Here is a 54,821-nt window from a genome sequence, read left to right as displayed (position 1 = left end):
CAAGGTGTTCGCGCAGGCCTCGCGGCTGATGGCGGCCGACCTGTGCGATGCCGCGCTGGTCGGCGGCATCGACACGCTGTGCGGCAGCGTGCTGTTCGGCTTCAACTCGTTGCAACTGGTGTCCACGGATCCCTGCCGGCCGTTCGATGCGGCGCGCACCGGCCTGTCGCTGGGTGAAGCCGGCGGCTACGCCCTGCTGGAACGCACGCACGACGGCGACACCGCGCTGCAGCTGCACGGCTACGGCGAGTCCAGCGACGCGCACCACATGTCCACGCCGCATCCGCAGGGCCTGGGCGCACAACTGGCCATGCGCGATGCGCTGGCGCGCGCGGGCGTCGAGCCGGCGGACATCGGCTACCTCAACCTGCACGGTACGGCGACGCCTGCCAACGACAGCGTGGAGGCACTGGCGGTCGCGGCGCTGTTCCCCGACTCGCTGCACGCCAGTTCCACCAAGGGCTGGACCGGCCACACGCTGGGCGCGGCGGGCATCGTCGAATCGGTGATCGCCCTGCTCGCACTCGAGCACGGCGAACTGCCCGGCATCCTCAACAGCGACACGCCCGACCCCGCCTGCGGCCCGCAGATCCGTTTCGCCAACGCACGCCGCGACATCGCGCACGCGATGAACAACTCCTTCGGCTTCGGCGGCAACAACTGCTCGCTGGTCTTCGGCCGGCCGCGCGCATGAAACCACTGCGCGCGACGATCGAAGGCATCGGTTTCTGGGCCGGCGGCCTGCCGTCATGGACGGCGGCGCGCGCGTATGCGAATGGCGGCGTCCTTGGCGCCGATGCCCCCGTGCGGCCCGCGCCGCAACTGCTCGCCGCCAACGAACGCCGCCGCGCCCCGGAAACCGTCGCCGTCGCCTTGGATGTCGCCCTCGCCGCCTGCACCGCGGCGGGACGCGAACCGGCCGCGCTGCCGTCGGTGTTCGCGTCGGCGCACGGCGACCTCGCCATCACCGACTACATGTGCACGACGCTGGCCAGCGATCCGCGCAGCGTGTCGCCCACGCGATTCCACAACTCCGTGCACAACGCGGCCGCGGGCTACTGGACCATCGGCGCCGGCGCTATGCAGCCGGCCACCGCGATCAGCGCCGGCGATGCCAGCTTCGCCCAGGGCCTGATCGAGGCGCTGGCGCAGCTCGAGAGCGGCAGCGACGCGGTGCTGCTGGTCGCCTACGACAGCGCTTCCGTGGGTCCGCTCATGCAGGTCACGCCCAGCCAGGGCCTGCTTGGCGCGGCGCTGGTGCTGGCGCGGCACGAGCGCGCGGGCGCCCCGGTGCTTTCGGTCGAACTGGGCGCCGGCGGCACAACGCGCGGCACCGGGCCCTTGGCGCGCCATGCCGAAGGCAATGCGATGGCGCCGATGCTGCCGCTGTTCGATGCACTCGCCCGCGACGGCATCCGTGATATTCCAGATACCGCGATACTCCCGGCCGGCCCCGGCCGTGCCCTCACCGTCAGGATCCACTGGTGATCGATCGAAGCAACATCCATGTCGTGATTCCCGCCCTCAACGAGGCGTTGCGCATCCGTGGCGTGGTCGAAGCCGCGTTGCGCGAATGCCCTAACGTCATCGTGGTCGACGACGGCTCCGACGACGGCACCGGCGAGCGGGTCGCCGACCTGCCGGTGACCGTGCTGCGCCATGCACAGCGCATGGGCAAGGGTGCCGGCTTGCGCGACGGGTTCGCCGAGGCATTGCGGCGCGGCGCGCGCGGCGTCATCACCATGGACGGCGACGGCCAGCACGATGCGGCCGACATTCCGCGCCTGATCGCGGCGGCGAATGCCTACCCCGACCACATCGTCATCGGCGCACGCCTGCGCAAGCGCGCCTCGCAGCCGGCCTATCGCCGCCTCGCCAACGAGTTCGGCGACTGGGGCATCTCCTGGGGCTGCGGCTTCCTCGTTGCCGACACCCAGAGCGGCCAGCGCTTCTATCCCGCCAGCGTGGCGGCGCTGCGCGACGTGCCGGGCGAGGATTTCGTGTACGAAGCGCAGATCCTGATCACCGCGTCGCGCCGCCTGGGCGTGCGCTGSGTATCGGTGCCGATCGAATCGCGCTACCAGGGCGCCGAGCCCGAAGGCCCGCAGTTCCGCAAAAGCCACTTCCGGCCGCTGCGCGACCTGTGGCGCATCACGTCGCACGTGGTGAAGCAGGTGTGGGGCTACGGCAACGTCGTGCGCGAGTACCGCATCACGCGCGCGCATCCACCGGTGATCCACGATCCTAGCGGCGAGTTCGCCAAGCTGCCGCTGGAGCGCGCGTCGCGCACCGCTTGAGTCAGGCCGAGCCGCCAAGTGGCTTCGGCTGGAATGAATTGTCAGGCCTGCGCACGTGCACGCTTGGCCCGAACGAATCTACCGACGACGTAGATGACGGCACCTGCAAGCAGGCCTAGTCCGCCGACGTTGCGAACCGTAGCCTGAAGTTCCCGGTCTACGGAAAAGAACGACGTAAATGCGATGGCAGCCAGGCACGCCATGACGAGCATCGCGCTCATCTTCAGATATGGGTTTGAAAGGCCAACGTTTTGGCTTTCCATGGTCCTGTCCCGAATCTCTAGCTGGACCTGACTCAGCATCGTAGTCCGGTTAAGGCCGCAGGCCGCACCCGGGTGGAATTGCACCGTTACGAAAAGCACCCGGGTGCGCTTCGCTTACCCGGGCTACGCTGGCTGAATTAAGCAATCCGCGAAGCGGCTTCGGCTTGAATGAATTGTTAGGCCCCTGCACGGCGCCGTTTCTCGTCGCGCGACTGGAGAGCTGTGCCGCAGAAAGGGCAAAACAGAGCAGCTTGGTCAAACCAGCCGACACCTTCGTCTGTATTGGCATATCCGACCGTCAAGTACAGGACGCCGCTGTCTTCGACCCGCAGCAGCTTTCCGGGTGGCGAAGTCAACGCATCCTTCATATCGCCACAACAGTCCCCAAAGTTCGGCATAGAAATCTGTTTGCCAGACCCCAAAGTGGGGCGTAGCGCGGATTCTGAGCAAGACCAGAAGCGTCCGCCTAGAGCAATTCGAGAACACCGCGTTCGTAATTTGCGAACCATAGTGAGCGCCCCTGAATCACCGCTCCAAGGCTGCAGCCACTTCGAGCCCAGGCTTGTTTCAGGCGCTACTCGCAAAAGCCACTTCCGCCCGCTGCGCGACCTGTACCGCATCACATCGCACGTGGTGAAGCAGGTGTGGGGTTACGGCAACGTCATGCGCGAGTACCGCATCACGCGCGCGCATCCGCCGGTGATCCACGATCCCAGCGGCGAGTTCGGCACGGTATTCGACGCGCCGCGGATGCCGCGCGCCGGCTGAGCTGCGTCAGGGCGTACGCGGCGGCGGCGTTGTCGGCGGCGCGGGCGTGGCTGGCAAGGTCGGCACATCCGCCGGATCGACCCAGATCGCCATCGCACTCGCGTGCTTGGGCGACGGACTGATGTTGAAGCCGACGCCGACGCCCGTGCTGCTGCTGTGTCCGTAGTTCGAGCTGCCGACACCCACACCAACACTGCTGCCGCTGTACACGTTGCCGTGGCCCTCCAGCAGCACGCCGTTGGCGCCGAGCTCGGCCGCGGACTTGCGCAGGTTGGCGAGCACCTCGTCCATCTTTTTCTGCTCGCCGTAGGTGAACCCGCCGCTCTGTGTCTCCAGCATCGCGATCTCCTGATAGTGCGGCGGCGGCTGGGAATAGATGCGGACCTGGTCGGGAGTGATCGGCGCGCGGGTCTGGCCGACCATGACCTTGGACGTACTGGCACAACCGGTGAGTGCGGCCAGCAGGAGGAGCAGGGACAGGATGCGCATGGCGGGATTCTCGTGGCTCCGGATCCCCGAAGCGTGCACCCATCGGCGTGAATGGTCCAGCAAGGGGCCGCTGGCGCGGTCGCGGCTAGCCCATGCCGCCGTTGATGCCGATCACCTGGCCGTTGATGTAACCGGCCGCATCGGAACAGAGGAAGGCCACCAGGTGCGCCACTTCCTCCGGACGGCCAGCGCGGCCGGCGGGCACCATCTGGCGGATCGCTTCGTCCGGGAACAGCTCCGACGTCATCCGCCCGGCGATCACGCCGGGCGCAACGACATTCGCGGTGATGCCGCGCGACGCCATCTCGCGTGCCAGCGACCGCGTCGCCCCGTGCAATGCCGACTTGGCGGCGGCGTAGTTGGCCTGGCCGCGGTTGCCGAGCACGGCGGCCACGCTCGATACGCTCACGATGCGGCCCCAGCGGGTGCGCGCCATCGGCAACAGCAGTGGCTGGGTGACATGGAAGAAGCCGTGCAGCGACACGTCGATGACGCGCTTCCATTGCTGTGCGGTCATGCCCGCCAGGGGCGCGTCGTCGTGGATGCCGGCATTGTTGACGACGATCTGGACCGGCCCGGTTTCGAGCAGCGCATCGATCGCCGCACGGCTGGCCTCGGCGTCGGTGACGTCGAAGGCCACGGGGTCGGCAGTGCCACCTTCGGCGCGGATCGTGGCGGCCACCTCCTCCGCGCGGGCGCGATTGCCGTGCGCATGCACGATCACGTGCATGCCCGCGGCCGCGAGTTGCATGCAGATCGCCGACCCCAGGTCGCCACTGCCCCCGGTGACCAGCGCGCGCTTGCGGATCTCGTTCATGCCGTGTCTCCCTGCAGCATCACCGCGGCCCGCCCCTCTGCGATCAGGGCGCCGGCATGGGTGATGCGGAATGCGTACTGCTGGCTGTGCTCGCCCTCCGCGAGCGGCTGCGCCTCGCACTCGATGGGCCCGGCGAGGTCATCGATGCGCGCCACGTGCAGCTGGATGCCGCGCAATGCGACCAGCATGCCCGCCCTGGCGATGCCGGCGCGCGCGCGCGCACGCAATCCGCCGTGCACCGCCATCGCCTGCGCGCCGTATTCGCACAGGTGCACGGCATGCAGCCGGCCGCCGCTGCGCAACGGGTGCGCCGGGTCGCGATGGCCGTGCGCACGCACGTGGACGCGTGCGTCGTCCCAGGCGATGACTTCGTCCCACAGGCACATCGCGCCCTGGTGCGGAATCAGCGCCTGGATGTCCGCGCGGCCGATCATGTGTTGACCGCCTTCCGCGTCGCCGGCTGCCGCACCAGCAGCAGGGCCAGGACGAAGTTGCAGACCACGCCCAGCGCCACCGTGCTGCCGATCGCGCGCAGCACGGGAATCGAGGAAAGCGCCAACAGCGCGAACACCAGCAGCGTGGTGAGGCTGCAGACGATGATCGCGTGCAGGGTGCGCAGCTGCTCCGCGTGGTCGTCACCGGCATGGTCGAAGAACAGCGCGTAATCGAGGCCGAGGCCGGCCGCGAGGATCAACGCGACCAGATGGAACAGGTTGAGCTCGACACCAAAACCACGCAGCACGGCGAGGATGAGCAGCGTGGTCAGCACCATCGGCGAGAGTACCCGCAGTACGCGCTGCGGCTGGCCCAATGCGATCCAGACCGTGATGATCAGCAGCACCCACGCCAGCGCCAGCGCCAGCAGCACGCGTTCGCGGTAAGCGGCGACCAGCGATTCGGAGGCCTGCTTGAGGTCGAGCAACGCCGCGCCGTGCTTTTTGGCCACCCGCGCCACGGCGGCCGGATCACGCAATCCATTCAGTGATACGAGTGCCGTGGCGTGGTCGTTGCGTTCCAGCAGCAGCCCGCCGATGGCGGCCGCCAGCGGTGTGCCGTCGAGATCATGGGGCGCCAGCGGCGGCGCCGTGCGCGCGGTCTCGACATCGTCGACGAAGCCGTCGAACGCATCGGCCGTGAACGCGCTGCCGGAGACCGCGCCGTTGAACGCGCGCTGCAGCTGGCTGCGTTCGGGCAGCCTGGCCTGGCGCGCGCGCTGCACCGCCTGGCTGGGCAGGTAGCGCGCGGCGGAATCGAAACCGGCGATCGCGCCGTCCGCGCGCAACTTGGCCAGCGCGGGCTGCAGGCGTTCCAGTACCTGCAGTGCCACTTCGGCATTGCGCGCTTCCACCGCGACGAGGTAACGCACGTCGGGCGCGCCGAGTTCGCCGCGCAACTGCGCATCGCGCGCGAGCGCGGGCGCCGGCACCGGCGTGAGGCGCGACAGGTCGTTCTGCCAGAACGGGCCCGGCGCCCACCAGGCGATCGCGATCGCGGCGGCGGCGAGGAGGTAATACGCGGGGCCACTCAGGCGCGGCCAGCGCGCGAACCGCTCCCACAATTCGGCCAGGCGCAGGGAGTCGGCAGCGTCGCGCGGCGTGGGGTCGATCAGGCCCGGCAACAGGAAGCGCGTGGTCAGCGCGGCCACGCCGAGGCCGGCGATGGTGAATACCGCCAGCTGCTTCAAGCCGTCGACACCCGACACCAGGAAGGTGAAGTAGGCGATGCAGGTCGATGCCACGCCGGTGCCCAGCGTCGGCCACAGCGCGCGCGCGCTCGCCCAGGGCGACAGGCCGGCGCGCTGGTGCGAGAACAGGTGGATCGGATAGTCCTGGGCGACGCCGATCAGGGTGAAGCCGAAGGCGATGGTGATGCCGTGCACGCCATCGAAGAAGAACGTGACCGCGGCCAGTCCCGCCAGGCCACCGCTCGCCAGAGGCAGGCCGCCGAGCAGCGGCGCCTTCCAGCTGCGGTACGCCAGCCACAGCAGCAAGACGAAAATCACGCTGTCGATGGTGCCGATCCAACCGGCTTCCTTCGCGGTGCGGCCGCCGATCTCCACCGAGAACGCACCCGGCCCGCTGAGGGTGAGGCGACTGCCGCTCTTGCCGGCCACCTCCGCGAAGGCGGCGCGGATCGCATCGACCGCGGTCTGCTGGCCCTTGGGATCGAAACCGGCGGCGCGCGTTTCGATCGCCAGCAACGCTTCGCGCCCGGCGCGGTCGAACCAGACCCCGTGCAGGCGCTGCGGTGCATTCGCCGGCTGCCAGGCTTCCGCGAGCTTGAGTGTTTCCAGGGTGGGATCGCGCGGCAGCAGCGGCTCGACCAGTGCGGCCGCGGGCGACCCCAGGTCCTGCACGCGCTGGCCGAGTTCGGCGCTGAGGAATGCGCGGTCGAAGCGATGCGTGTCGGCGGTATCGGAGAGCAGGTAGCGGTACGGACGCAGGCCCTCGGGAATTGCTTCGAGGCCGGAATCACCGCCGTTGGCGACCAGCTTGAACTGCGGTTGCGGAAGGAGCCGTTCGCGCAGCGCCGAGGACTGCATCGCGAGCGTCTGCGCATCGCTGCCGGACAACGCCACCAGCAGCAGGCGCGAACCCGGGCCCTCGCCCAGCTCGTCGATCAACAGCTTCTGCGCGCGGGTTTCCGCGGCCGGCATGAACTTGCGCAGGTCGCCACTGAGCTCGACGCGGCTGCCGAGCCACCAGCCGGCGAGCGCCAGTACCGCCAGCCACAGCAATGCCAGCGTCAGGCGCGAACGCGGCGTCATCGGCGGCAGCTTCATTGCGCTTTGGCGCCGCCGTAGCACAACGTCGCCAGCGCACCGGGCGCATAGACGGTTCCGGCCGCGCGCGCGGCGCCGGCGAGGAGGGTGCGCTGGGATTCGCCATTGACCGGCTGGGTTTCGATGCAGCGCAATTCGGAGCCGCTGCCATACAGCGTGACCGCCTCGAGCTTCTGCAACACCACGGGATCCTTGGGCGTAAGCGTCAACGTCCAGCGCTGGCGCGTACCCTGGGTGTCGAGGCGGTAGTGCTGTTCGAGCAGGCGACGATCGCCGGAGAGCAGCGCGCCGAAGCTGGCCTGCAGCGCTGCCATCTCCGGCACGCGCGCCAGCGAGAAGCGGCGCGGCGTCTTGCCTTCGCGGGCGATCTCTACCTCCCCGGCGCGGATGGTGGTGGTTTCGACATAGGGCGCGGCGACCTGGCGCACCAGCGTGTCGGCGTCCGGACGCAGGTATTCGCCCTGCAGGCGCAGCGGCTTCTTCAGCAGTTTCGACCCGCGCAGTTCGACGAAGGACGTGCGCGCCGGCGGCGGCTGCACGAGCCGGGCAAGGATCCAGTCGCTGTCGGCGCGCGCCGGCTCAGGAGAAGCGGCGTGCAGCGGCGCCATCAGCGCTTGCAGGAGCACGACCATGCCCAGTGTTTTCATCGTGGACGGTAGTCGCGTCATGGGTTTGCCAGAAGTCGTAGAAGTTGAACCAGTTGTACGGCGCGCGCTGCGCATGATGCTGCAGCCGCGCCGCGTAAGTCTGCACGAGGCCGGAGAGGGCTTGGGGGCGTTCATGGCGCGGCAGGGAAAGCCCGTCGCTGAGCGGTTCGAAGACCAGCTCGTAGCGGTTGCCGCCCCGGTACAGGCCGAAGGCCAGCGTGACGGGCACGTGCAGGACGCCGGCGATCAGCCACGGCGCGGCGGGAAAGCGCACCGCATCGCCGAGGAATTCCGCGCTGACCGTGGCCTCGTTCGCTACCGCGCGATCGGCCAGCATCGCCACCAGCGCGCCCTGGTCGAGCGCTTCCTTCATCGCCAGCACGATCGCCGGACCGGGTTGGCCCGCGTCGATGATGTCGCGCGCCAGCTCGGGATTCAGCGTATCGAGCAGCTGTTGCACCGCCGGGTTATGGCCCTTGTCGAGCAACACGCGCACGCGCACGTCCGGCCGCCGCGTGGCGAGCGCGCGCAGCGCGTCGAAGCTGCCCAGGTGCGAACCCAGCACCAGCACGCCCTGGCCGCGATCGAGTTGCGCCTCCAGCCCGGCCAGACCCGTCACCGTGAAATCGAAGCGCTGCAACTGGCCGCTGAGCAGGAACACGCGGTCGAGGATGGTCGAAGCGAAGGTATGGATATGCCGCGCGACATGCAGCAGGTTCGGCCGCACCGGCAGGACGCGGCGCAGGTAGGCGCGCGAAGCGCGGCGCTCGGGTCCGCGCAGCATCAGGAAGTACGCCGTGATCGGCCACAGCAGGCTGCGCGCGAGCAGGCGGCCGCCCCGGCGCGCGATGGTGCGGATCAGCCAGATGGCGGCAAAGCCGCCGCCTTCGGGGCGCTGCTTCCAGTCCGCCGCGTTCATGCGTCCACCACCACGTCCCCGCTGGCCAGCAGCAGGTCGCCGCGCAGGATGCGGAAACGCCAGCGCGGCGCCGTCCCTTCGAGTTCGATGCGCGCTTCCTCCCCAGGCAGCAGCGGTTGCAGGAACTTCACCTGCGGCAGGCGCAAGGGGCCGAGTAGTCCGTGCTCGGCTTCGATCGCGCTCACCACGCGATCGAGCAGCAGCACGCCCGGCACCAGCGGACGGCCGGGGAAATGGCCGGGCAGGCTCGGATGGTCGTGGGGAATGGTGAAGCGCATGCGCGAATTATGGCGGTTGCCGGCGGACCACACCGGGTCACGCGCCCCTCCGGCGCGCTAACGCAGGAATCCCTGCCAGAACGCCGGTCCCAGCCGCGCCATCCTGTGCATGAAATCGGCGAAGTTGCGGTAGGGCCGCTCCTTGACGAAACGACCGCGCAGCAGGTATTCGCCGACGAAGAAGGTCCCGACCACGCCGTAGTTGACGAGGTTGGCGAGCAGCGAACCCTGCTCGCGCACGATGCCCCATGCCGGCGCATGGCCCAGCCGTGCCAGCACGCCGCCGGGCACCTCGGCAAAGGCGAGCACGCCATTGACCACCGCCAGCATGCCCAGCAACAGCGACCACGCCGCGGTGAGCCGGCGCGTATAGCGCAGCAGGTCGGCCGGAAGGTCCTGTGCGGGCCGCTGGTGAATCGCAGCCACTATCCGGGTGATCAGCGCCTCGCGTGGCACGCGCAGGCTGCGGCCAAACAGCCACGCCAGCGTCGCCAGGATCAGGACCGGCGGCGCCAGCAGCAACAACTGCGCGATTTCCGTGCGGGCCAGGGCGTACAGGCCTGCCGCAAGCAACGCGGCCAGTCCCCATGCCCACGCGCGCGGGCGCAGCAACGGCCCGACCAGGAAGACCAGGATCAGGTCGCCCAGGGCCAGCGCCGCCGCTTCACCGCTGCCGGCGCGCGTCGCCCAGAAAGCCAGCGGCGGGTAGGCGAGCGCGAACACCGTCCGCGCCGCGACTGAACGGTTCATGCGTTGGGCCGGGTTGTGATGGGCAGGCCCGGTCAGGCCGCCTTGTTGTGCTCGATATGCGCCGACAACGCGCGCAGCGACCCGAAGATGCGGCGATTCTCGTCGTTGTCCGAACGCAGCTGGAAGCCGTATTTCTTCGAGACCGCCAGCGCCAGTTCCAGGGCGTCGATCGAATCCAGCCCCAGGCCCTCACCGAACAAACGCGCCTCCGGATCGATCCCGGCGGGATCGGTGCCTTCGAGATTCAGGCTCTCGACCAGCAACTGGGCCAGTTCGGCTTCGGCGGCCGTCTGGGCGGGGGCGTGTATTTCAGACATCGGTAAATCCGGGCAGTACAGGTACGGGGGCGCAACGATCCAGCATCGCGCCCCGTGGTGCAAGCCTCGTCTTGACGGGCACCGACTATCATGACCGGATGACACATTCGCCCGACGCCCGCTCCGCAGCCCCCCGCCAACAGGCCACGGACGCCGCCAGCGATGCCCACGTGCTGGATCACGTGATGAAAACAGACGTCCTGGTGATCGGCGGCGGACCCGCCGGCACCACCGCCGCGACATTCCTCGCCCGCCAGGGCTGGAAGGTGCTGCTGCTGGAGAAGGACCACCATCCCCGCTTCCACATCGGCGAATCCCTGCTGCCGATGAACCTGCCCATCCTCGAGCGCCTGGGCGTGCTGGAACAGGTCCACGCGATCGGCACCTTCAAGGCCGGCGCGGATTTCCCGCTGGCGTGCCGCAATCCCGATGGGACGGACTACAACACCTTCCGCTTCGACCGCGCGCTCAATCCGGTCTTCCCGCACGCCTACCAGGTGCACCGCGAGGAATTCGACCAGTTGCTGTTCGCCCATGCCGGGCGCTGCGGCGTCGACGCCCGCGAGGGGGTGAAGGTCGAGCGCATCGAATTCGGCGCGGACGATCGCCCCGAGCGCGTGTATGCGCGCAGCGAGGACGGCGTCGCCCTGGACGTGCGGCCGCGCTATGTGATCGACGCCAGCGGCCGCGACACCTTCCTCGGCAACCGCTTCAAGCTCAAGCGCAAGAACGAGAAGCACCAGTCGGCGGCGATCTTCAGCCACTTCGACGGCGTGCAGCGTCGCCCCGGCACCGATGACGGCAACATCACCGTGCAGCGCTTCGCCCACGGCTGGATGTGGCTGATCCCGCTGCCGCGCGGCGTGATGAGCATCGGCGCGGTGTGCTTCCCGTCCTACCTCAAGCAGCGCCGCGGCGAGAGCGAACGCTTCCTCATGGACACCCTGCTGGGCGAACCGCAGGTCGCGGCGCGCATGCAGGGCGCGACGCGCGTCGCCCCGGTGCACGTGACCGGCAACTACGCCTACAGCTGCACGCGCATGGCCGGGCCCGGCTGGCTGATGGCCGGCGATGCCTATGCGTTCGTCGATCCGATCTTCTCCTCGGGCGTGTACCTGGCGATGGACAGCGCCGAGCAGGCGGCGAAGGTCGTCGACGGCGCGCTGCGCGAACCGGTGCGCGAAGCCGCGCTGCAGGCGGCGATGGCCCGGCGCATGGTGCGCGGCCTGCGCTGGTTCCAGTGGTTCATCTATCGCTTCAACACGCCAGTGATGAAGCACCTGTTCAACAACCCCCGCAACGCGTGGCAGGTGGAACAGGCGGTGATCTCGATGCTGGCGGGCGATGTCTTCGACAACCCCGCGGTGGTGCGGCGTTTGCGCCTGTTCCGGGTGATCTATGCCCTGACCGCGTTGCAGCAGATGCCCGGCGCATTGCGCGGCTGGCTGCAGCGCCGGCGCGCGGCGCGCGAAGGTTTCAGCGGCGACACCCTGCAGCAGGGCAATCCATGAGCGCAGTGGAACCGCTGGTGCTGCCTTCGCACCTCCACATCGGCTACAGCGATGCGACCACTGAAGCATTGCTGGCCGCGCCGGACACGCTCGCCGTGATCGGCTTTGGCGACGGCGCCCCCACCCATGATGACCCGCGTTACCTGCGCGTCGCGCTGCAGCCGCACGGCGCGGCGCCGCTGGAGCACTGGCGCGCGCACGGCCCGGTCGCGCGCGGTCGCGACGCCGGCGTGGCGTGGGCGGAAGACGGCGCGCTGCAGTTCGGGGCCATCGAACTGGACGAGGACGAAGGCGACATCGAGGCCGCCGCGAGCGCCGCCTACGCCAGGCTGGGCGCGTTCACGCAGGCACGCGGTTACCCGCACCTGCTGCGCGTGTGGAACTACCTCGACGGCATCACCCATGGCAACGGCGACGCCGAGCGCTACCGCATCTTCTGCGTGGGCCGCGCGCGCGGGCTGGGCGAATTCGATCCCCAGGCGCTGCCGGCGGCCACCGCGATCGGCCACTCGACCGCGGCCGGCGCGCAACGCCTGCAGGTCTACTGGCTGGCATCGCGCACGCCGGGCACGCCCCTGGAGAACCCGCGCCAGATCAGCGCCTACCGCTACCCGCGCCAGTACGGCCCGCAGCCGCCGAGCTTTGCCCGCGCGATGCTGCCGCCCGGCACGGTGATGCCGCTGCTGATCTCCGGTACCGCGGCGATCGTCGGCCATGAATCGCGCCACGCCGACGATATCGGCGCGCAGCTGGACGAAACGCTGGCCAACCTCGATAGCCTCATCGCCGCCGCGCATGCGCGCCGTCCCGAGCTGCCGGCGCGCATGGGCGCGGGCACGCAGCTGAAGGCCTACGTGCGCGACCGCGCGGACCTCGACACCGTGTCGGCATTGCTGCGCGAGCGGGTCGATCCAGGCGTGCACTTCGTGGTGCTGCACGCGGCGATCTGTCGCCGCGAGTTGCGGGTGGAGATCGACGGCGTCCACGACATCGCTGGCTGAGCACGCGCTACGCGCGCTGCGCACACCTAGCAGCCGGATGGGCCATCGGTTTACTTGAAGCGGCGCCGCGCCGGCGCCATCTTGTGCGCATCGGCCGCGCCGCGGCCCGGGAGCAGGCAACGATGGGGCTGATCAGTGTGTTGTGGGGCATCCTCGCCCTGTGCTGGATGGTGCTGGCCCTGATACCGGTCATCGGCCTCACCAATTGGCTGCTGATTCCGTTTGCCGCGGTGGGCGCCATGATCGCGGCGATCGGCATCCTGTTCACCCGCAGCGAGAACCGCGGGCGCGCGAAGACGGGCCTGATCCTCAATGGCATCGTGATCGTGGTCGCCGCGATCCGCCTGAGCCTGGGCGGCGGGCTGATCTGACCACGGCCTGAGTGTGCGCCCCCGCCTAGGTCGCGGGACGCGCCGCCAGCAGTGCGCGCGTGTGCGCGTGTTGCGGTTGCCGCAACACCTCGATGGTCGCGCCGGTTTCCACGATGCAACCGGCATCGAGCACGGCGATGCGCTCGGCCACCGCGGCCGCGGCCGCCAGGTCGTGGGTCACGAACAGCAGGGCCAGCCCGCGCTCGCGCTTGAGCCGTGCCAGCAAGGCGAGGATGGCGGCGCGGTGGTGCGCATCCAGGGCGGAGACCGCTTCGTCGCAGACCAGCAGTTCGGGCGCGGTCGCCAGTGCGCGCGCGATCGCGATGCGCTGGCGCTGGCCGCCGCTGAACTGGTGCGGGTGGCGGTCGAGCATGTCCGCCTCCAGGCCCACCGCGACCAGCAGTTCCGCCGCCTTGGCGCGGCGCGACGCGGCATCGCCCCGACCGTGGATGCGCAACGGCTCGGCGACGATGTCGGCCACGCGCAGGCGCGGATCGAGCGAGGCGTAGGGATCCTGGAACACCACGCCCATGCGTGCCCGCAGCCTGCGCAGTTGCGCGCGGCCGAGCGTGGTCAGTTCGACGCCATCGAACCGCACGCTGCCGTGCGCGCCGCGCAGCAGGCGCAGCAATACGCGGCCAAGCGTGCTCTTTCCGCTGCCGCTTTCGCCCACCAGGGCGAGGCCTTCACCGCGGCGCAACTCGATGGAGACGTCATGCAGGGCGTCGCGCGGCGCGCGCGGATAGCGCAGGCGCAGGCGTTCGCCGCGCAACAGCACCGGCGCGGGTGTGTTCCTTACGGGCAGCGGATCGAGGCGGTCGGCTGCCAGCAGTTCGCGTGTGTACGCGTGCTGCGGATCGGCGAACACCGCACGCGTGTCGCCCTGCTCGACCACCGTGCCGCGCTGCAGTACCAGCAGGCGCTGCGCGTACGCGCCTACCAGCGGCAGGTCGTGGCTGATCAGCAGCAGCGACAACCCCTCCTCGCGCCGCAGCGTGTCGAGCAGGTCGAGGATGTCGCGGGCGATGCGTGCGTCCAGCGCCGACGTCGGCTCATCCGCGACCAGTACGCGCGGTTGCGCCGCCAGCGCGAGGGCGATGGCGATGCGCTGGCGTTGGCCGCCGGAGAATTCGTGCGGGTACCGGCGCAGGGCCGCCGTGGGTTCGGGCAGCTGCACGCGGGCGAACAAAGCTTCGGCCTCGCGCCGCGCCGCGGCCCGCGACAGCCCGCGCAACACGCGCAACGTCTCGACCAGCTGGGCGCCGACGCTGCGCAAGGGATGCAGGCTGGCGAGCGGATCCTGCGGGACCCAGCCGAGCACGCGCCCGCGCAGCGCCGCGTGCGCGGGCGAGCCCAGGGCGATGGCGCGGTCTTCGTGGCGCAACTGCCCCCGTGCGTGCAGTCCGGCGGGCAGCAACCCGAGCAGCGCCAGCGCGGTGAGGCTCTTGCCGCTGCCGCTTTCACCGACCAGGCCGAGGCATTCGCCGGCGTGCAACTGCAGCGCCAGCGCGTCGAGCAGCGACCGCCCGCCGGCAGCGATGGACAACCCCTCGATTGCGAGCACCGGCCTGCTCATGCCACCCCTGCTCATGCCAGAGTGCTCATGCCGCCGCACTCTCGCGTTCGACGCGCGTGCCGCTGCCAGTGTCGCCGCGGATGTCCAGCCAGTCACGCAGGCCGTCGCCGAGGAACTGGAAGGCCGCCAGCGTCGCCACCAGGAACACCGCCGGGAACAACAGTGTCCACGGCGCGCTGTCGAGTTCCTGCACGCCCTCGCTCAGCAGCGTGCCCCAGCTCGCCGATGGCTCATCGACCGAGAGCCCGAGGAAGCCGAGGAAGCTCTCCACCAGGATCGCCTGCGGCAGGATCAGGCCGAGGTACACGAACGCCAGCGGCAACAGGTTCGGCAGCACGTGCCAGCGCAGGCGCTGGCCGAAATCCGCGCCGGCCGCCTGCGCGGCGAGTACGAATGGCGCCTCGCGCAGGCGCGCGGCTTCGGCGCGCATCACTCGCGCGAGGTCGATCCACACGTAACCACCGATCGCCGCCAGCAGCAGTCCCAGCGAACGCTCGAACAGCGTCAACAGCAGGATCACCACCAGCAGGAAAGGGATTGCGCTGAAGACGTCGAGCACGCGCAGCAATGCGCGCTCGACGCGGCCGCCGGCCAGTCCGGCGATCGCGCCGTAACCCAGGCCGATCACCAGCGCGACGATGCTCGACAGCAGGCCGACGGTCAGCGACAAGCGTCCGCCGGCCAGCGTGCGGGCGAAGACATCGCGGCCGATCGCATCGGTACCGAACCAGTGCCCGCCCACGCCGGGCCGCACCGACATCGCGCCCCAGTCCGGCGTGTGCGGATCGAAGCGGGTCGCCAACGGTCCCAGCCAGCACAGCAGCGCCAGCACGGCCAGCGCGATCAGGCAGGTGCGCGCCAGCGGCGGCAGGGGACGGTAGCGGACGGACATCGACGCCATCTTACGGTCTGCGCGCGGCCTGCCTGCCCGCGGTGGCGTGTCCCGCTTGATCGCGGTCATTGCCGGCGGGCCGCTACATCGGCACCCTGCCTCGTCCAGATGCGCAACCGGCATATGCAGATGAGGCATGACCGTTTCCGCCCCGCCGCGCGCATCGCCACTGTGTTCCTCCAACCCTGGTGATCTCCATGCCCGCACGTCCAACCACTTCCCCGCGCCGCACCCCGATGTTCGCCGCGCTCGCGTTCGTGCTGCTGCCCCTGCACGCCCACGCGGCCGAAGTCACGGTCGAAGAACTGGCCAAGCGCCTGCAGGTCCTGGAGCAGCGCCTCGGCGTGACGGCGACCACCGCCGACAGCGCCGCCCTGGCCGACCTCGACCAGCGCCTGCGCGTGATCGAACGCAAACTGGAACTGCAGGCAGAGGAATCCGCCGCGAAGGCCGCCAAGGAACCGGTCGTGAGCCTCAGCCCCAAGGGCCTGTCGATCAAGTCGCCGGCGAGCGATGGCATCGAGGTGAAGTTCAAGGCGCTGGTGCAGGCCGACGGCCGCCTCTACCTCGATGACGAGCAGCTACCGCAGAACGACACCTTGCTGCTGCGCCGCGTCGAACCCACCATCGAAGGGACCTGGGGCCCGCTGCTTGGCTTCCGCCTGCAGGCGCAGCTGGCGGGCGACAGCGCCACGCTCAACGATGCCTACCTCGACCTGAAATTCGATCCGCGCGCGACGCTGCGCGTGGGCAAGTACAAGCAGCCGTTCGGCCTGGAGCAGTTGCAGTCCGCCGGCAGCCTCGCCGCCATCGAGCGTGGCCTGCCCACCGAGCTCACGCCGGGCCGCGATCTTGGCGTGCAGCTGCAGGGTGAATTCGCCGGCAGCACGCTGAATTACGCCGTCGGTGTGTTCAACGGCGTCGTCGATGGCCGCGACGCAGTCGCGTCCAACCCGGACAACGAATTCGAAGCCACCGCGCGCGTGTTCTGGGAGCCATACAAGAACGCCGCCAATGCCTGGTCGGGCCTGGGCGTCGGCATCGCGACCAGCGTCAGCGACAACTTCGGCGCCGGCCCCAATTTCCTGCCGCGCTACCGCACGCCGGGGCAGGTGCAGTTCTTCGGTTACCGCGCCGAAGCCGCCGCCGACGGCCTGCACCGGCGCTGGTCGCCGCAGGCGTACTACTACAACGGCCCGCTCGGCCTGCTCGGCGAATACGTCACCTCCGAACAGGAAGTGCGCCTGGTCGCCGGCGCCAGCGCCGGCCGCGTGGAGCACCTGGAGAACAACGCGTGGCAACTCAGCGGCAGCTGGGTGCTGACCGGCGAGGACGCCTCCTACCGCGGCCTCGCCCGGCCTAACCACCCGTTTACGACCGGTGCGGCAGGCTGGGGTGCGCTGGAACTGGTCGCGCGCTACGGAGAACTCGATGTCGACGACGACGCCTTCCCGCTGTTCGCCAATCCCGCCACGTCCGCGAGCCGCGCGCAGGCGTGGACCGTCGGCCTCAACTGGTACCTCACCCAGAACCTGAAGCTGGTCGCCAACTACAGCCAGACCACGTTCGAGGGCGGCGCCGCGGCCGGCGCCGATCGCGAGGACGAGAAAGCCTTCTTCACCCGCGCGCAGCTTTCGTTCTAGACACCCAAGGCCCCCCATGACCTCCCCCACGCTCCGCATGACCCTTCGTTCCGCGCTGCTTGCCGCCGTCCTCATCGGCGGCAACGCGATGGCGAAGGATGTCGAACTGCTCAACGTCTCCTACGACCCGACACGCGAGCTTTATTCGGAAGTCGACCGCGCCTTCGCGGCGCAGTGGAAGCAGGAAACGGGTGAAACCATCAATGTGCGCGCCTCGCACGGCGGTTCCGGCAAGCAGGCGCGCGCGGTGATCGACGGCCTCGAAGCCGACGTGGTCACGCTGGCGCTGGCCGCCGACATCGATGCCATCGCGGACAAGGGCAAGCTGCTGCCGGCGAACTGGCAATCGCGCCTGCCGCACAACAGCGCGCCCTACACCTCGACGATCGTTTTCCTCGTCCGCAAGGGCAATCCGAAGGGCATCAAGGATTGGAACGACCTGGCCAGGCCGGGCGTCGCCGTGATCACGCCGAATCCGAAGACCTCCGGCGGCGCGCGCTGGAACTATCTCGCCGCGTGGGCCTGGGCGTCGCGCGAGTACCGCGACGGCGGCAAGGTCGTCGACTACCTCACCCGCGTGTTCAAGAACGTGCCGGTGCTCGATACCGGGGCGCGCGGCGCGACCACGACCTTCGTCGAACGCGGCATCGGTGACGTGCTGGTCGCGTGGGAGAGCGAAGCGCTGCTGACGGTTTCGCAACCGGACACGCGCGGCAAGTTCGAAGTGGTCGTGCCGTCGATCAGCATCCGCGCCGAACCGCCGGTGGCCTGGGTCGACAAGAACGTGGCCAAGCACGGCACGCGCAAACAGGCCGAGGCGTACCTGCGCTTCCTGTATTCGCCGGAAGGCCAGCGTCTGGCCGCCAGGCATTTCTACCGCCCGGCCGAACCCGACAAGGTCGGAGCGGCGGAACTGGCGCGCTTTCCGAAGGTGCCGCAGATGACGATCGACGAGGCCTTCGGCGGCTGGAAGAAGGCGCAGGCCGAGCATTTCGCGGACGGCGGCTTCTTCGACCGGATCTACCAGCCGAAGTGAGCCTTGGGCTCGCCCGCTGACACCGTCATGACCGCCGCCGTCCTGTCCCCGCTGATCCCGTTTCGCAGCCGCCGCCCGCTGCCCGGGTTCGGGCTGAGCCTCGGACTGGGCATGGCCTGGCTCGGCGTGGTGGTGTTGCTGCCGCTGCTCGCGCTCGCCGTGCGTGCGGCCGGGCTCGGCGGCGACGGCTGGCTGCGCGCGATCCACGACCCACGCGTGCAGGCGGCGCTGAAACTCAGCTTCGGCGCCGCACTGGTAGCGGCCCTGCTCGCCCTCGTGGCCGGCGCGATCGTGGCCTGGGTGCTGGTGCGCTATCGCTTTCCCGGTCGCCGCGTGCTCGATGCGCTGGTCGACCTGCCATTCGCCTTGCCCACCGCCGTCGCCGGCATCGCCCTGACCGCGATCTATTCCGGCAACGGCTGGGTTGGACGGTTCACGGAGGCGGCGGGACTGAAGATCGCCTACACGCCGCTCGGCATCGTCATCGCGCTGGTGTTCATCGGCCTGCCCTTCGCCGTGCGCACGGTGCAGCCGGTACTGGAAGCGCTCGGCCACGAACAGGAAGAAGCCGCGGCATCGCTGGGGGCCTCGCGCTTCACCACGTTGCGCCGGGTGATCCTGCCGGAACTGCTGCCGGCCCTGCTCACCGGTTTCTCGCTCGCCTTCGCGCGCGCGCTGGGCGAGTACGGCTCGGTGATCTTCATTGCCGGCAACAAGCCGTATTCGACCGAGATCGCGCCGCTTCTCATCACCATCCGCCTGGAGGAGTACGACTACAACGGCGCGATTGCCATCGCCGCGCTGCTGCTGGCGGCATCGTTCGTCTGCCTGCTGGCGATCAACGCGATCCCGTCTCTGTTCGCCCACGAGCGCCGGGAGAAACCACATGGCTGACGCGAACGTCGACGGCGCCCTGCACTCACCGACGTGGCTGCGCACGGCGCTAATAGTGCTCGCCGTGCTGATCATGCTCGGCCTGGTCGTGCTGCCGCTGCTGATGGTGCTCGGCGCCGCGTTCGGTGAAGGCTTCAAGGCGTGGTGGACGGCCCTGCGCGAACCCGATGCGCGCTCGGCGCTGCGACTGACCTTGTTCACCGCGGCGATCGTGATTCCGGTCAACGCGGTCTTCGGCACGCTGATGGCGTGGGCGGTGACGCGCTTCGAATTCCGCTTCAAGAAACTGCTGCTGTCGCTGATCGACCTGCCATTCGCGGTATCGCCGGTCGTCGCCGGCCTGTGCCTGGTGCTGTTGTTCAGCACCACCCATGGCTGGTTCGCTGGCCTGCTCGAAACCTGGAACGTCCGCATCCTGTTCGCGCGGCCCGGCATCGTGCTGGCCACCTTGTTCATCACCTTCCCGTTCGTGGTGCGCGAGCTGATCCCGCTGATGCAGCAGCAGGGCAGCGACGAGGAACTCGCTGCGCGCTCGCTCGGCGCGGGGGCGTGGACCATGTTCCGCCGCGTCACCCTGCCCAACATCAAGTGGGGCCTGCTCTACGGCGTGCTCCTGTGCGGCGCGCGCTCGATGGGCGAATTCGGCGCGGTGTCGGTGGTGTCCGGGCACATCCGCGGCCTGACCAACACGCTGCCGCTGCACATCGAGATCCTCTACAACGAGTTCGACAGCACGGCGGCGTTCGCGGCGGCGTCGTTGTTGAGCGGCCTGGCGCTGGTGACTTTGATCATAAAGTTCTGGCTGGAGGCCAGGCATGGTGATGCGCTGGCTAAGACGCATCGGAGGCATTGAATGAACGTTGTTCGAGTTGATTTCGAAAAGGCCAAGGCGCCGCGGACTGGGGGTGCTTCACCCGGTTCGCCGGTGATGGTTCATCATGGTTCCGTTCCCCGGAGGCGAGGCATGGACCTGCACATTCGCCAGCTCAGCAAGCGCTACACCGATGTCGCCGCGCTGGACGCGGTCGACCTCGACATCGCTTCGGGTGAACTGGTCGCGCTGCTCGGCCCCTCGGGCTCGGGCAAGACCACGCTGCTGCGCGTGATCGCCGGCCTGCTGCACGCCGACAGCGGCCAGGTGCTGTTCGGCGACACCGATGCCACGCGCCTGAGCCTGCGCGAACGCAACGTCGGTTTCGTGTTCCAGCATTACGCGCTGTTCAAGCACATGACCGTGGCCGAGAACGTCGCCTTCGGCCTGCGCAGCCGGCCGCGCTCCAAGCGTCCGGACAAGGCGACGATCGCGCGTCGCGTCGAGGAACTGCTGACACTGATCCAGCTGGCGGAACTTGGCGAGCGCTATCCGGAGCAGTTGTCCGGTGGCCAGCGCCAGCGTGTCGCCCTGGCGCGCGCACTCGCGATCGATCCGACCGTGCTGCTGCTCGACGAACCCTTCGGCGCGCTCGATGCCAAGGTGCGTGTCGACCTGCGCCGCTGGCTGCGGCGCCTGCACGAGCAGACCGGACAGACCACGTTGTTCGTCACCCACGACCAGGAAGAAGCGCTCGAGCTCGCCGACCGCGTGGTGGTGCTGCGCGAGGGCCGCATCGAGCAGGTCGGCACGCCGCACGAGATCTACAGCGCGCCGGCATCGGAATACGTGTTCGATTTCATCGGTCGCGCCAATGCCGTCGAGGGCCGGTTCGACGGCGGCAACTTCGTCGCCATCGGACATGAGTTGCGGCTGCCGATCGAAGGTGGCGCACCCCTCGCCGGGTCGACGCAACCCGCGCGCCTGTACGTGCGCCCGCACGACCTCGCCATCGTCCCAACGGACGAAGGCTGGTCCGCGAGGGTCGCGGCCGCGCACCGCCTCGCCGATCGCATCACCCTGGAGCTCGACGTCGAGCACCAGCCGCGCCCGCTGGAACTCGACTTCGCGGCCACCCCGGACGTCGAAATCCCCGCCGTGGGCCAGACCGTCGCCGTCGCACCGTTGCGCTACCGGGTCTATCCGTCCGCGCCGACAAACGCCGCGCCGCCAGGCACCCAAGGCGCGAAGCCGCCGGGCGTGCCGCCGCGCGGGCGGTAGCGGCATGCGGTCGGTTACGCCGCAACAACCCCGGGTGTGGCCCTCTGCCCAGCCGGGTGTCGGAACCGCTGTGTCCTGTTCGCGCAAGGCCCGCAGCGCGGGCGCAGCGTAGAATTGCCGCATGAGCTATCCCTACACCCGCCCGCGGCGGATGCGCCGCGACGATTTCTCGCGCCGGCTGATGCGCGAGACCGTGCTCACCGCGAACGACCTGATCTACCCGGTCTTCGTCCACGAACTCAAGGGCCGCGAAGCCATCGCTTCGATGCCCGGCATCGAGCGCGTCTCCATCGACGAGCTGCTGAAGGTCGCCGAGCAGGCCAGCGAGCTGCGCGTGCCCGCGCTCGCCCTGTTCCCGGTCACCGCGCCGGAAGCCAAGTCTCTGACCGCCGAAGCCGCGTGGGCCGACGACGGCCTGGTGCAGCGCGCGGTGCAGGCGCTCAAGCAGCGCTTCCCGGAACTGGGCGTGATCACCGACGTCGCCCTGGATCCTTACACCACGCACGGCCAGGACGGCCTGATCGACGAGAGCGGCTACGTGCTCAACGATGAGACCGTCGAGGCGCTGGTGCAGCAGGCGCTGTCGCACGCGCGCGCCGGCGCCGACATCGTCGCGCCCAGCGACATGATGGACGGCCGCATCGGCGCCATCCGCGGCGAACTGGAAGGCGAAGGCCATGTCCACACGCGCATCCTCGCCTACAGCGCGAAGTACGCGAGTGCGTTCTACGGGCCGTTCCGCGATGCGGTGGGTTCGGCCGCCGCGCTCGGCAAGGGCAACAAGTACACCTACCAGATGGACCCGGCCAATTCCGACGAGGCCCTGCAGGAAGTCGCGCAGGACCTGCAGGAAGGCGCGGACATGGTGATGGTGAAGCCGGGCCTGCCCTACCTCGACATCGTGCGCCGGGTGAAGGACGAATTCGGCGTGCCGACCTTCGTCTACCAGGTCAGCGGCGAGTACGCGATGCTCAAGGCGGCCGCGCTCAACGGCTGGATCAACGAACGCGCGTGCGCGCTCGAGGCGCTGACCTCGATCAAACGCGCCGGTGCCGATGGCGTGCTCAGCTATTTCGCGCTGGATGCGGCGCGCTGGTTGCGCGAAGACTGACCCGGGTCTGCCTTCGCGCCCGGGCCGCCGCTGCTACACGCCCGTTACTGCGCGCAGCCGGGCTTGCCACTGACCGTCGGCGCCTTCATCCGGTAGATGTCGAGCTTGCCGGCACTGGGCGCGCGGGCCTTGCCGGTGACCAGCAGCTCGCCCGGCTTGTTCCAGTCGATGCCCGGACCCAGCGTCCACGCCTCGGCGCTGTTGAACGACAACGGCAGCGCTGCCGCGTCGGCATAACGCTGGCCGTCGCACTGCGCGAGGAACAACTGCATCGGCTTGTCGTCGGCATTGGCCGAACGGGTGAAGACGATTGCCTTGCCACCGTCCAGCCACGCCGCATCGAACTCGTCGCCGCGCGTGTTCACGCCCGGCACCGGCTTGCGGTCGCCGAACGCGGTGCCGTCCCAGCGCGCGACAAACAGGTCGTGGCGTCCCGCACCGCCGAAACCGTTGCTGGCGAACAGCAGCGACTTGCCGTCGCGACTGGGCGCCGGCGCCCATTCGTCGCCCTTGCTGTTGACCCCGGGACCGAGGTTCTCCGCGTTGCCGAAGCCGCCGTCCGCGCGCACCGCGACCCGGTACAGGTCGTCTCCGCCCACACCGCCATCGCGGTTGGAGAAGAAGTACAGCCAGCGCCCGTCGGCGCTGAAGGCCGGATCGAAATCGTTCGCCGTCGTGTTGATCGGCAACGGTTGCGGATCCTGCCAGCGCCCCTGCTTGAGGCTCGCCTGCCACAGGTCCCAGCCACCCTTGCCGCCGGTGCGATCGGTGCTGCCCCAGACGATGCGCTGGCCATCGGCGCTGACCGTCGCGCGTACTTCCGTTGCCGGCGTCGACACCACGTGCATGCCCTCGATGCCGAATTCGGCGAGATAGGCGTGGGCGCCGAATGAGAGCAGGCCGGCGAGCAGGACCAATCCGGTCAAGGGAGATCCGGTCAAGGAGGCGGAGTGGCGGCGCATCGTGGCGTCCCTCGTGAACGAGGCGTCAATGTGCCGGACTTGCTGACTCCCCGCCATCGCAAAACCTGTCGCTGGCGCACAGTTCGCGATGGCAGGCGTAGACTCGCAGCGGACGCGGCCGGCCGGCCATACGCTTCGCGTTCCGTCCAATACGCACGGCCGTGCAGCGCACCCTGTCCGGTACGCGGCTGGCCCAACCGTTCATCTTTTCGCGCGAGGCTTTCATGTCCGTCCAGCGCTACGCCGTCATCGGCCATCCCGTCGCCCACTCGCTGTCGCCGCGCATCCATGCCGCCTTCGCCCGCCAGACCGGCATCGGACTGGAATACGCCGCGATCGATGCCGCGCCTGAAGACTTCGATGCCGCGCTGGCCGCATTCGCCGCCGAAGGTGGCGTCGGCGCCAACATCACCCTGCCGCACAAGCTCCGTGCCGCGCAGATCTGCACTTATCTCAGCGAAGCGGCGCAACGCGCTGGCGCGGTGAACACGCTGACGCGCGCAGCGACGGGCTGGCAGGGCGACAACACCGACGGCGTCGGCCTGGTGCGCGATCTCACCGAGCGCCATGGCCTCGACCTGCGCGCGCGGCGCACCCTGCTGATCGGCGCCGGTGGCGCGGCGCGCGGCGTCGCGCCGGCCCTGCTCGATGCGGGGATCGGCGGCCTCTACATCGTCAACCGCACCCCCGAGCGCGCCGATGCGCTCGCCGACATGCTCGCCCTGCCCGGCCGCGTGCATCCGCGTTACCTCAAGGACGTGGGCACGCTGGGCAATTTCGATCTCGTCATCAATGCGACGTCGGCCTCGCGCGGCGACCCGCTGCAATCGCTGCCGACGCTGCCGACCAACCTCATCGCGCCGCGTGGCGCCGCGGTCGACCTGAGTTACGGCGAAGCGGCGATCCCCTTCCTCGCCTGGGCCCGCTCGGCCCGCGCGCACGACTGCATCGATGGCCTGGGCATGCTGGTCGAACAGGCTGCGGAGAGCTTCCAGCGCTGGCACAAGGTCCGCCCGGAAACCGATGCGGTCTACGCGAAGTTGCGGGATCGCGAACCGATCCTCGTGACCGCCGACTGAGGCGACACCGTTCGATGGACTGCCGCGACCGCTGCGGCGCGTGCTGCATCGCGCCTTCGATCACCTCGCCGATCCCTGGCATGCCGCATGGCAAGCCGGCGGGGATTCCGTGCGTGCAGCTGGACGATGCGTTGCGCTGCCGGCTGTTCGGCAAACCCGAGCGGCCTGCGTTCTGTGCGTCGCTGCAACCGCACGCGTCGATGTGCGGTGCATCGCGCATCGAGGCGATGGCAACGCTGACCGCACTCGAGTACGCCACGCGTCCGGACTGAGGACGCGCGCGGCACGATTTGACCTACGGCGCCGTTGCCACCGACCTGTTCGCCTGCGGCGTTGCCGCATCCCCGTTGGGGGTCGGCGATGCCGGTTCGTGAGTGACGACAACGGATCGCGGGGCCACGCTGGCGTGCGCGGGCGTCGAGGCGCCGGGCGCGGCGATCACGGCGTCGGAGGTCAGCACAGTCGCTGTTGCGAAGTAGGTCGCCATGTCCCGGCCGACCTTGATGGCAAGACCGAGCACGGTGGCGGTGATGATCCCGGCAACGGTCAAGGCGAGCTTGGCCCAGCGGGCGGTGGTGACGGCGGTATCCATGGGGTCTCCAGCGGGGGACCCATTGCACGTCGCCGCCTGTGCCGGCGCAGTGAAGTACAGCGCGTCGCGCGCGCGCTGCTACCCCGTCTTCAACCCAGGACGAAGGTGAAGCCCGCCGTGCACCTGGCCGGCACCGCCTCGTCACCGGCCTGCGCGGGCGTGAAGCGCCACGAGCGCACCGCTAAAGTCATGTGCTGGCCGAACGTGGCGGGCGTGGTTGGCGTCGACTCAATGTCCGTCGTATGGCCGCCGGCATCGACCGTGAATGTCGCGTTCACCGGCCATGCCATCGGCAGATGACGGACCTTGCGATCCTCGATCAGCGCCGGGTTCAACATGCTGATCGGATATACCGGCGCCTTTCCCGAGGCCAGCTGCGGCGGTTCCTGGTATTCGCCCTCACAGGCCACGCGGTAGCGTGCGGGATCGATGCTGGTGTTGGCACGGAAGGTGGTGGGCTGTGACACGCAGCCCGCCATGGAAACAGACAGCAGGAACAGGTAAGTGCAGTTGATTCTTGGGGTCATAGCAGTCCGTCCCGTTTGATCGCCAGATATTTCTCCACCAGTGCCGCGGCCAGCTGCCCGCAGGCCACATCCAGCACCATCACCCCGTGGCTGCGCAGCGCATCATGCGCGGCGTTGCGCTGGGCGAGGTACTGCGCCGTGGCCCCGGCGCGGATGGCGGACGGCAGGTCGTGCACGTCCTGCGCCAGCGTGGAATCGAGCGAGCCCTCGCGCAGGCTGGCGACGCACACCAGGTGGCGCCTGCGCAGCATCTGCACCGCCGCCAGCAGGTCGTCCATGTCCTCGTCGCGCAGGTTGGTCACCAGCATCACCAGCGCGCGGCGGCGCTGGCGCAGCGACAACTCGGTGGCGGCCTGCAGGAAATCGGTGGCGACGGGCTTGGGCTGCAGCGCGTAGGTCGCGCGCAACAGGTTGTCGATCGCGCCGACGCCGCGTTGCGGCGGCACCCAGGCACTGTCGCCGCCGCTGGCCAGCAGGCCGACGCCATCGCCCTGGCGCAGCGCGAGGTAAGACACCACCAGCGACGCATCCAGCACGTGGTCGAAGTGGGCGAGTTCGCCATCGCGTGCGAGCAGGCGCCGGCCGGTATCCAGCATCAGCACCAGCTGCTGGTTCTTCTCGTCCTGGTATTCGCGCGAGATCAGGCGCCGCGCGCGCGCTGTCGCCTTCCAGTCGATCTGGCGCAGGCTGTCGCCGACGCGGTATTCGCGCATCTGGTGGAAATCGGTGCCTTCGCCGCGGCGCCGCTTCACGTGCGCGCCGACCAGGCGCGAGGCCTGTTCCGCGCTGAACATCGCGAAGCGCGCGAGCGGTGCGAAGTTCGGGAACACGCGCACCCGTTGCGCCGCGCCAGCGACGCGCAATTGCCACCACAACCGCCACGGCGAATGCAGGCGCAGCTGCACCCCATCGAAGACGAAGTCGCCGCGCGCGGTGGCACGCAGGGTGTAGTCGAGGCTCGCGGCTTCGCCACGCCGCAGGCTCAGGCGGCGCGGCAGGCCCTGCATGGCCCAGCTCCCCGGATGCAGGTCGAAGACGTCGACCCGCTGCGCGCGGCTGGCCTGCAGCTTCAATGCCACCGGCCGCTCGACGCCGATCGGCCAGGTGTCCGGAACACGCCTCTGCACATCGGGCGTGGCGCCCTGCATCACGCGGAGTGCATCGAACGCCGCCAGCAGCAGCAAGGCCACGCCGGCAGCCTGCCACGCCGACACCGGTGCGTACTCGATGCTGGCGGCGAGGCCCAGCGCCGCCCACAGCGCGAGCAGCGCGAGCAGCGCTGGCGCGGGACGGGGCAGGCTGGTTGTCGAAGACGCATTACTCATGGGTGCGTGACTCATGGGTGCGTGTCATACGCCGAATGCAAGCAGGTGCGCAAAGCCCGCGCTTCACCCATGCAGCGCGCTGCGGCGCGTTGCAGTCGACCGCTGCCTGCGGGTCGTCGCGGCGCCCTCATTGCCGCGGCGCTTCCACCTTGGCCAGCAGTGCATGCAGCACGTCGTCGGGTTCCTGGCCTTCGATCTGCAGTTCCGGTGCCAGTGCGATGCGATGGCGCAGCGCCGGCTTGGCGATTTCGCGCACGTCGTCTGGCGTGACGAAGTCGCGGCCGGAGAGCACCGCCTGCGCGCGCGCCGCGCGCACCAGGGCGAGGCTGCCGCGCGGACCCGCGCCGAGCGCGATCCCGGCCCAGTCGCGGGTGGCGGCGGCGATCCGCACGGCGTAGTCGATCACCGCGTCGTCGACCGTCACCAGCGCGGTGCCGAGCTGCATCGCCACGATTTCCTCGGGCCCGACCACGCGCCGCACCTGCGAAAGGTCGAAGTCGGAGGCCATGCGGCCTTGGCTCACCGCCACGACCATCTTCTTCTCGTCGGCGCGCGAGGGATAACCGATCAGCACCTTGAGCAGGAAGCGGTCGAGCTGCGCTTCCGGCAGCGGATAGGTGCCTTCCTGCTCGACCGGGTTCTGCGTGGCGAGGGTCAGGAACGGCGGCGCCAGTTCGAAGCTGTGGCCTTCGATCGTGACCTGCATTTCCTGCATCGCCTCGAGCAGCGCCGACTGCGTCTTCGCCGGTGCGCGGTTGATCTCGTCGGCGAGCAGCAGGTTGGTGAAGACCGGTCCGCGGCGGATGTTGAAGGTCTCCGTCTTCGGGTCGTACACGGCGTGGCCGCTGATGTCGGAGGGCATCAGGTCCGGGGTGAACTGCACGCGGGCGTAGCCGCAGTCGAGCGTCTTCGCCAGCGCGCGTACCAGCAGGGTCTTGCCCAGGCCGGGCACGCCTTCGATCAGTGCATGGCCGCCGGCGAGCAGTGCGATCAGCACATGGTCGAGGGCATCGGCCTGGCCGATGAAGGCCTTGCCGACCTCGTCGCGGATCGCGGCGGCGCGTTGCGCCAGCGCTTCGCCCGTGATCGGCGTGATCGTGCGCGGTGGGGCCACGTGATCCGGAGCCAGGGGAGGAATCAGCATGTCGCTCATAGTCGGTTTCTCAGTCGGATCAGGGTGGCGATGCGGGTGCGGAAGGCGGTGTGGTCATTGGCGAACGGCGGCAGCAGGGCGTCGCGAATCTCCGCCGCCGGCACGTCGTTGAAGCGTTCAGCGAGCAGCATCAGTTGCGGGTCGCCCTGCAGCGCCGCGGCCTGCGGATCACGGCGACGCAGGCGCGCGAGGAAGGCGTTGCGCGCCGCGTCGTAGAGCAGGTGCGCGTAACCGTAGCGGTATTCGAGTTCGCCGCTGGCGACGATGTGCTCGAGCAGCGAACGCCGTTCGGTCGATGGCGCCGGCAACCCCGGTCCGAAGCGCTGCATGCGCCGCCACAGCCACAACAGCAACGCGAGCAGCAGCGGCCCCCACGCCATCCAGCTATGGCGGATGATCGTCACCCACAGCGACGGCATCTGCGCGGCATAGACCAGGTGCACGGTACCGGCGCGAAGGTTGGGTTGCAGCAGCTGGCGCGCCAGCAGGAAGCTGGCCGGATCTTCGAGCTCGTCGCTGTCGAGGAAATCGAGGTCGGCCAGCACATCGACGCTGCCGTTGCCGCGTCGGATGCGCGCGAACACGTAGCCCGCCTTCAGGTCGCCCCAGCTGTGCACCGGATTGGCGCCGGCGAGGGTGAACCGGCGCGCCCCGCAGAACAGCATGCCCTCCGCACGCTCCGCCGCCGCGTCCGTCTGCACCGTCGCGGCTTCGTCCACGGCGGGCTCGCGGTTTCCCTTCATCTCCGCGCACTCGCTGTTGTCGCGGCCCATCGGCATCAGCTGCAGGTCGGCAAACAACGGCACCGGCGTGTTCGTCGCCAGCAGCCCCAGCGGAGGCGTGCGCACGATCAGGTGGCCGCCGGCGTCCACCCAGTGCAGCAGTCCGGCGGCTTCCGGCGCCGTCAGCGTGCGCGGATCGTTGTAGATCACGACGGTGTCGCGTGCGGCCAGCGGCACGCTGGCTTCGTCGTTGCCGGCGCCGGGCAACAGTTGCAGGCGTCGGCGCGACTGCACGGCCACGCCGTCCTTCTGCAGCGCCAGCTGCAGCGCGTACAGCGGATTACGCCGCGCCTCGCCGGTACGCGGCATCTGGATACGGCGCTCGACACGCTCGTGCGTATGCAGCCACCACGCCGCGAGTCCGCCGAGGACGACGATGCCCAGCAGGGTCAGCAGCGCGATGCGCATCGAGCCGGGACGCAGGGAGGACGGCGCGTTCATGCCGCCACTCCCGCCCAGAACCGCTGCGCCAACTGCGTCAGCAGTTCCTCGAATTCCTCGCCGGCGGGCAGGCCATGCGCATAGGCGGCGGTCTGCCACACACGCACGACCCGCGCGAATGCTTCGCGGTCGGCCGCGGCCGGCAACTGGCGCGACGCGCGCAGCGTGTGCGCCTCGGTCGCGCCGGGCACGAGCACGACCTGCGCGCGCCGGGTCATCGCCTCGACGCTGGCGCGATACACCAGTGCCAGTGCGTCGCGCTCACGGCCCGCCTGCCACAGACGGCGCGCGGTGGCAGGCACGTCCTCGGGCAGCGGCGATTCCTCGGCCACGGGTTCGCGTTGCACTTCGTCCTGGTCACGCCCGCGCCGGCGCTCCGGATCGCGGATCCAGCCCAGCCACTTCGGCGCGGTGAGCAACAGCGCCAACACCAGGGCACCGACCACGATCCACAGACCGTACTCGCCGATGGACGCCAGCCATTCGCCGAGGCGGCCAAAGTCGGCCGGTGGGCGCGGGCTGTCGGGATTCTTCGGCACCCACTGCGTCACGGTGCGCCGGGGGCTGACGGCCGGGTCTTCGTACGTGCGTTTGACCGCCTGGCGCCAGCCGTCGTCGTCGACGACCTGCGGGCCAAAGACTTCGCGCAGGGTCGATTCGGCGCGTGGCGTCTGCCGCGCCGCGACGTCCGTGGCCGACGGCGCGGGCGTCTCCTGGACGAAGGGCTCTTCCTGCTGCGCGTGCGCGGGCAGCGCGCCCAACCCCAGCGCGCACAGCAACAGCAGCGGCGCGACCGCATGGCCCAGACGTGCGCGCAGGCGCCGCAGCACCATCTCGATGTCCCAGGCCTCGATCTCGGTGCGCCGGTTGAGGTAGAGGCCGAAGCCGGCGCCGACGTAGAACGGCTCCAGCGCGCTCGTCGCTGCCCATAGCAGTACGTTGCTGGTGAACTGCACCCAGTCCTGCTGCGACTCGAACACGTTCCACATCCGCGCCGCGGTTTCCTGCACCAGGTCGTTGGGCGCGAACAGCATCACCGTGGCCACCGCGCCCAGCAGCAGCGCGACCTCGAAATGCGCGAACACCAGCAGCACCAGCGAGGCCACGCCGTACACCGGCGAGCCCAATGCCCGGCGCCGCGCCCGCGCTTCCTCGCCGACGCCGCCTTCGAGCAGGTCCACTGGCAGGTACACCGCGCGCACCGGCCCCAGCCGGCGCCACAGGAGATAGGCCGGCAGCCAGCGCCGGCCGAAACTCCACTGCGCACGCACGGTTTCTCGCGGCGTTGGCACGTGGCCAAATACCGCGCGCGACAGCACGTACAGCGGGATGCGGTCGAACAGCGGCTTCAGCCACCACATCACCAGGCCGGCCATCCAGACCACGCCGAGCTGCCAGCACAACGCATTGACCAGCAGCAGCATCGGCAGCGACACCAGCAGCCACGGCTTCCACACGGCGCCGGCATGGCGACGCACGATCGCGGTGCCGAGTTCGACGGCTTCCCACGCAGTGCGTGGCCGCAGGGCGACGGTCAGATCCTCGATCCTCATGCGCGCCGCGCTTCCATTGTCAGGCGATGCCGCGGCGTCATGGCGACGACTCCGCATGGCGACGGTTGCGGCCGCCGGCCAGCAGCCACACGAACACGGCGCTCCACAGCACCGCCGCCACCGAGTACTTCACCGTGGCCGGCATCCATCCGATCGAGGACCAGAACGCCTCGATGAAGGCGGCGACGAGCAGCATCACCAGCACGCCCACGCTCAGCAGCGCGCCGCGGCGTCCGCCTTCGACCAGGGCATCGATGCGTCGCCGTTGTCCCGGCGCGATCAGGTTGAGGCCCAGGCGCAGTCCCGCGCCGCCGGCTATGACTATCGCGGTCAGCTCGAACGCCGCATGGCCGCAGACGAAGCGCCAGAACGGATCGCCATGGCCGACCGCCTGCAGGTGGCCGGCTACGGCGCCGGCACGGATGCCTTCGTTCGCCAGCGCCAGGATCGGACCGAGCCCGACCAGCATTCCGCTGGCGAATACCTTGAAGCCGATGCTGATGTTGTTCCAGATGTAGAAGCCGAACATCGCCACGTCGGTGCCGTTGTCGCGACCGAGCGCGCGCTGCGGGTCGTTCGGGTCGTACATGTCCTCGAAACCGGCGAGTTGTACCGGGTCGTACAGCGCGCTCGAGAGATCGGGCTGGATCTGGATCGCGGTGTACATCGCCACCAGCGGCAGCACGAACAACAGCATCGCCGCCAGCATCACGCCCTTCTCCGCGCGCACCAGGCGCGGAAACCCGGCCAGCACGAACTCCACCGCACGCCGCCAGCGCGGCGCCGGTATGCGGTACAGCACGCTGTGGCCGCGCTGCATCAGCTGCTGCAGGCGCTCGGTCACCACCGCGCTGTAGCCACGGCGGCGCGCCAGCGCAAGCTGCTGGCACAGGCGGCGGTACCGCGCGGGCATTTCGTGGTCGGCGAGGCCGTGCCAATCGCGCCGGTGCGCACGTGCCTTGCGCGCGCTGTCGCCACGCGCATCCAGCCATTGCTCGAGCGCGACCCATTCGGCCTGGTGGCGACGGACGAATATCTCCTGCCTCATCTCAACCCCGCCGTCCGAGCAGCCAGTTCGCGATGCCGTACAGGCGTGCCACCGCGAGCGGGCCGCGGGCCTGCACCAGCGGCTCGGCGATATCGGCGAGCTCGACCTGGCGTTCCTGCGTGAGTTGCGGCCCGCGTTCGGCGAAGGCGACCAGCGCCGCCTGTTCGTGCGGTCGCAACGGTACGGCGGGCGCGAGCGCTGCGCCCACCGGCGCCGCCTGCGGTTCGTGCGGGCGCGCGTCGTGCACCACCAGCGTGCCCGCGACCATGTCGCCCAGGCGCCGGCCCCAGGGATCGGTGAGGCTGGCGACCAGCCCGGTCGCGTAACCGAACGGCAGCATGTCCACCGTGCGCAGCAGGTTGCGGGTGAAGGCGGCGAGCCAGCCCACCGGCGCGCCGTTGGCCGCGATCACACGCAGGCCCAATGCGCGCTTGCCCGGCGTGCGGCCGCGATCCAGGACTTCAAACAGCACGGGGTAAAACCAGAACACGACGAACATCAGCACCGCATACGGCCCGAAGCCCGCGGTGCCCAGCATCGCCAGCACCATGCTCGCGACCATCAGCACCCCGATGCGGATGGCCAGGTCGATCGCCCACGCCAGCGCACGCGGCACCGGCCCGGCCGCAGGCAGGTGCAGAGCCACGCCTTCGGGCGTGACTACTTCGCGGTAGGTGTCGAGCATCAAGGCGTCGAGGATCAGGCGTCGGGATCGGTCGTCGAGGATCAGGCGTGGAACATCAGGCGTCGACGACGATCGTGTCCGCGATCAGGTCGTGCAGGCAGCGCTTGTCCGAGCCAAAGATGAACAACGGATCGATCAAGCCGAAGATCGGCCCGAGCAGCGGGATCGCGCCGATCAGGCCCGGCACCAGCGAACGCAGCAGGAAGATCCGGCCCAGGCCGGCGCGGCTCCCGTCCGAGCGCACGATGCGGATGCCGACCAGCTTCTTGCCCATGGTCTGCCCATGGCGATGCAGCAGCACCAACTGGACGGCCATGAAGGCAATGAAGCCTATGCCTAGCAGGGCGAACAACACGGCCATGGCGGCCGAGCCCCGCCCGTTGGGCCCGCTACCCAGGGCCGGAACGATCATCGCCACGAGCATGGCGGGCACGGCCACGATCAGTCCGTCGAGCATGACCGCACCGAGACGCGCACCGCGCGACGACGTGACGAAATCAACGTCGCCGTACGCCTCGGCGATACGCGCGGCCGGCGCCGCATAGGGATTGGCCGGCGGAATCGCGGGCGGCTGGCCAGGCACGTGCGCACCCGCGGTGTTGTACGGATCCATGTTTCCCCTTGGAGTGTGTTCCCCTGGACGGACTTTAGCCGCAGAGACTGGCCGAGAGGAACCCGTGCGCGCGACGCGTGGTCAGGCAGCGCCGGCGAGGTACTGGTTCTTCAGGCGTACGTAGTGCTGGGCGGAGTAATACAGCGCCTGGATTTCCTCGTCGCTGAGCATGCGTACCTTTTTCGCCGGGTTGCCGAGCCACAGCTCGCCCTCGCCGACCACCTTGCCGGGCGCGATGAGCGCACCGGCCCCGACGAAACCGTGCTTCTTCACCACCGCGCCATCGAGCAGGATCGCGCCCATGCCGATCAACACCGCATCCTCGATGCGGCAGGCGTGGACGATCGCCTTGTGGCCGATGGTCACGTCCTCGCCGATCACGGTGGCGAAGCCGCCGAGCTTGGCGTGCGGCCCGTCGTGGCTGACATGCACCACGGTGCCATCCTGGATGTTGGTGCGCGCGCCAACGCGGATGAAGTTGACGTCGCCGCGGACGATGGTGCCGGGCCAGATCGAGACATCCTCGCCGAGGATCACATCGCCGATCACGGTGGCGGCCGGGTCGACGTAGCTGCGCTCGCCGAGAACCGGCATCTTATCGAGGTAGGGGCGGACGTTCATGGGCAAGGTGTTCATGGGCATGATGATGTTATGCGCCAATTGTACGGCGCCCGCCGGAAGCGAAAACCGCCGCGTTACACTGCCGGCCATGAAAATCGCCAGCTGGAACGTCAATTCGCTAAACGTGCGCCTGCCGCACCTGCAGCAATGGCTGCAGGACTTCGCGCCGGACGTGGTCGCCCTGCAGGAAACCAAGCTCGAGGACAGCAAGTTCCCCGACGCCGCGCTGGCCGAACTGGGCTATCGCAGCGTGTTCTGCGGGCAGAAAACCTACAACGGCGTGGCCCTGGTCAGCCGCCTGCCTTTCACCAGCGAATGCGTCACCGCGATCCCCGGTTTCGACGATCCGCAGAAGCGCGTGCTCGCCGCCACGATCGGCGCTCCCGGATCCACGGATCCGGCGCAGGCCATCCGCATCGTCGACCTGTATGTGGTCAACGGCGAGGCCGTGGGCAGCGAGAAGTTCGACTACAAGCTGCGCTGGCTCGCCGCGGTGCGCGAATGGCTGCGCGAGGAAATGCGCCAGCATCCGAACCTGGTCGTGCTCGGCGACTTCAACATCGCACCCGACGACCGCGACGTGCACGATCCCAAGCGCTGGCGCGAAAAGATCCTGTGCTCCACGCCGGAACGCGAGGCGCTGCGCACCCTGCTCGACCTCGGCCTGCACGACAGCTTCCGCCTGCATAACGAGGACGGCGGCCACTTCAGCTGGTGGGACTATCGCCTGGCGGCATTCCAGCGCGGCTGGGGCCTGCGCATCGACCTCGTGCTGGTCAGCGAGGCCTTGCGTGCGCGTTGCGTCGCCGCCGGCATCGACACCGCGCCCCGCGAGCGCGAGCGCCCCAGCGACCACACGCCGGTGTGGGTCGAACTGGCCTGACGCGACGCCGGAGCGCGCCGGCAAACCCAATACCGGAATGCCAAGACAAGACAAAAAACAAAGGCCCGGGGATACCGGGCCTTTGCATACCGCGCGAGCGTGCGATCAACGCACGCGACCGCGCCGGAACAGATTGATGATGGCCAGCAACACGATCGCGCCCACCAGCGCCAGCAACAGGCTGGTCAGGTTGAAGGCGCCGTTGTTGATGTCTGCGCCACCGATGCCGAGCATGCTGCCGATCCAGCCGCCGAGGAAGGCGCCGACGATACCGACCACGATGTTGAGGAACAGGCCCTGCTGGGCGTCCGTCTTCATGACCAGGCTCGCAAGCCAGCCGATGACGCCGCCGACGATCAGCCAAATAATGAAACCCATCATGTGCGTTCTCCTTCCAGCTGCGAGTGTGGGGGATCCGAAGAGGGAATCCGACTAGAAAACCGGTGCCTTTGTATCGTGGGCAAAGCGAGTCTGTGCGCCGCAGCGTGATGGCAGCGTCAGCGGTGTGAACCGGCTTTGCAGGGGGTCGCGTGATGAAAAAAATGTAAAAAGCCCAGCGCAAACACCCGACGCCAATCAATCCTCGTGCCGCAGCAGGACCGCAAGCGCAGCGCGCGGAAGCTTGCCGGTTTCGTTGCGCGGCAACGCATCCACCAGCCGCAACGGACGCGGCAGGAACACCGGGTCGGCGTGTTCGCGCAACGCGGCCAACACCTGCGCTTCACGCAATCCGGGCGCGACCGCCAGGGCGGCGATGCGCGCCACCCCCGTTCGGGGGCAGGGATCGAGCTGGAACACCACGCCATCGCGCACGCCCGGCACGGCCAGCAGGCGCCGGGTGAGATCGCCGAGCGAAGCACGCTTGCCGGCGATCTCGATCAGGTCGGCATTGCGTCCGCGCAGTTCGAAGCGCCCGTCGTCGTGCACTTCCACCAGGTCGGCCAACACCACCGCGTGGGACAGGTGGACGCCCTGCACTGCGGTGCCATCGGGCTGTGGCGTGAGCTGCACGCCGGGCAACAGCGTCCAGGCCGACTCGTGCGCGGTGCGGCGGCGCGCGATCACGCAGGTCTCGGTTGAACCGAACACTTCGCGCACCTCGCAAGCGAAGCGTTGCTCCGCCGCGAGCGCGAGCTCACGCGACAGCGGCGCGGTGGCCGAGACGATGCCGCGCAGCGGCGGCAGCGATGCGTCGGATTCCACCAGCGCGCGCAGGTGCACCGGCGTGGTGACCAGCAGCGGCGCGGAGGGCGCGTCGCGCAGCGCGCGTGCGATGTCGCCGGGAAAGAACGGACGTGCGCCATGCACCGCGACGGGTCCGAGCAGCGGCAGCAGCACCGACATCTCCATGCCGTACATGTGCTGTGGCGGAACCGTGGCAACCAGCGGAGTGACGGCGGCGTGGTCGAGCAGGTCGTCGAGTGCCGCCAGGTTCTGCGCGGTGCTGGCGCGGAACGACGCCCAGCTCTTGGGGTTCGGCTTCGGCCGTCCCGTGCTGCCCGAGGTGTAGCCGATCACCAGCGGCAGGTCCTCTGGAATCACCAGCACTTCGCCGTCGCGCCGTGGCAGCGTAGGCGGCAGCTGCCAATGCCGGTGGTTCGCCGCCATCGCGGCGTCCGCGCCCTGCATCAGGGCGTCGCCGAGCACATAGCTGTCGCGATGCTGGGACAGCACATCCTCCACTACCGCCGCTGCGCGCGACGGCGGCAACAGGGTGGTCTGTCCACGCAGCGCCGCGGCGCACAACGCGACCATGAAGCGGTAGCGGTCCTCGCACAGGTTCATGGCGAAGCGGGCGTCGGGCAGCAGGTCGGCGACCGCGCGCACCTCGCCTGCGAAACGACCCAGGTCGATCGCTCCCACCGCATCGAACGCGAACAGGCGCGCCGCCCCCCCCCTGGTCAGGGCGGTGGCGTCATGGCGATGCAACAACCCCGTGATGCTCTGTACAACTGCCGACATGCGTTTCCCGGACAATGCGTATTCGAACCGCGCCCCCTGGAGCGCGTAACCCGTCCTGGGTCGTTTTCCCCTGCGCTATGGTACCGGCACCCGCGTCAATGCCCGTCGAAATGCCTTCATCGGCCGTCACCACCGAGATCCAGGCCCAGGTCCCCCTGCGCTGGAGCTGGCATGCGCACGCGCACGGAACGCCCACGGACCCGGTGGCCAAGGCCTGGCTGGCCGCGGCGCTGGGCGTGGGCCCGGACGCGCTCAACCTCGGCCGCGAACCGCGCGGCCGCCCGCGCCTGGGACCGCCGCAGGAGGGCTTCGACTGCAGCTGGAGCCACAGCGGCGACGGCCTGCTGATCGCGCTGGGCGAAGGCGTGCAGCTGGGCGTGGACTGCGAACGCGTGCGCCCGCGACCGCGCGCGCTCGACCTGGCGCAGCGCTTCTTCACCGCGCCCGAGCACGACTGGCTGGCGTCGTTCGCCGCCGGTGCGGTGCGCGACCTCGCCTTCCTGCGCCTGTGGTGCGCGAAGGAGGCGGTACTGAAGGCGCATGGGCATGGCCTGTCGTTCGGCCTGGAAAAACTGCGCTTCGCCGAAGCCGGCGCCGCGCTGGTGCTGGTCGAATGCGACGCCGGCCTCGGCGCCCCACGCGACTGGACATTGCACGAATTCACCCCCGCGCCGGATTACGTCGCCGCCCTCGCCTGGCGCTGAGCCGGCGCCGCGCCGTCATACTTTCGCGATGAACCTGCCCGCCACCCTGCGCCCCACCCTCGAGGCCGGCCTGCGCGAGCTCGACCTCGCGCCGACGCTGGCCGAACCGCTGCTGGCCTACCTCGCCCTGCTCGCGCGCTGGAACCAGACCTACAACCTCACCGCCGTACGCGATCCGCAGGAGATGGTCGGCAAGCACCTGCTCGATTCGTTGGCGATGCATCCCTTCGTCGACGACCTCGCCCGCCGTGGCGGCCACCTCGCCGACCTTGGCACCGGCCCCGGCCTGCCCGGCATCCCGCTGGCGATCGTCAAGCCGGGCCTGCACGTGACCCTGGTCGAGAGCAACGGCAAGAAGGCGCGCTTCCTGCGCGAGGCCGTGCGCCAGCTCGGCCTGAAAGACGTGCGCGTGGCCGAAGCGCGGATCGAAGCCGTGGATGAACCCGGCGCCTTCGATGCGATCACCGCGCGCGCGCTGGCGACCTTGCCGCTGATCCTGGAACTCGGCGGCCACCTGCTGAAGCCGGAAGGCACCCTGCTGGCGATGAAGGGCGTGTACCCCGCCGACGAGATCGCGGCGCTGCCCGCCGGTTGGGGACTGGCGGCGTCGCACCCGTTGCGCGTGCCCGGCGTCGATGCCGAACGCCATCTGATCGTCGTCCGCCGCACCAGCGCCGACTGATTTGTGACCGGCCTCTCACAATTCGAAACATTGACGCGCGCCCGGCGCCTGAATACGCGCCGGCGCCGCCGTCGTTTTACCGACCAGCGGGGCGGTTGCACCGGCGGCAGTTATCGCGGCGCGTTCCGCGCCTGTGATAACGCATAATCCCGGTCCGGCCGTCCTTGCGGCCAACCACCGTATTTCCGAGGCAACGAGCCGCATGGCCCGCATCATCGCTGTCGCCAACCAGAAAGGCGGAGTCGGCAAGACCACTACCGCCGTGAACCTGGCCGCTGCCCTGGCCAAGACGCCCAAGCGCGTCCTGCTGGTCGACCTCGACCCGCAGGGCAACGCGACCATGGGCAGCGGCATCGACAAGCGCGAGATCGAGGAGACGATCTGCGACGTGCTGCTGGGTGAGGCCGATGCCTCCAAGATCCTCAAGCGCACCGCCGAGGACTTCGACCTGCTGCCGGCCAACATCGAGCTCACCGCGGCCGAAATCAGCCTGATGGGCGAGCCCGACCGCGAGCAGCGCCTCAAGACCGCGCTCGCGCCGATGCGCGTGCATTACGACTACATCCTGATCGACTGTCCGCCGGCGCTGTCGCTGCTCACGCTCAATGCGCTGACCGCCGCCGATTCGATCGTCGTGCCGATGCAGTGCGAGTACTACGCGCTGGAAGGCATCAGCGCCCTGCTCGACACCATCGACGCGCTCAAGGCGCGGCTCAACCCGCAACTGGAAATCGAAGGCGTGCTGCGCACCATGTTCGACGTGCGCAACAACCTCGCCAATGCAGTCTCCGCGGAATTGACCAAGCACTTCGGCGACCGCGTGTTCCGCACCATCGTGCCGCGCAACGTGCGCCTGGCCGAAGCGCCCAGCCACGGCCAGAGCATCGTCGGCTACGACCGGGCCAGCCGCGGCGGCATCGCCTACCTGGGCCTCGCCGGTGAAGTGCTGCGCCGCCAGCGCGAGCGCGACCAGGCCGCGAAGGCAGCCGTGCCGGAGACGGCGGCATGAGCACGGCCAAGAAGCGCGGCCTCGGCCGCGGGCTGGAAGCCTTGCTCGGCCCCAAGGCCGCGGCCGAAGTGCCGCCGCTGGAAGCCCAGCCCGGTGACATGCTGCGCACGCTGCCGGTCGACTCGCTCACGCCCGGCAAGTACCAGCCGCGCCGCACGATGGACCAGGGCAAGCTCGGCGAGCTGGCCGAATCGATCAAGGCGCAGGGCGTGATCCAGCCCATCGTGGTGCGCGACCTCGGCGGCAAGAGCTACGAGATCATCGCCGGCGAGCGCCGCTGGCGCGCCTCGCAACTGGCCGGCCTCACCGAAATCCCGGTAGTGATCCGCGAAGTCGACGACCGCACCGTGGTCGCGATGGCGCTGATCGAGAACATCCAGCGCGAAGACCTCAACCCGCTGGAAGAAGCGATCGCACTGCAGCGCCTGATCGACGAATTCGACCTCACCCATGCGCAGGCCGCCGACGCGGTCGGCCGTTCGCGCGCGGCGGTATCGAACCTGCTGCGCCTGCTGGAACTGCCGGTCGAGATCCGCGTGCTGCTGGAAACCAAGTCGCTGGAAATGGGCCACGCCCGCGCCCTGCTCACGTTGGCACCGCAGGCCGCGATCGCGCTCGCCCGCCAGGCCGCGGACAACGGCTGGTCGGTGCGCGAAGTCGAACACCGCGCGCAGTTGCTCGCCGCCGGCAAGGTGATGGGCGCGGGCAACGCCAAGGCCAAGCCGGTCAAGCCCAAGCCGCAGGCCGACATCGCCGCGCTCGAACGCGAACTGTCCGAATCGCTCAGCACCCAGGTCAACGTGCTGCACGGCCGCGGCGGCAAGGGCCGCCTGGTGATCCATTACAGCGACCTGGACTCGCTCGACGGCGTGCTGGAACGCCTGCGCGCCAAGACCGACTAATCGCCCTCCCTTCTCCCGCATGCGGGAGAAGGTCGAAACGGCCGGCAGGCCGTTGAGGGCAGGGCGGATGAGGGGCGCTTCTGACTCCGTCGATGAAGGCTAGCCCGCTTCCAGCGCCTCGCGCAGCTGCCGCAGCGCCGGCGCGATGGCGTCCTCGTCGATCACTCCGTAACCGAACACCAGCGCCGGCTGCTCCGGCGTTGCCGCGGCGTATTCGGCGATCGACTGCGCGCCGGGCACGTGCTGCCGCGTCTTGGCGATGATGCGACTGGCCTGCTTCGGATCGCGGATGCGCGCCGCCAGGTGCAGGCCGGCTTCCGACGGAATCGGTTCCAGCCACGGCGCCAGTTCGGTGCGCAGGCCTGCCAGCAAGGCCTCGCGTCGGGCCGCATACACCGGCCGCATCCGCCGCACGTGCCGCGCCAGGTGGCCATCGCGGATGAAGGCGGCGAGCACTGATTGGGTGATGGTGTCGCAGTGCGAATCGGCGATGTGCTTCACCACGATGAATGCCTCGCGCGCCCACGCCGGCACCACCACGAAACCCTTGCGTAGCGACGGGAACAGGCTCTTGGAAAACGTGCCGACGTAGAACACGCGGGCCTCGCGGTCCAGCATCTGCAGCGCATCGAGCGGACGGCCGCCGTAGCGGAACTCGCCGTCGTAGTCGTCCTCGATGATCACCGCATCGTGCGCGCGCGCGTAGTCGAGCAGCGCGGCGCGGCGGCGCAGCGACAAGGCCACGCCAGTCGGCGACTGGTGCGACGGCGTCACGCTGATGACACGCACGCCCGGCGGCAGGCGCTCGACGCATAGGCCTTCATCGTCCACGGCCACCGACAGCAACTTCGCGCCCGCGGCGGCGAACGCGGCGCGGACCGGCGGATAGCCGGGCTCCTCCACCGCCACCACGGTTTCCCCCGGCGTTACCAGCAGGCGTGCGAGCAGGTCGAAGGCCTGCTGCGCGCCGGAGGTGACGACGATGTCTTCCGCCGTGCACGCGACTGCGCGCGCGAACGCAACGTGCTTGGCGATCGCCTCCCGCAACACCGGAATACCCTCCGATGGCGGATAGCCGAACGCGGTCTTCGACCATGCGCGCAGCGATTGCGCCATCAGCCGGCGCCAGATCGCGTGAGGGAAATGGCGATGGTCGGGCACGCCGAGGCGGAAGTTGCGCGGTGGCAGCGAACGCGACGGCGACGCCAGTCCCGCGGGCTGGCGCCACTGCGGATTGAGCCGCGCGTCGGCGCCGGCGTCGGCCCGCGATTGCGCGCGTGTGTGCATGCGCATGGCGACGTCGGCGACCACGGCCTTCGCTCCCGGGCGCGGCAGCACATAGCCCTCGGCGATGAGCAGGTCGTAGGCGGCGATCACCGTGTTGCGGGCGATGCCCAGGCCAGCCGCCACCTGCCGTGTCGAGGGCAGGGACGAGCCGGGGGCAAGGCGTCCGTCGAGGATCGCGGCGCGCAGCTGTTCGTGCAGGCGGCGGGTGCGCTGGTGCTGGCCGTCGCCACCCTCGTCGAAGTGGATGGGGAACTCGAAGACTGGTTCCTGCGCACTCATCGTTACTGGCCTGCTTCAAGAGCCAGTCCAAGCCTACGGTAAGCCCATCGCGGCACCAAGCCCCGCCTTTCGTGACTCGCACGGAGACCCGCCATGACCTGCTACCTCTGCGAAACCTGCGGCACCCAGTACGCGGAATTACCCTCGCGACCCACCGCGCCACCGGCACGCTGCGTGGTGTGCGAGGACGAACGCCAGTACGTCGGTTGGAACGGGCAGCGCTGGACCACCCACGCCGCGCTCGCCGACAAGTACCGCCTGCGCCTCGAGGACGACGACGGCCTGCTCGGCATCGGCCTGCCGGGCGACTTCGCCATCCCGCAACGCGCGCTCCTGCTGCCGACCGATGCCGGCAACGTGCTGTGGGAATGCGTCAGCCTGGTCTCGGCCGAAGCCGTGGCCGCGTTGCGTGCGCGCGGCGGCGTCGAGCGGATGGTGATCTCGCATCCGCACTTCTACACGTCGATGGTGGAATGGAGCGAAGCGCTCGGCGGAATCCCCATCCTGCTGCATGAAGCCGACCAGGCCTGGGTGCAGCGGCCGTCGAAGCACATCCGCTTCTGGCGCGGCGACGAACTCAGGCTGTCGAGCGACGTCACCCTGCTGCGCGTCGGCGGCCACTTCGAGGGCAGCACCGCCCTGCACTGGAAGCGCGGACCGCGCGGCGCGACGTTGCTGCCGGGTGATGCGCTGCAGGTCGCATCCGATCGCCGCCATGTCGCCTTCATGTACAGCTATCCCAACTACATGCCGATGAAGCCGTCCGACGTGCGCCACATGCAGGCGCTGCTCGCCGGCTACGACTTCGACGACGTGTTCGGCTACACCTGGGGCCGCAACATCATCGGTGGCGCGCGCGCCGCGATGGACGCCTCGTTCGCGCGCTACCTGCAGGCGGTCGCGGCGTGACGCGCCGCGGGAGACGAGCCATGCAAGCGACCCTGACCGATATCGCAAAGGAAACCACGCGTCTTCTCGCCGGCCTGCTGCCGCTGCTGGGCCATGGGAATCCGTTCGAAACCCGGTCCGGGGAATGGCCCGAACACGCCCCGCAACCCGTGCGCAACACCGACAGCGAATCCATCCCATGGATTCCCTCGCCCGTGCCCGGCAAGTCATCGCGCCCGCTGCGCTTCCTGCGCGGCGACCGCGGCTTCGTCGAGCTGCTGCGCATGGAGCCCGGCGTGGCGATGCCACCGCACCGGCACACCGGGGAAACGCACGCGTTCAACCTTGCCGGCAGTCGCCGCCTGGCGACCGGCGAAGTGATCGGCCCCGGCGGCTACGTGTACGAGCCGCCCGGCAACGTCGACAGCTGGCAGGTGATCGGGGATGAACCGCTGGTCACGCTGGTAGTAGTGATGGGAGCAGTCGAGGCCATCGGCCCCGATGGCCGCGTGTGCGGCATCGCCGACACGGCCTCGCGGATGGCGGAGTACGAGACGTATTGCCGTGCGCGCGGAATAACGATGCTCGACCTGCTCGAATGATCCCTGCGTGTCGCGGTCGTCCAGCTGAAATTTTCTTCCGATGCGGAAGCCCGCCGTGAAACGGGCTCCGCGTTGACAGGTTCGGCGATTCGCTCCTTCGATCACACGTTGACCGCCGACATGTGTGCCGCCGGATAGCGCGTCCCTGCCACTGCATGCGTCGCGAGCACGGCATCGATGCGCTGCAGTTCGGCGGTGCCGAGTTCGATGCGCGCGGCGCCCGCATTCTCGTCCAGCCGCGCCCTGCGCCGCGTGCCCGGGATCGGCACGAGCGCCAAGGGCGTGATGCTCGGCAGCGGTGAGGTCTGGTTGAACGGGGTGCGCCGGGATCCGGCCTGCACCGCCCCGGAGGTGAAAGTCATCGCGATCCAGCCCGGCGCCACTCCCTGATCGCGTTCGCCGGGCAAAGGTCGCAGCGGTGTACTGCGCCGCGCACGGCCTGGCCATGCTGGCCCGGCTGGATTGACCCGGCCGTCGCGCCCACCCAGGCGTAATGCCGCCCACGGACACGATTCCCGTTTGTCCGAGTAAGCCCGCGAACTCCCTGCTGGATGCCGCTCGCGGGGGTCCGCTGTGCACGAGGAGCCTCGCCATGGCCTACCGACTTGCTGCGATCGGACTGGCCCCTGTGCTGCTGGCGCAGGCTGCATACACACGTCGGGTGACCCCGCGGCTGTCCGAGCCGCCGGGCCCACGCCAGGGCTCGGCCGGCGCGGGCCGGCCGCTGCGCCTGCTGATCGCCGGCGACTCCGCCGCCGCCGGCGTGGGCGCCGCGACCCAGGCCGCCGCGCTTTCCGGCCGGCTCGTCTCGGGGCTCGCCCACCACTTCTGTGTGTCCTGGCAGCTGATGGCGCGCACCGGCGTCGCCATCGCCGACCTGGTGCAACAGCTCGACGCCGCGCCGCGCCAGGCCTTTGATGTCGCCGTGCTCTCGGTCGGCGTCAACGACGTCACCGGCGGCACCAGCGCGCGCCGCTGGCTGCAACTGCAGAGCCAGCTGGTGGAGCTGCTGACGATGGAATTCGAAGTGCGGCACCTGTTGTTGGCCTGCATCCCCCCGATGCAGTACTTCCCGGCGCTGCCGCATCCGCTGGGCTGGTACCTGGGCAAGCGCAGCGCGCACCTCAACCAACTCTCGCTCGACCGCGTGCAACGCAATCCGCGCTGCGAGTTCGTCGATCCCGGCTACGTGCCGGAAGGTCGCTTCATCGCTTCCGACGGTTTCCATCCCGCCCCCGACGCCTACGCGTGGTGGGCGCAGCACCTGTCCTGGCGAATCGTGAACCGCTGGTGCTAGCGCGACGCGTTCCCTGAAAAGAGAAACGGCCGCAATGCGGCCGTTTCCCTTGCTGCAATGACGCGGCGACTTACCAGATCTTCACCCGGTCCGCCGGCGCCAGGTACAACTGCTCGCCCGGCTTCGCGCCGTAGGCGTCGTACCACGCATCGATGTTGCGCACGGTCTGCGCGCGCCAGCGGCCCGGCGAGTGGCCGTCGGTGAGCACGCGCTGGCGCAGCGCGGCGTCGCGCATCTTCGAACGCCACGACTGCGCAAAGGCGAGGAAGAAGCGCTGGTCGCCGGTGAGGCCGTCGATCACCGGCGCTTCCTTGCCGCCGAGCGATTTCTTGTAGGCCTCGTGGGCGATGGTCAGGCCGGAGACATCGGCGATGTTTTCGCCCAGCGTCTGCTCGCCGTTGATGTGCAGGCCCGGCAGGGCCTCGTAGGCGTCGTACTGCGCCGCCAGCTTCGCCGTGGCCGCCTTGAAGTGCTTGGCATCCTCCGGCGTCCACCAGTTGGCGAGGCGACCCTGCGCGTCGAATTCCGCGCCGGTGTCGTCGAAGCCATGGCTGATCTCGTGGCCGATCACCGCGCCGATCGAACCGTAGTTGGCGGCGGCATCGGCATTGGGATCGAAGTAAGGCGCTTCCAGAATGGCGGCGGGGAAGTTCATCGCGTTCTGCAGCGGCAGGTTCACCGCGTTTACCGTCTGCGGCGTCATCCACCACTCGCCGCGGTCGACCGGTGCGCCGAGCTTGGCGACCTGGTGCTTGTACTCCTGCGCTTCGGCGCGCAGGCGGTTGCCGAGCGGATCGTCGGCACGGATCTCCAGCGCCGCGTAATCGCGCCACGTCTCCGGATAGCCCACGCCCACGCGCATGGTCTCCGCCTTGGCCTTGGCCTTGGCCTTGGTTTCCGGCGTCATCCATTCCAGCGTGTCCACGCGTTCGCCGAAGGCGGCGAGGATGTTCTTCACCATGCCCTCGACCTGCGCCTTCGACGAGGCCGGGAAATACTTCTCGGCGTAGAGCTTGCCGACCGCGTCACCCAGGGCGTTGTTGGTCGAATCCAGCGCGCGCTTCCAGCGCTCCTTCTGCTTCGGCGTGCCCTGCAGCGTGGTGCCGTAGAAGCCGAAGCCCAGGTCGCCGTAGGCCTTGGGCAGCAGGCCGACACTGTGGTTGAGCGCATGGAAGGTGAGGTAATCCTTCCAAGCCTGCAGCGGCTCGCTGCCGACCAGCGCGGACAGGTGCGTGATCGCGGCCGGCTGCCACGCCACGATCGTCTTCTGCGAGGACAGGCCCGCGGCGGTGAAATACGCGGTCCAGTCTAGGCCCGGCGCCTTCTTCGCGAACGCGGACATCTCCCACGGATTGTTGGCCTTGTGCACGTCCTGCGTGTCGACGATGGAGGCGTGCGCCTTGGCGATCCTGGTCTCGAGCGCGACGACCGCCTTGGCCTTGGCGTCGGCATCCTCGACGGCGGCGAGCTTGAGCAGCGCGGTCACGTACTCGAGGTATTTCTGCCGCGTCGCCACCATCTCCTTGTCATTCGACAGGTAGTACTCGCGGTCCGGCATCGCCAGGCCGCCCTGCATGAGCGTGGCGACGTTGTGCTCGGGATCCTGCAGGCCCTGGGCGACGAACAGGCCGAACAGGTTCTCGGTGTGGTAGTTGGTCGCGTTGAGCGGATCGACGTCGGCGCGCAAGCCGCTGCCGAGCACGCGCGCGAGGTCGGTCTTGGACGCGATCGCGTCGATCTTCGCCAGTTCCGGCTTCAGCGGTTCCAGCCCGCGCGCCTCGATGCCGGCTTCGTCCATGTATGCGGCGTAGTAATCGGCGATGCGGCGCGCGTCGGTGCCGGCGGCCGGGTTGGTCGCGGCCAGCCCCTTGATCAGGTCGGCATTGCGCTGCTCGGCCTTCTTCTGCACCTCGTAGCCGGTGCCGATGCTGGAGCGGTCGTCGGGAATCTGCGCCGCGTTGCGCCACGCGCCGTTGGCGTAGGCGTCGAAGTCGTCGCCCGGCTTCACGTTCTTGTCGATGCCGGCGAGGTCGACGCCCATCGACGGTGCCACGGCGGCAGTGGCCGCAGGCGTGGTCGGGGCGGTCGCGGTTTCGTTGGAGGCGGGTTTGCACGCGGCGAGGCTGCAGGCGAGCGCGAGGAACAACAGGTTGCGGTTCAGGTGCATGGCCGTCTGGGAGTCACTGGAGAAGCCGCGATGGTGCCCGGATGGCGCGCCATTGCATGTGCAGGAAGGCACGAAACCGCGCCGCCGTTCAGATTTCCACCGGCGCGCCCAGCTCGACCAGCCGCGTGGTCGGGATGCGGAAGAAATCCGTGGCCGGCGCGGCATTGCGGTGGAGGAAGGCGAACAGCCAGTCGCGCCAGATCGGCATGCCGCGGCGCGGGCGCGCGACGATGCTTTCGCGGCTGGCGAAATAGGTCGTATCCATCGGGTCGAAGCACACCGCGCCGCAGTCGCCGGAACGCATCAGCGCCAGCGGCACGTCCGGTGTCTCCATGAAGCCGAAGCGGACGGTGGCCCGATAGAAGTCGTCGCCGATGGCGTCGATGCTGAGGCGCTCGCCCGCCGGCACGTGCGGCACGGCGCGCGTTTCCACCGTCAGCAGCACGTTGCGTTCATGCAGGATCTTGTTGTGCTTGAGGTTGTGCAGCAGCGCCCTGGGCACGATGTTCCGTTGCGCGGTGAGGAACACCGCAGTCCCCGGCACGCGCGTCGGCGGCGCCAGCATCAGTCCCGGCAGGAAGGTGTCGAGGCGGATGCCATCCTTGAGGATTTCCGCCTGCAGCAGCTTGCGGCCACGGCCCCAGGTGCGCAGCACGATGAACACCAGCACGCCCAACGCGATCGGGAACCACGCACCATCGAAGAACTTCACCAGGTTCGCCGACAGGAATGCCACGTCGACCAGCACGAACAGCGTGGCCAGCGGCCAGAACAGCCACGCCGGCAGCGCCGAGCGCGCGCGCATCGCCACGATCAGCATGATGCTGGTGATCAGCATGGTGCCCGTCACCGAGACGCCGTACGCCGTGGCCAGCGCGGTCGAACTGCCGAAGCCGACCACCGTGGCGATCACCGCCAGCATCAGCAGCCAGTTGATCGACGGGACGTAGATCTGCCCGATCGTGGCTTGCGAGGTGTGGCGGATCGCCATGCGCGGCAGGTAGCCCAACTGGATGGCCTGGCGCGTCGCCGAATACGCGCCGCTGATCACCGCCTGCGAGGCGATCACGGTCGCGGCCGTGGCCAGCGCCACCATCGGATACAGCGCCCACGCCGGCACGCCGAGATAGAACGGATTCTCCACCGCGTGGGGATCGGCCAGCAGCAGGGCGCCCTGTCCGAGATAGTTGATCGTCAACGCGGGCAGCACGATGAAGTTCCACGCGTACTGGATCGGCCGGCGGCCGAAGTGGCCCATGTCCGCATACAGGGCTTCGCCGCCGGTGACCGCGAGCACCACCGCGCCGAGGATGAACAGGCCGTGCCAGCCGTGGGCGAGGAAGAAGCGCAGGCCCCACCACGGGTTCAACGCGTGCAGCACCGTGGTATTCGCGCTGATGTTGTGCACGCCGATCGCCGCGAGTGCGAGGAACCACACCACGATCACCGGCCCGAAGGCCTTGCCGACGAAGTCGCTGCCGAAGCGCTGGGTGGCGAACAGCACCAGCAGCACGCCGATCGTGATCGGCAGCACCCAGCTCTGCAGCGCCGGCGCCGCCACCTGCAGGCCCTCCACCGCCGAGAGCACCGAGATCGCGGGCGTCAGCACGCCGTCGCCGAAGAACAGAGCGGCGCCGAACACGCCGAGGATGCCGATCACGTACGCCGCTTTCGGCGACAGCGTGCGCTGGGCCAGCGCGGTCAGCGCCATGATCCCGCCTTCACCCTCGTTGTCGGCACGCATGATCACCGCGACGTACTTCACCGTGATCACGATCACCAGCGACCAGAACACCAGCGAGAGGATGCCGAGCACGGTGGCGGAGTCGGGCGACAGGCCGTAGTGCGGAGAGAACGCTTCCTTGATCGTGTACAGCGGGCTGGTGCCGATGTCGCCGAAGACGACACCGATGGCGCCCAGCATCATCGCGCGGAAGCTCGCCTGGCGCTCGCTGCCATGCTCGAAGACGGAGTGGGTGATGGCGGTGTTCACGTGTATTCCAGACGCCACCGGGCGTGGCGATTGCATGGCGTCAGTTTTTTCCCGCAAGGCATAAAGGCAGAAGCTGCCGGCGTCGCCGGGCGCGTAAATTCCGCGTAAATTCTTCGCGCCTGCGGCGCCCGTCCCTGCAGCAGGTGGATGGCGTTTCATCAATAGCGCGCACAATGCGCACATGCCGATGACCGCGCCCGCCGCATCGCCCGAGCCCTCCCAGCCCGCCGGCGGCTATGCACTGGCGGTCGCCGGCGCGGTGGCCGCCGTCCTCGTGGCGGTCGCTACGGAGCGCTGGCTGGGCCTGCGCGATGTGTCCCTGGTGTTCATGCTGGCCGTGCTCGTGGTCGCGTCGCGCACGCATACCGGCCCCGCGCTGTTGACGGCGGTGCTGTGCTTCCTCGCCTACAACTTCTTCTTCATCGCCCCGCGCTACACGCTGTACATCACCGCGTGGGAGGGCGTGGCCACGGTCGCGTTGTTCCTGGCGGCGGCGCTGCTCGCGGGGCGCATGGCGTCGCAACTGGCGATGCAGGTGCAGGCCCTGCGTGTCGCAAACCGCCACGCGCATGCACGCCAGGACCTCGCCCAGCGCCTCGCCGTCGCCGCTGGCGAGAGCGCCGTGGTCGAGGCCGCGCACGCGGTGTTCCGCCACAGCCTGGATGCCGACGTCTGGTTGCGGCTGGACCAGCGCAGCCTGCACACCGCGGGCACGCAGCCCCCCGATGCGGCCGCCCTGCGCCTTGCCGATGCCATGAATGCCGCCACCGCACCCCGTGAATCGGTGGAGGAGCACGGCTGGTGGTTCCTGCCCCTGCGTGCGCCGGCAGACTCGCTGGGCGTTACATCACCGGGTGTTGCATCACTGGGAGTGATCGGCCTCAAGCGTGCCACGCACGCGCCGCGCCTCGACGAAACACAGCGACAACTCGCGCGCGCGATGGCCGACGATATCTCGCAGGCCCTGCTGCGCACGCGCCTGGTCGCCGACCTGGAAGCCGAGCGCATGGCCAACGAGACCGAACGCCTGCGCTCGGCGCTGCTGTCCTCGGTATCGCACGACCTGCGCTCGCCGCTCGCCGCGATCATCGGCGCGGCCGGCAGTCTCGACAGTTACGGCGAGGCGATGACCGCCGACGACCGCCGCAGCCTGCTCGAAACGATCCACGCTGAGGGCGAACGCCTCGACCGCTACATCCAGAACCTGCTCGACATGACCCGCCTGGGCCACGGCGGGCTCACGCTGCATCGCGACTGGATCGGCGTCGATGAACTGATCGGCTCGGCCATCGGCCGCCTGCAACGCTACCAGGCGGGCGCGCGCTTCCACGTCGAGGTCGCGCGCGATGCCGGATTGATCTGGGTGCATCCGGCGCTGGTGGAACAGGCCCTGTTCAACGTGATCGAAAACGCCGCGCGTTTCTCGCCGCCGGGCGAGGCGATCGTGATCGAAGCCCTGCGCCTGCCCGACAACCGACTGCGCATCGACGTGCGCGACCGCGGCCCCGGGATCCCCGAGGCCGAGCGCCAACGCATCTTCGACATGTTCTACAGCGTCAGCCGCGGCGACCGGGGCGGCGAGGGCACCGGCCTCGGCCTGGCGATCTGCCGCGGCATGATCGGCGCGCACGGCGGCGACGTGGAGGCGATGCCCAACCGCGATGGCATCGGCACCACGTTGCGCATCACCCTGCCGGCGATCGAACCGGAACCGGCCCAGGACGCGCCATGAGCCCGCTGCCCGCCGACGTCGCGACATCGACCCCGGCACGCCTGCTGGTGATCGACGACGAGCCGCAGATCCGCCGGTTCCTCGAGATCAGCCTGCGCGCGCAAGGCTATGCGGTGACGCTCGCGGAGAGCGGACAGGCCGGGCTCGACGCGCTCGCCACGCACGGCGCCGACCTCGTCATCCTCGACCTGGGCCTGCCCGACCTCGACGGCCACGCCGTGCTGCAGACGCTGCGGCAGTGGTCGCAGGCGCCGGTGATCGTGCTCACCGTGCGCTCGAACGAAGCCGAAAAGGTCGCCGCGCTGGATGCCGGCGCCAACGACTACGTCACCAAACCCTTCGGCGTGCCTGAGTTGATGGCACGGGTGCGCGCGCTGCTGCGCACCAACGCGCAACCGCTCGATGCGCCGCCGCTGTATGACGATGGCCACCTGCATGTCGACCTGGCGCGGCGCGAAGTCCGCCTCGCCGGCGCAACGGTTGCGTTGTCGCGCAAGGAATACGCCCTGCTTGCCCTGCTCGTGCGCCATGCCGGGCGCGTCGTCACCCAGCCGCAACTGCTGCGCGAACTGTGGGGACCCACGCACCAGCAGGACACGCACTACCTGCGCATCCTGGTGGCGAAACTCCGGCAGAAGCTCGGCGACGACGCGGCGGCGCCGCGCTGGATCGTGACCGAGCCGGGCGTGGGCCTGCGTTTCGTGCGCTTCGACGTCGCCGACTGAAGGCCCGCCGCGGCATCCGCCTACTCGCGGATGTCCACGTCCCTGGTCTCGCGCAGGAACAGCGAGCCGATCACGAATGTCACCAGCGCGACGATGATCGGATACCACAGGCCCTGGTACATGTTGCCGCTCGCGGCGACCAGCGCGAACGCGATGGTCGGCAGGAAGCCGCCGAACCAGCCGTTGCCGATGTGGTACGGCAGCGACATCGAGGTGTAGCGGATGCGGGTGGGGAACAGCTCCACCAGCCACGCGGCGATCGGGCCGTACACCATCGTCACGTACACGACGAGGAGGGTGAGCAGCAGCAACAGCATCGGCTTGTCGATGCGCGCCGGGTCCGCCTTTTCCGGATAGCCGGCGGTGCCCAGCGCCGACTTCAATGCGGCGGTGAACGCATCGCCGTGGGCCTTGCCTTCGTCCTTGCCCAGGCCCGCACCTTCATATCCCGACACGCTGATGCCGCCGATCGCCACGCTGGCGACGCTGCCGGCCGGTGCCGCTGCAATCGTGTAGGGCACGCCCGCCTTGGCCAGCGCGGCCGTGGCGATGTCGCAGGAATTGCTGAAGACCTTCTTGCCGACCGGATCGAACTGGAACGAGCAGGTATGGGGATCCGCGTGCACCACCGCCGGGCGGGTCGCGCTCGCTTCCTCGATCGCCGGATTGGCGTAGTGGGTGATCGCCTTGAACAGCGGGAAGTAGGTGAGCGCGGCGAGCAGGCAGCCGGCCATGACGATCTTCTTGCGGCCGATCCTGTCCGACAGCCAGCCGAACAGGATGAAGAACGGCGTACCCAGCGCGAGTGCGCCGGCGATCAGCAGGTTCGCGGTGGTCGCATCCACCTTCAACGACTGGGTCAGGAAGTACAGCGCGTAGAACTGACCGCAGTACCACACCACCGCCTGCCCCGCGGTCGCCCCGAACAGGGCCAGCAGCACGATCCTGCCGTTGCGGGAGAAGAAGCTCTCGGTGATCGGTGCCTTCGAGGTCCGGCCCTCGTCCTTCATCTGCTGGAACAACGGCGATTCGCTCAGCTGCAGGCGGATCCACACCGACACGCCGAGCAGCACGATCGACAGCAGGAACGGCACGCGCCAGTACGTCGCCTCGAACGCCTCGGTGCCGACATGGCTGCGCACGCCCAGGATCACCAGCAACGACAGGAACAGGCCGAGCGTGGCCGTGGTCTGGATGAAGCTGGTGTACAACCCGCGCTTGCCGTGTGGTGCGTGCTCGGCGACGTAGGTCGCCGCGCCGCCGTATTCGCCGCCGAGCGCGAGCCCCTGCAGCAACCGCAACGCGATCAGGATCACCGGCGCGGCCACACCTATCCTCGCGTAACTCGGCAGCAGGCCGACCAGGAAGGTCGACGCGCCCATGATCACGATGGTGATCAGGAAGGTGTACTTGCGCCCGACCAGGTCGCCGAGGCGGCCGAACACCAACGCGCCGAATGGCCGCACCGCGAAGCCGGCGGCGAAGGCGAGCAGGGCGAAGATGAAGGCGCTGGTTTCATCGAGGCCACTGAAGAACTGCTTGGCGATGATCGAGGCGAGCGACCCGTACAGGTAGAAGTCGTACCACTCGAACACGGTGCCCAGCGACGAGGCGAAGATCACTTTCTTGTGGCCTTGCGTGAGCCCGCGTGCGGGCGCGGCGGCGGACGCGGTGGACATCGGCGGTTTCCCCTGGCCTGGACCGGACCCAAGAGTGCCATGCCCCCGCAATGATTGCCGCCGCAACGATCCCCCGATCGCGGCGGCCGATGCGGCACAATCGGAAGGACCCTTCCCAATGCCCTACGCCGGAGCCGTACTCCCATGTCGCAAGCCGTCTACCCCGTCCGCGCCGAATTCGCCGCCGGGGCCCGCATCACCCGCGCGCAATACGAGCAGTCGTACACCGCATCGGTGGCGCAGCCGGATGCGTTCTGGGGCCGGGTGGCGGAACGGATCGACTGGTTCAGGCCGCCGACGCAGGTCAAGGACGTGAGCTATCAGCTCGATGACTTCCACATCCGCTGGTACGCCGACGGCGAACTCAACGCCAGCGTCAACTGCCTCGACCGCCACCTCGCCACGCGCGGCGACAAGACCGCGCTGATCTTCGAGCGCGACGACCCGACCCAGCCGGCGCAGCACGTCAGCTACCGCGAGCTGCACGCACGCGTGTGCCGCCTCGCCAATGCGTTGCGTGCACTCGGCGTGACCAAGGGCGACGTCGTCACCATCTATCTGCCGATGATTCCCGAAGCCGCGGTGGCGATGCTCGCCTGCGCGCGCATCGGCGCGGTGCATTCGGTGGTGTTCGGCGGCTTCGCGCCGCACTCCGTTGCCGATCGCGTCCACGACTGCCGCTCCAAGCTCATCATCACCGCCGACGAGGGCCTGCGCGGCGGCAAGAAAGTGCCGCTCAAGGCCAATGTCGACGCCGCATTGAAGCTGCCCGGCACCAACTCGGTCGAAACGGTGCTGGTCGTGCGCCACACCCACGCCGCGGTCGACATGCAGATGCCACGCGACCGCTGGTACGACGCCGTCGTCCACGACCAGCCGGCCACCTGCGAGCCCGAGCGCATGAACGCGGAAGACCCGCTGTTCATCCTCTACACCTCCGGTTCCACCGGCAAACCCAAGGGCGTGCTGCACACCACCGGCGGTTATCTCGTGTGGGCCGCCTACACGCACGAGAGCGTGTTCGACCTGCGCGAGGACGACATCTACTGGTGCACCGCCGATGTCGGCTGGGTCACCGGCCACAGCTACATCGTGTACGGGCCGCTCGCCAACGGCGCCACCTCGCTGGTGTTCGAGGGCGTGCCGAACTACCCGACGGTTTCGCGCTTCTGGGAAGTGATCGACCGCCACAACGTCACCATCTTCTACACCGCGCCCACCGCGATCCGCGCGCTGATGCGCGAGGGCGAGGCACCTGTGCATAAAACCTCGCGCGCATCGCTGCGCCTGCTCGGCACCGTCGGCGAACCGATCAATCCGGAAGCGTGGCGCTGGTATTACGAAACCGTCGGTGATTCGCGTTGCCCGGTGGTCGACACCTGGTGGCAGACCGAAACCGGCGGCATCCTGATTTCGCCGCTGCCGGGCGCGACCGATCTCAAGCCGGGTTCGGCGACCCTGCCGTTCTTCGGCGTGCAGCCGGCCCTGGTCGACGCCAACGGCGCGCTGCTCGAAGGCGAGGCCGAAGGCAACCTGGTGCTGCTGGATTCCTGGCCCGGGCAGATGCGCACGGTCTACGGCGACCACCAGCGCTTCATCGACACCTACTTCAAGACCTATCCCGGCATGTACTTCACCGGCGACGGCTGCCGCCGCGATGCCGACGGCTATTACTGGATCACCGGCCGCGTCGACGACGTCATCAACGTCAGCGGCCACCGCATCGGCACCGCCGAAGTCGAGAGCGCGCTGGTCTCGCATCCGAAGGTGGCCGAAGCCGCGGTCGTCGGCTTCCCGCACGACATCAAGGGCCAGGGCATCTACGCCTACGTCACCTTGATCGCGGGCGAGCGCGAGAGCGAAGAGCTGCGCAAGGAACTCATCGTCCATGTGCGCAACGAGATCGGCCCGATCGCCGCGCCCGATCATCTGCAGTGGGCTCCGGGCCTGCCGAAGACGCGCAGCGGCAAGATCATGCGCCGCATCCTGCGCAAGATCGCCGAGAACGCTCCGGAACAGCTTGGCGACACCAGCACGCTCGCGGATCCGTCGGTGGTGGAATCGCTGGTGCAGCAGCGCCGCGTGCCGTAATGCCATTGCCCCTTCCCCCGCTTGCGGGGGAAGGCTGGGATGGGGGCGCTCCGCATACCTCCACGCCGCACACCCCCACCCCAACCCTCCCCCGCACGCGGGGG

The 54,821-nt window shown here is 69.1% G+C and carries 54 protein-coding genes and 2 pseudogenes (1 of these 56 running past the window's edge); 26 read left to right on the top strand and 30 right to left on the bottom strand.

The window, feature by feature from the left end; translation table 11 throughout:
- The 3 genes in view from ACXJJ9_RS05450 to ACXJJ9_RS05440 are tightly spaced (each overlapping or abutting the next) and all read left to right on the top strand, a layout consistent with a single transcriptional unit that may run on beyond the window.
- On the top strand, positions 1–694 hold the 3' portion of the coding sequence (locus ACXJJ9_RS05450) for a beta-ketoacyl-[acyl-carrier-protein] synthase family protein (protein ID WP_457096583.1). The gene continues 506 nt to the left of window position 1, outside the view; the window shows 694 of its 1,200 coding nt (coding positions 507–1,200); its start codon lies off the left edge, out of view; the stop codon is at positions 692–694.
- On the top strand, positions 691–1,488 hold the full coding sequence (locus ACXJJ9_RS05445; RefSeq protein WP_457096218.1) for a beta-ketoacyl synthase chain length factor: 798 nt from the start codon (positions 691–693) through the stop codon (positions 1,486–1,488). Before ACXJJ9_RS05450 ends, ACXJJ9_RS05445 begins: the two co-directional genes overlap by 4 nt.
- The gene (locus tag ACXJJ9_RS05440) at positions 1,482–2,297 is read left to right on the top strand and encodes a glycosyltransferase family 2 protein (protein ID WP_457096582.1); all 816 of its coding nucleotides are present in this window, start codon (positions 1,482–1,484) and stop codon (positions 2,295–2,297) included. Before ACXJJ9_RS05445 ends, ACXJJ9_RS05440 begins: the two co-directional genes overlap by 7 nt.
- 41 nt (positions 2,298–2,338) lie before the next feature.
- Here the strand turns inward: ACXJJ9_RS05440 and ACXJJ9_RS05435 are convergent, their stop codons facing one another.
- Complete coding sequence (locus ACXJJ9_RS05435) at positions 2,339–2,560, bottom strand: hypothetical protein (protein WP_457096217.1); 222 nt, start codon at positions 2,558–2,560, stop codon at positions 2,339–2,341.
- A 570-nt stretch (positions 2,561–3,130) separates the two neighbouring features.
- Between ACXJJ9_RS05435 and ACXJJ9_RS05430 the strand changes: the two are divergent.
- Positions 3,131–3,328 (top strand): annotated as a pseudogene (locus ACXJJ9_RS05430) (hypothetical protein); the annotation flags it as partial.
- A 6-nt stretch (positions 3,329–3,334) separates the two neighbouring features.
- Here ACXJJ9_RS05430 and ACXJJ9_RS05425 read toward each other — a convergent pair.
- From ACXJJ9_RS05425 to ACXJJ9_RS05385, 9 genes are all read right to left on the bottom strand, one after another.
- Complete coding sequence (locus ACXJJ9_RS05425; RefSeq protein ID WP_457096216.1) at positions 3,335–3,817, bottom strand: hypothetical protein; 483 nt, start codon at positions 3,815–3,817, stop codon at positions 3,335–3,337.
- Positions 3,818–3,902: 85 nt separating this feature from the next.
- Positions 3,903–4,634: a 3-oxoacyl-ACP reductase FabG gene (fabG, locus tag ACXJJ9_RS05420; protein WP_457096215.1), complete on the bottom strand. Its 732-nt coding sequence runs from the start codon at positions 4,632–4,634 to the stop codon at positions 3,903–3,905.
- Positions 4,631–5,068, bottom strand: coding sequence for a phosphotransferase (locus tag ACXJJ9_RS05415; RefSeq protein WP_457096214.1), 438 nt, complete (start codon positions 5,066–5,068; stop codon positions 4,631–4,633). The genes fabG and ACXJJ9_RS05415 overlap by 4 nt, the downstream gene beginning before the upstream one ends.
- A complete protein-coding gene (locus ACXJJ9_RS05410) occupies positions 5,065–7,416 on the bottom strand; it encodes an MMPL family transporter (protein ID WP_457096213.1) in 2,352 nt (783 codons plus the stop codon). The genes ACXJJ9_RS05415 and ACXJJ9_RS05410 overlap by 4 nt, the downstream gene beginning before the upstream one ends.
- Positions 7,413–8,048: a LolA-related protein gene (locus tag ACXJJ9_RS05405; protein ID WP_457096212.1), complete on the bottom strand. Its 636-nt coding sequence runs from the start codon at positions 8,046–8,048 to the stop codon at positions 7,413–7,415. Before ACXJJ9_RS05405 ends, ACXJJ9_RS05410 begins: the two co-directional genes overlap by 4 nt.
- Positions 7,996–8,982 carry an LpxL/LpxP family acyltransferase gene (locus ACXJJ9_RS05400; protein WP_457096211.1) on the bottom strand — a complete coding sequence of 329 codons (987 nt, stop codon included), beginning with the start codon at positions 8,980–8,982 and terminating at the stop codon, positions 7,996–7,998. Before ACXJJ9_RS05400 ends, ACXJJ9_RS05405 begins: the two co-directional genes overlap by 53 nt.
- On the bottom strand, positions 8,979–9,260 hold the full coding sequence (locus ACXJJ9_RS05395) for a hypothetical protein (protein WP_457096210.1): 282 nt from the start codon (positions 9,258–9,260) through the stop codon (positions 8,979–8,981). Before ACXJJ9_RS05395 ends, ACXJJ9_RS05400 begins: the two co-directional genes overlap by 4 nt.
- Before the next feature lie 57 nt (positions 9,261–9,317).
- Positions 9,318–10,010, bottom strand: coding sequence for a ketosynthase (locus ACXJJ9_RS05390; protein ID WP_457096209.1), 693 nt, complete (start codon positions 10,008–10,010; stop codon positions 9,318–9,320).
- A gap of 32 nt (positions 10,011–10,042) precedes the next feature.
- A complete protein-coding gene (locus ACXJJ9_RS05385) occupies positions 10,043–10,327 on the bottom strand; it encodes a phosphopantetheine-binding protein (RefSeq protein ID WP_457096208.1) in 285 nt (94 codons plus the stop codon).
- A 185-nt stretch (positions 10,328–10,512) separates the two neighbouring features.
- Here ACXJJ9_RS05385 and ACXJJ9_RS05380 point away from each other — a divergent pair, with 185 nt between their 5' ends.
- The 3 genes from ACXJJ9_RS05380 (at position 10,513) to ACXJJ9_RS05370 (ending at position 13,210) form a co-directional block, all read left to right on the top strand.
- On the top strand, positions 10,513–11,838 hold the full coding sequence (locus ACXJJ9_RS05380; RefSeq protein ID WP_457096207.1) for an NAD(P)/FAD-dependent oxidoreductase: 1,326 nt from the start codon (positions 10,513–10,515) through the stop codon (positions 11,836–11,838).
- Entirely contained in the window at positions 11,835–12,839 is a 1,005-nt protein-coding gene (locus tag ACXJJ9_RS05375; RefSeq protein WP_457096206.1) for a chorismate transformation enzyme, FkbO/Hyg5 family, read from the top strand. Before ACXJJ9_RS05380 ends, ACXJJ9_RS05375 begins: the two co-directional genes overlap by 4 nt.
- A 122-nt stretch (positions 12,840–12,961) precedes the next feature.
- Positions 12,962–13,210, top strand: a complete 249-nt coding sequence (locus ACXJJ9_RS05370; RefSeq protein ID WP_310054552.1) for a hypothetical protein — start codon at positions 12,962–12,964, stop codon at positions 13,208–13,210.
- 25 nt (positions 13,211–13,235) lie between these two features.
- Here the strand turns inward: ACXJJ9_RS05370 and ACXJJ9_RS05365 are convergent, their stop codons facing one another.
- The gene (locus tag ACXJJ9_RS05365; protein ID WP_457096205.1) at positions 13,236–14,786 is read right to left on the bottom strand and encodes a dipeptide ABC transporter ATP-binding protein; all 1,551 of its coding nucleotides are present in this window, start codon (positions 14,784–14,786) and stop codon (positions 13,236–13,238) included.
- Positions 14,787–14,811: 25 nt separating this feature from the next.
- Positions 14,812–15,678 (bottom strand): ABC transporter permease, encoded by an 867-nt coding sequence (locus ACXJJ9_RS05360; protein ID WP_457096204.1) that lies wholly within the window; start codon positions 15,676–15,678, stop codon positions 14,812–14,814.
- A gap of 197 nt (positions 15,679–15,875) precedes the next feature.
- Here ACXJJ9_RS05360 and ACXJJ9_RS05355 point away from each other — a divergent pair, with 197 nt between their 5' ends.
- The 6 genes from ACXJJ9_RS05355 to hemB all read left to right on the top strand — a co-directional run bounded on the left by ACXJJ9_RS05355 (position 15,876) and on the right by hemB (position 22,454).
- Complete coding sequence (locus ACXJJ9_RS05355) at positions 15,876–17,321, top strand: OprO/OprP family phosphate-selective porin (RefSeq protein ID WP_457096203.1); 1,446 nt, start codon at positions 15,876–15,878, stop codon at positions 17,319–17,321.
- 16 nt (positions 17,322–17,337) lie between these two features.
- Positions 17,338–18,357 carry a sulfate ABC transporter substrate-binding protein gene (locus tag ACXJJ9_RS05350; RefSeq protein ID WP_457096202.1) on the top strand — a complete coding sequence of 340 codons (1,020 nt, stop codon included), beginning with the start codon at positions 17,338–17,340 and terminating at the stop codon, positions 18,355–18,357.
- A 27-nt stretch (positions 18,358–18,384) separates the two neighbouring features.
- Entirely contained in the window at positions 18,385–19,251 is an 867-nt protein-coding gene (gene cysT, locus ACXJJ9_RS05345; RefSeq protein WP_457096201.1) for a sulfate ABC transporter permease subunit CysT, read from the top strand.
- A complete protein-coding gene (gene cysW / locus ACXJJ9_RS05340; protein WP_457096200.1) occupies positions 19,244–20,104 on the top strand; it encodes a sulfate ABC transporter permease subunit CysW in 861 nt (286 codons plus the stop codon). Before cysT ends, cysW begins: the two co-directional genes overlap by 8 nt.
- A gap of 111 nt (positions 20,105–20,215) precedes the next feature.
- Positions 20,216–21,343: a sulfate/molybdate ABC transporter ATP-binding protein gene (locus ACXJJ9_RS05335; protein ID WP_457096199.1), complete on the top strand. Its 1,128-nt coding sequence runs from the start codon at positions 20,216–20,218 to the stop codon at positions 21,341–21,343.
- A gap of 121 nt (positions 21,344–21,464) precedes the next feature.
- Positions 21,465–22,454, top strand: a complete 990-nt coding sequence (gene hemB / locus ACXJJ9_RS05330; protein WP_457096198.1) for a porphobilinogen synthase — start codon at positions 21,465–21,467, stop codon at positions 22,452–22,454.
- Between the two features lie 44 nt (positions 22,455–22,498).
- Here hemB and ACXJJ9_RS05325 read toward each other — a convergent pair whose 3' ends face one another.
- On the bottom strand, positions 22,499–23,416 hold the full coding sequence (locus tag ACXJJ9_RS05325) for a TolB family protein (protein ID WP_457096197.1): 918 nt from the start codon (positions 23,414–23,416) through the stop codon (positions 22,499–22,501).
- A 224-nt stretch (positions 23,417–23,640) separates the two neighbouring features.
- Between ACXJJ9_RS05325 and aroE the strand changes: the two genes are divergently transcribed.
- Together aroE and ACXJJ9_RS05315 are read left to right on the top strand one after the other, a co-directional pair.
- Entirely contained in the window at positions 23,641–24,495 is an 855-nt protein-coding gene (aroE, locus tag ACXJJ9_RS05320) for a shikimate dehydrogenase (protein ID WP_457096581.1), read from the top strand.
- Positions 24,496–24,509: 14 nt separating this feature from the next.
- The gene (locus ACXJJ9_RS05315; protein ID WP_457096196.1) at positions 24,510–24,767 is read left to right on the top strand and encodes a YkgJ family cysteine cluster protein; all 258 of its coding nucleotides are present in this window, start codon (positions 24,510–24,512) and stop codon (positions 24,765–24,767) included.
- A 23-nt stretch (positions 24,768–24,790) separates the two neighbouring features.
- On the opposite strand, the gene ACXJJ9_RS05310 is transcribed toward ACXJJ9_RS05315, so the two are convergent.
- The 10 genes from ACXJJ9_RS05310 to ACXJJ9_RS05265 form a co-directional block, all read right to left on the bottom strand.
- Positions 24,791–25,087 carry a hypothetical protein gene (locus ACXJJ9_RS05310; RefSeq protein ID WP_457096195.1) on the bottom strand — a complete coding sequence of 99 codons (297 nt, stop codon included), beginning with the start codon at positions 25,085–25,087 and terminating at the stop codon, positions 24,791–24,793.
- A gap of 89 nt (positions 25,088–25,176) precedes the next feature.
- Positions 25,177–25,614 carry a hypothetical protein gene (locus tag ACXJJ9_RS05305; RefSeq protein WP_457096194.1) on the bottom strand — a complete coding sequence of 146 codons (438 nt, stop codon included), beginning with the start codon at positions 25,612–25,614 and terminating at the stop codon, positions 25,177–25,179.
- Positions 25,611–26,939: a DUF58 domain-containing protein gene (locus tag ACXJJ9_RS05300; protein WP_457096193.1), complete on the bottom strand. Its 1,329-nt coding sequence runs from the start codon at positions 26,937–26,939 to the stop codon at positions 25,611–25,613. Before ACXJJ9_RS05300 ends, ACXJJ9_RS05305 begins: the two co-directional genes overlap by 4 nt.
- Before the next feature lie 127 nt (positions 26,940–27,066).
- Positions 27,067–28,083, bottom strand: coding sequence for an AAA family ATPase (locus ACXJJ9_RS05295; RefSeq protein ID WP_457096192.1), 1,017 nt, complete (start codon positions 28,081–28,083; stop codon positions 27,067–27,069).
- A gap of 5 nt (positions 28,084–28,088) precedes the next feature.
- Positions 28,089–29,315, bottom strand: a complete 1,227-nt coding sequence (locus ACXJJ9_RS05290; RefSeq protein ID WP_457096191.1) for a DUF4350 domain-containing protein — start codon at positions 29,313–29,315, stop codon at positions 28,089–28,091.
- The gene (locus tag ACXJJ9_RS05285) at positions 29,312–30,868 is read right to left on the bottom strand and encodes a DUF4129 domain-containing protein (RefSeq protein ID WP_457096190.1); all 1,557 of its coding nucleotides are present in this window, start codon (positions 30,866–30,868) and stop codon (positions 29,312–29,314) included. Before ACXJJ9_RS05285 ends, ACXJJ9_RS05290 begins: the two co-directional genes overlap by 4 nt.
- Positions 30,869–30,905: 37 nt before the next feature.
- Positions 30,906–31,916 carry a stage II sporulation protein M gene (locus ACXJJ9_RS05280; protein WP_457096189.1) on the bottom strand — a complete coding sequence of 337 codons (1,011 nt, stop codon included), beginning with the start codon at positions 31,914–31,916 and terminating at the stop codon, positions 30,906–30,908.
- Position 31,917: 1 nt separating this feature from the next.
- Entirely contained in the window at positions 31,918–32,601 is a 684-nt protein-coding gene (locus ACXJJ9_RS05275) for an RDD family protein (RefSeq protein WP_457096188.1), read from the bottom strand.
- A 55-nt stretch (positions 32,602–32,656) separates the two neighbouring features.
- A complete protein-coding gene (locus tag ACXJJ9_RS05270) occupies positions 32,657–33,214 on the bottom strand; it encodes an RDD family protein (RefSeq protein ID WP_457096187.1) in 558 nt (185 codons plus the stop codon).
- An 81-nt stretch (positions 33,215–33,295) separates the two neighbouring features.
- Positions 33,296–33,850, bottom strand: a complete 555-nt coding sequence (locus tag ACXJJ9_RS05265) for a gamma carbonic anhydrase family protein (protein WP_457096186.1) — start codon at positions 33,848–33,850, stop codon at positions 33,296–33,298.
- Positions 33,851–33,923: 73 nt separating this feature from the next.
- On the opposite strand from ACXJJ9_RS05265, the gene xth reads away from it, so the two are divergent.
- Positions 33,924–34,718 (top strand): exodeoxyribonuclease III, encoded by a 795-nt coding sequence (gene xth / locus ACXJJ9_RS05260; protein WP_457096185.1) that lies wholly within the window; start codon positions 33,924–33,926, stop codon positions 34,716–34,718.
- Between the two features lie 105 nt (positions 34,719–34,823).
- Here the strand turns inward: xth and ACXJJ9_RS05255 are convergent, their stop codons facing one another.
- Positions 34,824–35,096 carry a GlsB/YeaQ/YmgE family stress response membrane protein gene (locus ACXJJ9_RS05255; RefSeq protein WP_457096184.1) on the bottom strand — a complete coding sequence of 91 codons (273 nt, stop codon included), beginning with the start codon at positions 35,094–35,096 and terminating at the stop codon, positions 34,824–34,826.
- A 198-nt stretch (positions 35,097–35,294) separates the two neighbouring features.
- Positions 35,295–36,680 (bottom strand): AMP-binding protein, encoded by a 1,386-nt coding sequence (locus ACXJJ9_RS05250; protein ID WP_457096183.1) that lies wholly within the window; start codon positions 36,678–36,680, stop codon positions 35,295–35,297.
- 110 nt (positions 36,681–36,790) lie between these two features.
- Here ACXJJ9_RS05250 and ACXJJ9_RS05245 point away from each other — a divergent pair, with 110 nt between their 5' ends.
- The 4 genes from ACXJJ9_RS05245 to ACXJJ9_RS05230 all read left to right on the top strand — a co-directional run bounded on the left by ACXJJ9_RS05245 (position 36,791) and on the right by ACXJJ9_RS05230 (position 39,977).
- The gene (locus ACXJJ9_RS05245; protein ID WP_457096182.1) at positions 36,791–37,384 is read left to right on the top strand and encodes a 4'-phosphopantetheinyl transferase family protein; all 594 of its coding nucleotides are present in this window, start codon (positions 36,791–36,793) and stop codon (positions 37,382–37,384) included.
- Positions 37,385–37,412: 28 nt separating this feature from the next.
- Positions 37,413–38,066, top strand: a complete 654-nt coding sequence (gene rsmG / locus ACXJJ9_RS05240) for a 16S rRNA (guanine(527)-N(7))-methyltransferase RsmG (RefSeq protein ID WP_457096181.1) — start codon at positions 37,413–37,415, stop codon at positions 38,064–38,066.
- 202 nt (positions 38,067–38,268) lie between these two features.
- A complete protein-coding gene (locus ACXJJ9_RS05235) occupies positions 38,269–39,075 on the top strand; it encodes a ParA family protein (RefSeq protein ID WP_457096180.1) in 807 nt (268 codons plus the stop codon).
- On the top strand, positions 39,072–39,977 hold the full coding sequence (locus tag ACXJJ9_RS05230) for a ParB/RepB/Spo0J family partition protein (protein WP_457096179.1): 906 nt from the start codon (positions 39,072–39,074) through the stop codon (positions 39,975–39,977). Before ACXJJ9_RS05235 ends, ACXJJ9_RS05230 begins: the two co-directional genes overlap by 4 nt.
- A 99-nt stretch (positions 39,978–40,076) precedes the next feature.
- On the opposite strand, the gene pdxR is transcribed toward ACXJJ9_RS05230, so the two are convergent.
- On the bottom strand, positions 40,077–41,543 hold the full coding sequence (gene pdxR / locus ACXJJ9_RS05225; protein WP_457096178.1) for a MocR-like pyridoxine biosynthesis transcription factor PdxR: 1,467 nt from the start codon (positions 41,541–41,543) through the stop codon (positions 40,077–40,079).
- A gap of 93 nt (positions 41,544–41,636) precedes the next feature.
- Here pdxR and ACXJJ9_RS05220 point away from each other — a divergent pair, with 93 nt between their 5' ends.
- Both ACXJJ9_RS05220 and ACXJJ9_RS05215 read left to right on the top strand, forming a co-directional pair.
- Entirely contained in the window at positions 41,637–42,452 is an 816-nt protein-coding gene (locus ACXJJ9_RS05220) for an MBL fold metallo-hydrolase (protein ID WP_457096177.1), read from the top strand.
- Positions 42,453–42,472: 20 nt separating this feature from the next.
- The gene (locus ACXJJ9_RS05215) at positions 42,473–43,033 is read left to right on the top strand and encodes a cupin domain-containing protein (RefSeq protein WP_457096176.1); all 561 of its coding nucleotides are present in this window, start codon (positions 42,473–42,475) and stop codon (positions 43,031–43,033) included.
- A 101-nt stretch (positions 43,034–43,134) separates the two neighbouring features.
- Here ACXJJ9_RS05215 and ACXJJ9_RS05210 read toward each other — a convergent pair whose 3' ends face one another.
- Positions 43,135–43,395: a hypothetical protein gene (locus ACXJJ9_RS05210; RefSeq protein WP_457096175.1), complete on the bottom strand. Its 261-nt coding sequence runs from the start codon at positions 43,393–43,395 to the stop codon at positions 43,135–43,137.
- A 230-nt stretch (positions 43,396–43,625) separates the two neighbouring features.
- On the opposite strand from ACXJJ9_RS05210, the gene ACXJJ9_RS05205 reads away from it, so the two are divergent.
- A complete protein-coding gene (locus ACXJJ9_RS05205) occupies positions 43,626–44,330 on the top strand; it encodes an SGNH/GDSL hydrolase family protein (protein WP_457096174.1) in 705 nt (234 codons plus the stop codon).
- 70 nt (positions 44,331–44,400) lie between these two features.
- Here the strand turns inward: ACXJJ9_RS05205 and ACXJJ9_RS05200 are convergent, their stop codons facing one another.
- Positions 44,401–46,497, bottom strand: a complete 2,097-nt coding sequence (locus tag ACXJJ9_RS05200) for a M13 family metallopeptidase (RefSeq protein ID WP_457096173.1) — start codon at positions 46,495–46,497, stop codon at positions 44,401–44,403.
- 88 nt (positions 46,498–46,585) lie between these two features.
- Positions 46,586–48,478, bottom strand: a complete 1,893-nt coding sequence (locus ACXJJ9_RS05195) for a potassium transporter Kup (protein ID WP_457096580.1) — start codon at positions 48,476–48,478, stop codon at positions 46,586–46,588.
- A 256-nt stretch (positions 48,479–48,734) separates the two neighbouring features.
- Here ACXJJ9_RS05195 and ACXJJ9_RS05190 point away from each other — a divergent pair.
- Positions 48,735–50,222, top strand: a pseudogene (locus ACXJJ9_RS05190) (sensor histidine kinase); the annotation flags it as partial.
- Positions 50,219–50,947, top strand: coding sequence for a response regulator (locus tag ACXJJ9_RS05185; protein WP_457096172.1), 729 nt, complete (start codon positions 50,219–50,221; stop codon positions 50,945–50,947). The pseudogene ACXJJ9_RS05190 and the gene ACXJJ9_RS05185, both read left to right, overlap by 4 nt.
- Positions 50,948–50,967: 20 nt before the next feature.
- On the opposite strand, the gene ACXJJ9_RS05180 is transcribed toward ACXJJ9_RS05185, so the two are convergent.
- Positions 50,968–52,626: an MFS transporter gene (locus ACXJJ9_RS05180; protein WP_457096171.1), complete on the bottom strand. Its 1,659-nt coding sequence runs from the start codon at positions 52,624–52,626 to the stop codon at positions 50,968–50,970.
- Between the two features lie 144 nt (positions 52,627–52,770).
- On the opposite strand from ACXJJ9_RS05180, the gene acs reads away from it, so the two are divergent.
- Positions 52,771–54,717, top strand: coding sequence for an acetate--CoA ligase (gene acs, locus ACXJJ9_RS05175; protein ID WP_457096170.1), 1,947 nt, complete (start codon positions 52,771–52,773; stop codon positions 54,715–54,717).
- The last annotated feature ends 104 nt before the right edge of the window (positions 54,718–54,821 follow it).

The sequence above is a fragment of the Lysobacter sp. P5_B9 genome (assembly GCF_054049835.1).
The sequence above is the reverse complement of the archived record's forward strand: the minus strand, read 5'-3'. Positions and strand labels throughout refer to the sequence as shown.

Coding starts and splice junctions, on each gene's coding strand:
- hemB (WP_457096198.1), top strand. CDS start 21,465: ATGAGCTATCCCTACACCCGCCCGCGGCGGATGCGCCGCGACGATTTC.
- ACXJJ9_RS05425 (WP_457096216.1), bottom strand. CDS start 3,817: ATGCGCATCCTGTCCCTGCTCCTCCTGCTGGCCGCACTCACCGGTTGT.
- ACXJJ9_RS05410 (WP_457096213.1), bottom strand. CDS start 7,416: ATGAAGCTGCCGCCGATGACGCCGCGTTCGCGCCTGACGCTGGCATTG.
- ACXJJ9_RS05270 (WP_457096187.1), bottom strand. CDS start 33,214: ATGGATCCGTACAACACCGCGGGTGCGCACGTGCCTGGCCAGCCGCCC.
- ACXJJ9_RS05435 (WP_457096217.1), bottom strand. CDS start 2,560: ATGGAAAGCCAAAACGTTGGCCTTTCAAACCCATATCTGAAGATGAGC.
- ACXJJ9_RS05390 (WP_457096209.1), bottom strand. CDS start 10,010: ATGAACCGTTCAGTCGCGGCGCGGACGGTGTTCGCGCTCGCCTACCCG.
- ACXJJ9_RS05380 (WP_457096207.1), top strand. CDS start 10,513: ATGAAAACAGACGTCCTGGTGATCGGCGGCGGACCCGCCGGCACCACC.
- xth (WP_457096185.1), top strand. CDS start 33,924: ATGAAAATCGCCAGCTGGAACGTCAATTCGCTAAACGTGCGCCTGCCG.
- ACXJJ9_RS05315 (WP_457096196.1), top strand. CDS start 24,510: ATGGACTGCCGCGACCGCTGCGGCGCGTGCTGCATCGCGCCTTCGATC.
- ACXJJ9_RS05250 (WP_457096183.1), bottom strand. CDS start 36,680: ATGTCGGCAGTTGTACAGAGCATCACGGGGTTGTTGCATCGCCATGAC.
- ACXJJ9_RS05275 (WP_457096188.1), bottom strand. CDS start 32,601: ATGCTCGACACCTACCGCGAAGTAGTCACGCCCGAAGGCGTGGCTCTG.
- ACXJJ9_RS05360 (WP_457096204.1), bottom strand. CDS start 15,678: ATGTCCGTCCGCTACCGTCCCCTGCCGCCGCTGGCGCGCACCTGCCTG.
- ACXJJ9_RS05325 (WP_457096197.1), bottom strand. CDS start 23,416: ATGCGCCGCCACTCCGCCTCCTTGACCGGATCTCCCTTGACCGGATTG.
- ACXJJ9_RS05300 (WP_457096193.1), bottom strand. CDS start 26,939: ATGAGTAATGCGTCTTCGACAACCAGCCTGCCCCGTCCCGCGCCAGCG.
- ACXJJ9_RS05335 (WP_457096199.1), top strand. CDS start 20,216: ATGGACCTGCACATTCGCCAGCTCAGCAAGCGCTACACCGATGTCGCC.
- ACXJJ9_RS05365 (WP_457096205.1), bottom strand. CDS start 14,786: ATGAGCAGGCCGGTGCTCGCAATCGAGGGGTTGTCCATCGCTGCCGGC.
- ACXJJ9_RS05400 (WP_457096211.1), bottom strand. CDS start 8,982: ATGAACGCGGCGGACTGGAAGCAGCGCCCCGAAGGCGGCGGCTTTGCC.
- fabG (WP_457096215.1), bottom strand. CDS start 4,634: ATGAACGAGATCCGCAAGCGCGCGCTGGTCACCGGGGGCAGTGGCGAC.
- ACXJJ9_RS05185 (WP_457096172.1), top strand. CDS start 50,219: ATGAGCCCGCTGCCCGCCGACGTCGCGACATCGACCCCGGCACGCCTG.
- aroE (WP_457096581.1), top strand. CDS start 23,641: ATGTCCGTCCAGCGCTACGCCGTCATCGGCCATCCCGTCGCCCACTCG.
- ACXJJ9_RS05355 (WP_457096203.1), top strand. CDS start 15,876: ATGCCCGCACGTCCAACCACTTCCCCGCGCCGCACCCCGATGTTCGCC.
- ACXJJ9_RS05210 (WP_457096175.1), bottom strand. CDS start 43,395: ATGACTTTCACCTCCGGGGCGGTGCAGGCCGGATCCCGGCGCACCCCG.
- ACXJJ9_RS05230 (WP_457096179.1), top strand. CDS start 39,072: ATGAGCACGGCCAAGAAGCGCGGCCTCGGCCGCGGGCTGGAAGCCTTG.
- ACXJJ9_RS05305 (WP_457096194.1), bottom strand. CDS start 25,614: ATGACCCCAAGAATCAACTGCACTTACCTGTTCCTGCTGTCTGTTTCC.
- ACXJJ9_RS05285 (WP_457096190.1), bottom strand. CDS start 30,868: ATGAGGATCGAGGATCTGACCGTCGCCCTGCGGCCACGCACTGCGTGG.
- ACXJJ9_RS05280 (WP_457096189.1), bottom strand. CDS start 31,916: ATGAGGCAGGAGATATTCGTCCGTCGCCACCAGGCCGAATGGGTCGCG.
- ACXJJ9_RS05375 (WP_457096206.1), top strand. CDS start 11,835: ATGAGCGCAGTGGAACCGCTGGTGCTGCCTTCGCACCTCCACATCGGC.
- acs (WP_457096170.1), top strand. CDS start 52,771: ATGTCGCAAGCCGTCTACCCCGTCCGCGCCGAATTCGCCGCCGGGGCC.
- ACXJJ9_RS05180 (WP_457096171.1), bottom strand. CDS start 52,626: ATGTCCACCGCGTCCGCCGCCGCGCCCGCACGCGGGCTCACGCAAGGC.
- ACXJJ9_RS05215 (WP_457096176.1), top strand. CDS start 42,473: ATGCAAGCGACCCTGACCGATATCGCAAAGGAAACCACGCGTCTTCTC.
- ACXJJ9_RS05370 (WP_310054552.1), top strand. CDS start 12,962: ATGGGGCTGATCAGTGTGTTGTGGGGCATCCTCGCCCTGTGCTGGATG.
- cysW (WP_457096200.1), top strand. CDS start 19,244: ATGGCTGACGCGAACGTCGACGGCGCCCTGCACTCACCGACGTGGCTG.
- cysT (WP_457096201.1), top strand. CDS start 18,385: ATGACCGCCGCCGTCCTGTCCCCGCTGATCCCGTTTCGCAGCCGCCGC.
- ACXJJ9_RS05220 (WP_457096177.1), top strand. CDS start 41,637: ATGACCTGCTACCTCTGCGAAACCTGCGGCACCCAGTACGCGGAATTA.
- ACXJJ9_RS05395 (WP_457096210.1), bottom strand. CDS start 9,260: ATGCGCTTCACCATTCCCCACGACCATCCGAGCCTGCCCGGCCATTTC.
- ACXJJ9_RS05295 (WP_457096192.1), bottom strand. CDS start 28,083: ATGCTGATTCCTCCCCTGGCTCCGGATCACGTGGCCCCACCGCGCACG.
- ACXJJ9_RS05290 (WP_457096191.1), bottom strand. CDS start 29,315: ATGAACGCGCCGTCCTCCCTGCGTCCCGGCTCGATGCGCATCGCGCTG.
- ACXJJ9_RS05415 (WP_457096214.1), bottom strand. CDS start 5,068: ATGATCGGCCGCGCGGACATCCAGGCGCTGATTCCGCACCAGGGCGCG.
- ACXJJ9_RS05385 (WP_457096208.1), bottom strand. CDS start 10,327: ATGTCTGAAATACACGCCCCCGCCCAGACGGCCGCCGAAGCCGAACTG.
- ACXJJ9_RS05350 (WP_457096202.1), top strand. CDS start 17,338: ATGACCTCCCCCACGCTCCGCATGACCCTTCGTTCCGCGCTGCTTGCC.
- ACXJJ9_RS05205 (WP_457096174.1), top strand. CDS start 43,626: ATGGCCTACCGACTTGCTGCGATCGGACTGGCCCCTGTGCTGCTGGCG.
- pdxR (WP_457096178.1), bottom strand. CDS start 41,543: ATGAGTGCGCAGGAACCAGTCTTCGAGTTCCCCATCCACTTCGACGAG.
- ACXJJ9_RS05445 (WP_457096218.1), top strand. CDS start 691: ATGAAACCACTGCGCGCGACGATCGAAGGCATCGGTTTCTGGGCCGGC.
- rsmG (WP_457096181.1), top strand. CDS start 37,413: ATGAACCTGCCCGCCACCCTGCGCCCCACCCTCGAGGCCGGCCTGCGC.
- ACXJJ9_RS05310 (WP_457096195.1), bottom strand. CDS start 25,087: ATGGATACCGCCGTCACCACCGCCCGCTGGGCCAAGCTCGCCTTGACC.
- ACXJJ9_RS05245 (WP_457096182.1), top strand. CDS start 36,791: ATGCCTTCATCGGCCGTCACCACCGAGATCCAGGCCCAGGTCCCCCTG.
- ACXJJ9_RS05235 (WP_457096180.1), top strand. CDS start 38,269: ATGGCCCGCATCATCGCTGTCGCCAACCAGAAAGGCGGAGTCGGCAAG.
- ACXJJ9_RS05405 (WP_457096212.1), bottom strand. CDS start 8,048: ATGGTCGTGCTCCTGCAAGCGCTGATGGCGCCGCTGCACGCCGCTTCT.
- ACXJJ9_RS05255 (WP_457096184.1), bottom strand. CDS start 35,096: ATGGGTTTCATTATTTGGCTGATCGTCGGCGGCGTCATCGGCTGGCTT.
- ACXJJ9_RS05265 (WP_457096186.1), bottom strand. CDS start 33,850: ATGAACACCTTGCCCATGAACGTCCGCCCCTACCTCGATAAGATGCCG.
- ACXJJ9_RS05200 (WP_457096173.1), bottom strand. CDS start 46,497: ATGCACCTGAACCGCAACCTGTTGTTCCTCGCGCTCGCCTGCAGCCTC.